58 protein-coding genes and 1 pseudogene (2 of these 59 running past the window's edge) are annotated in these 57,471 nt (G+C 44.1%); 29 read left to right on the top strand and 30 right to left on the bottom strand.

Annotated elements, in window-relative coordinates; all coding sequences use genetic code 11:
* Positions 1–350 carry the beginning of an ABC transporter ATP-binding protein gene (locus NSQ12_RS05330; protein ID WP_003233262.1) on the bottom strand. The gene continues 547 nt to the left of window position 1, outside the view, so only the first 350 of its 897 coding nucleotides appear in the window; its start codon is at positions 348–350; the stop codon falls past the left edge of the window.
* A 126-nt stretch (positions 351–476) separates the two neighbouring features.
* Between NSQ12_RS05330 and NSQ12_RS05325 the strand changes: the two genes are divergently transcribed.
* The gene (locus NSQ12_RS05325; protein ID WP_015715596.1) at positions 477–662 is read left to right on the top strand and encodes a YhzD family protein; all 186 of its coding nucleotides are present in this window, start codon (positions 477–479) and stop codon (positions 660–662) included.
* Between the two features lie 20 nt (positions 663–682).
* Here the strand turns inward: NSQ12_RS05325 and NSQ12_RS05320 are convergent, their stop codons facing one another.
* Positions 683–1,450: an enoyl-CoA hydratase gene (locus tag NSQ12_RS05320; protein WP_029726320.1), complete on the bottom strand. Its 768-nt coding sequence runs from the start codon at positions 1,448–1,450 to the stop codon at positions 683–685.
* 164 nt (positions 1,451–1,614) lie between these two features.
* On the opposite strand from NSQ12_RS05320, the gene khtS reads away from it, so the two are divergent.
* The 3 genes from khtS (at position 1,615) to khtU (ending at position 3,738) form a co-directional block, all read left to right on the top strand.
* Entirely contained in the window at positions 1,615–1,953 is a 339-nt protein-coding gene (khtS, locus tag NSQ12_RS05315; protein WP_080475155.1) for a K(+)/H(+) antiporter modulator KhtS, read from the top strand.
* Positions 1,954–2,016: 63 nt separating this feature from the next.
* On the top strand, positions 2,017–2,514 hold the full coding sequence (khtT, locus tag NSQ12_RS05310; RefSeq protein WP_003233269.1) for a K(+)/H(+) antiporter subunit KhtT: 498 nt from the start codon (positions 2,017–2,019) through the stop codon (positions 2,512–2,514).
* Positions 2,515–2,520: 6 nt separating this feature from the next.
* Entirely contained in the window at positions 2,521–3,738 is a 1,218-nt protein-coding gene (khtU, locus tag NSQ12_RS05305; RefSeq protein ID WP_003233272.1) for a K(+)/H(+) antiporter subunit KhtU, read from the top strand.
* Between the two features lie 17 nt (positions 3,739–3,755).
* Here the strand turns inward: khtU and NSQ12_RS05300 are convergent, their stop codons facing one another.
* Complete coding sequence (locus NSQ12_RS05300) at positions 3,756–5,261, bottom strand: coproporphyrinogen III oxidase (RefSeq protein ID WP_029726321.1); 1,506 nt, start codon at positions 5,259–5,261, stop codon at positions 3,756–3,758.
* A gap of 111 nt (positions 5,262–5,372) precedes the next feature.
* Positions 5,373–6,239, bottom strand: coding sequence for a Cof-type HAD-IIB family hydrolase (locus NSQ12_RS05295; protein ID WP_003233277.1), 867 nt, complete (start codon positions 6,237–6,239; stop codon positions 5,373–5,375).
* Between the two features lie 485 nt (positions 6,240–6,724).
* On the opposite strand from NSQ12_RS05295, the gene NSQ12_RS05290 reads away from it, so the two are divergent.
* Entirely contained in the window at positions 6,725–7,798 is a 1,074-nt protein-coding gene (locus tag NSQ12_RS05290; RefSeq protein ID WP_063334970.1) for a DNA alkylation repair protein, read from the top strand.
* Between the two features lie 43 nt (positions 7,799–7,841).
* Here NSQ12_RS05290 and NSQ12_RS05285 read toward each other — a convergent pair whose 3' ends face one another.
* Both NSQ12_RS05285 and NSQ12_RS05280 read right to left on the bottom strand, forming a co-directional pair.
* Positions 7,842–8,195 (bottom strand): YlbF family regulator, encoded by a 354-nt coding sequence (locus NSQ12_RS05285; protein ID WP_003224239.1) that lies wholly within the window; start codon positions 8,193–8,195, stop codon positions 7,842–7,844.
* A gap of 92 nt (positions 8,196–8,287) precedes the next feature.
* Positions 8,288–9,421: a DUF445 domain-containing protein gene (locus NSQ12_RS05280; protein ID WP_339176103.1), complete on the bottom strand. Its 1,134-nt coding sequence runs from the start codon at positions 9,419–9,421 to the stop codon at positions 8,288–8,290.
* Positions 9,422–9,687: 266 nt separating this feature from the next.
* Between NSQ12_RS05280 and spaC the strand changes: the two genes are divergently transcribed.
* The 6 genes from spaC (at position 9,688) to NSQ12_RS05250 (ending at position 13,799) form a co-directional block, all read left to right on the top strand.
* Positions 9,688–10,779: a spore coat associated protein SpaC gene (spaC, locus tag NSQ12_RS05275; protein ID WP_003233283.1), complete on the top strand. Its 1,092-nt coding sequence runs from the start codon at positions 9,688–9,690 to the stop codon at positions 10,777–10,779.
* Positions 10,769–12,130 (top strand): spore coat associated protein YheD, encoded by a 1,362-nt coding sequence (gene yheD, locus NSQ12_RS05270; RefSeq protein ID WP_003233284.1) that lies wholly within the window; start codon positions 10,769–10,771, stop codon positions 12,128–12,130. Before spaC ends, yheD begins: the two co-directional genes overlap by 11 nt.
* Before the next feature lie 149 nt (positions 12,131–12,279).
* Positions 12,280–12,498 (top strand): YheE family protein, encoded by a 219-nt coding sequence (locus tag NSQ12_RS05265; RefSeq protein ID WP_010886462.1) that lies wholly within the window; start codon positions 12,280–12,282, stop codon positions 12,496–12,498.
* 208 nt (positions 12,499–12,706) lie between these two features.
* Positions 12,707–12,910: a beta type acid-soluble spore protein SspB gene (sspB, locus tag NSQ12_RS05260; RefSeq protein ID WP_003233287.1), complete on the top strand. Its 204-nt coding sequence runs from the start codon at positions 12,707–12,709 to the stop codon at positions 12,908–12,910.
* 104 nt (positions 12,911–13,014) lie between these two features.
* The gene (locus NSQ12_RS05255) at positions 13,015–13,140 is read left to right on the top strand and encodes a hypothetical protein (protein ID WP_003245136.1); all 126 of its coding nucleotides are present in this window, start codon (positions 13,015–13,017) and stop codon (positions 13,138–13,140) included.
* A gap of 38 nt (positions 13,141–13,178) precedes the next feature.
* Positions 13,179–13,799 (top strand): SDR family oxidoreductase, encoded by a 621-nt coding sequence (locus NSQ12_RS05250; RefSeq protein WP_032721250.1) that lies wholly within the window; start codon positions 13,179–13,181, stop codon positions 13,797–13,799.
* 49 nt (positions 13,800–13,848) lie between these two features.
* Here NSQ12_RS05250 and bmrD read toward each other — a convergent pair whose 3' ends face one another.
* The 3 genes from bmrD to NSQ12_RS05235 form a co-directional block, all read right to left on the bottom strand.
* A complete protein-coding gene (gene bmrD / locus NSQ12_RS05245; RefSeq protein WP_029726326.1) occupies positions 13,849–15,870 on the bottom strand; it encodes a multidrug resistance ABC transporter ATP-binding protein/permease BmrD in 2,022 nt (673 codons plus the stop codon).
* Positions 15,867–17,624, bottom strand: a complete 1,758-nt coding sequence (gene bmrC, locus NSQ12_RS05240; RefSeq protein WP_110109606.1) for a multidrug ABC transporter ATP-binding protein BmrC — start codon at positions 17,622–17,624, stop codon at positions 15,867–15,869. Before bmrC ends, bmrD begins: the two co-directional genes overlap by 4 nt.
* A 119-nt stretch (positions 17,625–17,743) precedes the next feature.
* Positions 17,744–17,905 carry a hypothetical protein gene (locus NSQ12_RS05235; RefSeq protein WP_010886461.1) on the bottom strand — a complete coding sequence of 54 codons (162 nt, stop codon included), beginning with the start codon at positions 17,903–17,905 and terminating at the stop codon, positions 17,744–17,746.
* A gap of 163 nt (positions 17,906–18,068) precedes the next feature.
* Between NSQ12_RS05235 and NSQ12_RS05230 the strand changes: the two genes are divergently transcribed.
* Positions 18,069–18,569: a universal stress protein gene (locus tag NSQ12_RS05230; protein ID WP_033883044.1), complete on the top strand. Its 501-nt coding sequence runs from the start codon at positions 18,069–18,071 to the stop codon at positions 18,567–18,569.
* 126 nt (positions 18,570–18,695) lie between these two features.
* Positions 18,696–20,057, top strand: coding sequence for a Na+/H+ antiporter NhaC (gene nhaC / locus NSQ12_RS05225; protein ID WP_339176097.1), 1,362 nt, complete (start codon positions 18,696–18,698; stop codon positions 20,055–20,057).
* A gap of 38 nt (positions 20,058–20,095) precedes the next feature.
* Here nhaC and dat read toward each other — a convergent pair whose 3' ends face one another.
* Positions 20,096–20,947 carry a D-amino-acid transaminase gene (gene dat / locus NSQ12_RS05220; protein ID WP_110109605.1) on the bottom strand — a complete coding sequence of 284 codons (852 nt, stop codon included), beginning with the start codon at positions 20,945–20,947 and terminating at the stop codon, positions 20,096–20,098.
* Positions 20,948–21,231: 284 nt separating this feature from the next.
* Between dat and NSQ12_RS05215 the strand changes: the two genes are divergently transcribed.
* Complete coding sequence (locus NSQ12_RS05215) at positions 21,232–22,080, top strand: polysaccharide deacetylase family protein (RefSeq protein ID WP_003245705.1); 849 nt, start codon at positions 21,232–21,234, stop codon at positions 22,078–22,080.
* Between the two features lie 23 nt (positions 22,081–22,103).
* Here NSQ12_RS05215 and srtN read toward each other — a convergent pair whose 3' ends face one another.
* The 3 genes from srtN to NSQ12_RS05200 all read right to left on the bottom strand — a co-directional run bounded on the left by srtN (position 22,104) and on the right by NSQ12_RS05200 (position 24,288).
* Positions 22,104–22,847 (bottom strand): sirtuin NAD-dependent deacetylase, encoded by a 744-nt coding sequence (gene srtN, locus NSQ12_RS05210; protein ID WP_003233309.1) that lies wholly within the window; start codon positions 22,845–22,847, stop codon positions 22,104–22,106.
* Between the two features lie 69 nt (positions 22,848–22,916).
* Complete coding sequence (gene mscY, locus NSQ12_RS05205) at positions 22,917–24,032, bottom strand: small-conductance mechanosensitive channel protein MscY (RefSeq protein ID WP_069322485.1); 1,116 nt, start codon at positions 24,030–24,032, stop codon at positions 22,917–22,919.
* Positions 24,033–24,180: 148 nt separating this feature from the next.
* Positions 24,181–24,288, bottom strand: coding sequence for a YhdX family protein (locus NSQ12_RS05200; RefSeq protein ID WP_009966908.1), 108 nt, complete (start codon positions 24,286–24,288; stop codon positions 24,181–24,183).
* A 233-nt stretch (positions 24,289–24,521) separates the two neighbouring features.
* Between NSQ12_RS05200 and NSQ12_RS05195 the strand changes: the two genes are divergently transcribed.
* From NSQ12_RS05195 to crcB, 3 genes are read left to right on the top strand one after another with little or no spacing between them, the layout of a single operon-like run.
* The gene (locus NSQ12_RS05195) at positions 24,522–25,253 is read left to right on the top strand and encodes a glycerophosphodiester phosphodiesterase family protein (protein WP_339176094.1); all 732 of its coding nucleotides are present in this window, start codon (positions 24,522–24,524) and stop codon (positions 25,251–25,253) included.
* The gene (locus NSQ12_RS05190) at positions 25,240–25,635 is read left to right on the top strand and encodes a CrcB family protein (RefSeq protein ID WP_033883038.1); all 396 of its coding nucleotides are present in this window, start codon (positions 25,240–25,242) and stop codon (positions 25,633–25,635) included. The genes NSQ12_RS05195 and NSQ12_RS05190 overlap by 14 nt, the downstream gene beginning before the upstream one ends.
* Entirely contained in the window at positions 25,632–25,988 is a 357-nt protein-coding gene (gene crcB / locus NSQ12_RS05185) for a fluoride efflux transporter CrcB (protein WP_015252464.1), read from the top strand. The genes NSQ12_RS05190 and crcB overlap by 4 nt, the downstream gene beginning before the upstream one ends.
* A gap of 13 nt (positions 25,989–26,001) precedes the next feature.
* On the opposite strand, the gene NSQ12_RS05180 is transcribed toward crcB, so the two are convergent.
* Positions 26,002–27,387 carry a hemolysin family protein gene (locus NSQ12_RS05180; RefSeq protein WP_033883036.1) on the bottom strand — a complete coding sequence of 462 codons (1,386 nt, stop codon included), beginning with the start codon at positions 27,385–27,387 and terminating at the stop codon, positions 26,002–26,004.
* Positions 27,388–27,718: 331 nt separating this feature from the next.
* Positions 27,719–28,900 carry a pyridoxal phosphate-dependent aminotransferase gene (locus NSQ12_RS05175; RefSeq protein ID WP_033883034.1) on the bottom strand — a complete coding sequence of 394 codons (1,182 nt, stop codon included), beginning with the start codon at positions 28,898–28,900 and terminating at the stop codon, positions 27,719–27,721.
* A 157-nt stretch (positions 28,901–29,057) separates the two neighbouring features.
* On the opposite strand from NSQ12_RS05175, the gene cueR reads away from it, so the two are divergent.
* Together cueR and NSQ12_RS05165 are read left to right on the top strand one after the other, a co-directional pair.
* Positions 29,058–29,489, top strand: coding sequence for a Cu(I)-responsive transcriptional regulator (gene cueR / locus NSQ12_RS05170; RefSeq protein WP_010886460.1), 432 nt, complete (start codon positions 29,058–29,060; stop codon positions 29,487–29,489).
* Between the two features lie 60 nt (positions 29,490–29,549).
* Positions 29,550–30,884: a hemolysin family protein gene (locus tag NSQ12_RS05165; protein ID WP_009966903.1), complete on the top strand. Its 1,335-nt coding sequence runs from the start codon at positions 29,550–29,552 to the stop codon at positions 30,882–30,884.
* A 67-nt stretch (positions 30,885–30,951) separates the two neighbouring features.
* On the opposite strand, the gene NSQ12_RS05160 is transcribed toward NSQ12_RS05165, so the two are convergent.
* The gene (locus tag NSQ12_RS05160; protein WP_003233335.1) at positions 30,952–31,551 is read right to left on the bottom strand and encodes a 1-acylglycerol-3-phosphate O-acyltransferase; all 600 of its coding nucleotides are present in this window, start codon (positions 31,549–31,551) and stop codon (positions 30,952–30,954) included.
* A 134-nt stretch (positions 31,552–31,685) separates the two neighbouring features.
* A complete protein-coding gene (gene akrN / locus NSQ12_RS05155) occupies positions 31,686–32,681 on the bottom strand; it encodes an aldo/keto reductase AkrN (protein ID WP_003233337.1) in 996 nt (331 codons plus the stop codon).
* 196 nt (positions 32,682–32,877) lie between these two features.
* Between akrN and sigM the strand changes: the two genes are divergently transcribed.
* From sigM to NSQ12_RS05140, 3 genes are read left to right on the top strand one after another with little or no spacing between them, the layout of a single operon-like run.
* Positions 32,878–33,369: an RNA polymerase sigma factor SigM gene (gene sigM / locus NSQ12_RS05150; RefSeq protein ID WP_003224177.1), complete on the top strand. Its 492-nt coding sequence runs from the start codon at positions 32,878–32,880 to the stop codon at positions 33,367–33,369.
* Positions 33,359–34,435 (top strand): anti-sigma factor, encoded by a 1,077-nt coding sequence (locus NSQ12_RS05145; RefSeq protein ID WP_010886459.1) that lies wholly within the window; start codon positions 33,359–33,361, stop codon positions 34,433–34,435. Before sigM ends, NSQ12_RS05145 begins: the two co-directional genes overlap by 11 nt.
* Positions 34,423–34,713: an anti-sigma-M factor gene (locus NSQ12_RS05140; RefSeq protein WP_003233341.1), complete on the top strand. Its 291-nt coding sequence runs from the start codon at positions 34,423–34,425 to the stop codon at positions 34,711–34,713. The genes NSQ12_RS05145 and NSQ12_RS05140 overlap by 13 nt, the downstream gene beginning before the upstream one ends.
* A gap of 31 nt (positions 34,714–34,744) precedes the next feature.
* Here the strand turns inward: NSQ12_RS05140 and NSQ12_RS05135 are convergent, their stop codons facing one another.
* Positions 34,745–35,173 (bottom strand): GNAT family N-acetyltransferase, encoded by a 429-nt coding sequence (locus NSQ12_RS05135; RefSeq protein ID WP_015252470.1) that lies wholly within the window; start codon positions 35,171–35,173, stop codon positions 34,745–34,747.
* A gap of 109 nt (positions 35,174–35,282) precedes the next feature.
* Here NSQ12_RS05135 and NSQ12_RS05130 point away from each other — a divergent pair, with 109 nt between their 5' ends.
* Entirely contained in the window at positions 35,283–36,692 is a 1,410-nt protein-coding gene (locus NSQ12_RS05130) for a PLP-dependent aminotransferase family protein (protein WP_080529112.1), read from the top strand.
* A 33-nt stretch (positions 36,693–36,725) separates the two neighbouring features.
* On the opposite strand, the gene NSQ12_RS05125 is transcribed toward NSQ12_RS05130, so the two are convergent.
* From NSQ12_RS05125 to citA, 4 genes are all read right to left on the bottom strand, one after another.
* On the bottom strand, positions 36,726–38,081 hold the full coding sequence (locus NSQ12_RS05125) for a sodium-dependent transporter (RefSeq protein ID WP_003233348.1): 1,356 nt from the start codon (positions 38,079–38,081) through the stop codon (positions 36,726–36,728).
* Positions 38,082–38,198: 117 nt separating this feature from the next.
* Positions 38,199–39,596, bottom strand: coding sequence for a branched-chain amino acid transporter BcaP (bcaP, locus tag NSQ12_RS05120; protein WP_003245791.1), 1,398 nt, complete (start codon positions 39,594–39,596; stop codon positions 38,199–38,201).
* A gap of 252 nt (positions 39,597–39,848) precedes the next feature.
* Positions 39,849–40,718, bottom strand: coding sequence for an SDR family oxidoreductase (locus NSQ12_RS05115; protein WP_003244867.1), 870 nt, complete (start codon positions 40,716–40,718; stop codon positions 39,849–39,851).
* 73 nt (positions 40,719–40,791) lie between these two features.
* A complete protein-coding gene (gene citA / locus NSQ12_RS05110) occupies positions 40,792–41,892 on the bottom strand; it encodes a citrate synthase CitA (protein WP_015715577.1) in 1,101 nt (366 codons plus the stop codon).
* Positions 41,893–42,000: 108 nt separating this feature from the next.
* Between citA and citR the strand changes: the two genes are divergently transcribed.
* Entirely contained in the window at positions 42,001–42,876 is an 876-nt protein-coding gene (gene citR, locus NSQ12_RS05105; RefSeq protein ID WP_003233357.1) for a transcriptional regulator CitR, read from the top strand.
* A 70-nt stretch (positions 42,877–42,946) separates the two neighbouring features.
* On the opposite strand, the gene lytE is transcribed toward citR, so the two are convergent.
* Positions 42,947–43,951, bottom strand: a complete 1,005-nt coding sequence (gene lytE / locus NSQ12_RS05100) for a peptidoglycan endopeptidase LytE (RefSeq protein ID WP_003244816.1) — start codon at positions 43,949–43,951, stop codon at positions 42,947–42,949.
* A 528-nt stretch (positions 43,952–44,479) separates the two neighbouring features.
* Between lytE and phoA the strand changes: the two genes are divergently transcribed.
* Positions 44,480–45,865 (top strand): alkaline phosphatase PhoA, encoded by a 1,386-nt coding sequence (gene phoA, locus NSQ12_RS05095; RefSeq protein ID WP_339176086.1) that lies wholly within the window; start codon positions 44,480–44,482, stop codon positions 45,863–45,865.
* A gap of 29 nt (positions 45,866–45,894) precedes the next feature.
* On the opposite strand, the gene spoVR is transcribed toward phoA, so the two are convergent.
* Entirely contained in the window at positions 45,895–47,301 is a 1,407-nt protein-coding gene (gene spoVR / locus NSQ12_RS05090) for a stage V sporulation protein SpoVR (protein WP_014479295.1), read from the bottom strand.
* A gap of 30 nt (positions 47,302–47,331) precedes the next feature.
* Between spoVR and NSQ12_RS05085 the strand changes: the two are divergent.
* The 3 genes and pseudogenes from NSQ12_RS05085 (at position 47,332) to lytF (ending at position 51,157) form a co-directional block, all read left to right on the top strand.
* Positions 47,332–48,991 (top strand): annotated as a pseudogene (locus NSQ12_RS05085) (mechanosensitive ion channel).
* A gap of 107 nt (positions 48,992–49,098) precedes the next feature.
* Entirely contained in the window at positions 49,099–49,539 is a 441-nt protein-coding gene (nsrR, locus tag NSQ12_RS05080; RefSeq protein ID WP_014479293.1) for a nitric oxide-sensing transcriptional repressor NsrR, read from the top strand.
* A 151-nt stretch (positions 49,540–49,690) separates the two neighbouring features.
* Entirely contained in the window at positions 49,691–51,157 is a 1,467-nt protein-coding gene (gene lytF / locus NSQ12_RS05075) for a peptidoglycan endopeptidase LytF (RefSeq protein WP_088325494.1), read from the top strand.
* A 41-nt stretch (positions 51,158–51,198) separates the two neighbouring features.
* Here the strand turns inward: lytF and NSQ12_RS05070 are convergent, their stop codons facing one another.
* The gene (locus tag NSQ12_RS05070) at positions 51,199–51,522 is read right to left on the bottom strand and encodes a YqzG/YhdC family protein (RefSeq protein ID WP_014476269.1); all 324 of its coding nucleotides are present in this window, start codon (positions 51,520–51,522) and stop codon (positions 51,199–51,201) included.
* Between the two features lie 200 nt (positions 51,523–51,722).
* Between NSQ12_RS05070 and NSQ12_RS05065 the strand changes: the two genes are divergently transcribed.
* Positions 51,723–51,965, top strand: a complete 243-nt coding sequence (locus NSQ12_RS05065; protein ID WP_003233373.1) for a YhdB family protein — start codon at positions 51,723–51,725, stop codon at positions 51,963–51,965.
* A 14-nt stretch (positions 51,966–51,979) separates the two neighbouring features.
* On the opposite strand, the gene yhdA is transcribed toward NSQ12_RS05065, so the two are convergent.
* The 5 genes from yhdA to glpD all read right to left on the bottom strand — a co-directional run.
* Positions 51,980–52,504, bottom strand: a complete 525-nt coding sequence (gene yhdA, locus NSQ12_RS05060) for an FMN-dependent NADPH-azoreductase (RefSeq protein ID WP_015715573.1) — start codon at positions 52,502–52,504, stop codon at positions 51,980–51,982.
* The gene (yhcZ, locus tag NSQ12_RS05055; RefSeq protein WP_015252479.1) at positions 52,501–53,148 is read right to left on the bottom strand and encodes a two-component system response regulator YhcZ; all 648 of its coding nucleotides are present in this window, start codon (positions 53,146–53,148) and stop codon (positions 52,501–52,503) included. The genes yhdA and yhcZ overlap by 4 nt, the downstream gene beginning before the upstream one ends.
* Positions 53,145–54,284, bottom strand: a complete 1,140-nt coding sequence (gene yhcY / locus NSQ12_RS05050) for a two-component system sensor histidine kinase YhcY (RefSeq protein WP_003245750.1) — start codon at positions 54,282–54,284, stop codon at positions 53,145–53,147. The genes yhcZ and yhcY overlap by 4 nt, the downstream gene beginning before the upstream one ends.
* Before the next feature lie 147 nt (positions 54,285–54,431).
* A complete protein-coding gene (pgcA, locus tag NSQ12_RS05045) occupies positions 54,432–56,177 on the bottom strand; it encodes a phosphoglucomutase (protein ID WP_088325493.1) in 1,746 nt (581 codons plus the stop codon).
* Between the two features lie 129 nt (positions 56,178–56,306).
* Positions 56,307–57,471, bottom strand: partial view of a glycerol-3-phosphate dehydrogenase gene (gene glpD / locus NSQ12_RS05040; RefSeq protein ID WP_015715569.1) — the 3' portion only. 503 nt of this gene lie beyond the right edge of the window; only the last 1,165 of its 1,668 coding nucleotides appear in the window; its start codon lies off the right edge, out of view; it ends in the stop codon at positions 56,307–56,309.

Raw genomic sequence — 57,471 nt, 5'->3', positions numbered from 1 at the left:
AAGCGTTCAAGCCATGTCCCGAGCTCTTTTACAGCCTCTCGCTTCTCCATCCCTTTTAATCTGGCAAGATAGACGAGCTGATCCCTTACCTTCATTTTCGGATAAAGGCCCCGCTCTTCCGGCAAATAACCGATTTTGTTGCTGATATGATAATTCACAGGACGGCCCTTCCAGCTGATTGAGCCCTCCGTAATGCTTAATAATCCTAGGATCATGCGAAACGTTGTTGTTTTTCCCGCTCCGTTTGCGCCTAATAGACCGAACATTTGCTGTTCCGGAATATCTAAGTCCAATCCGTCAACGGCTTTATAATCTCCAAATGTCTTCGTTACGTGATCAATTGTAAGCACTGAATCTCCTCCTTCCCTGACCCATTATATACTAATTTTGGATAAAGCATAATAAAGGATTTTGATTTCCTTTTTAGAATATAAATGAAGAAAGACTGATAAACCTTAAAATGGAGGAGAAACCTGATGGCTGATTATTTCCTTACCGTATTTGATCCTTCGGGGAACACGCTGGTAAACGAGCGATTCGAGGCAGAACATGAAGAAGCGGCAAAAACGCATGGTGAAGCCCTCTTAAAAGAAAAAGAGCTTCATAGTCATACTCATCGTTTAGTCAATGCAGCCGGAAAGCTGATTTTGTTTCACAGATGATCAGCTTTCCGGCTGATCTGTTACGCTTGAAACTTCGGCTCCCGTTTTTCTAAAAAGGCACGGATTCCTTCTTGGTGATCCTTGGTCCTTCTCATTCTCTCTTGGGCGCTGCGCTCAAGGGATAGCACTTTTTTCAGTTCTTCAATTTGGAGGCTTTGAAAAATAGCTTTCGTTTCGATCATCGCCAAAAGAGGGGAGGCCAACAGGGTTTCGATAATGGGTCTTGCGCCTTCGGCAGGGTCTCCGGCAAATGTCCCATCAAGAAGCCCCATATCGGCAGCTTCTGAGGCAGATAGTTTTTTTCCGCTCCAAATCAGTTTTTTCGCTTTTGCTTCACCGATTCTTTTCTTCAGCAAATAATGTCCTCCGCCGTCCGGAACAAGCCCAATGCCGATAAAATTCATCGCGAGGACGGCGTTTTTTTCAGCGAGCACAATATCCGCACAAAGCGCCAAACTCAGGCCCAGTCCCGCAGCAGCGCCATGAATGGCTGCAATTGTCACTTTCTTCATCTGATATAAATTCAGGGTGACAGCCTCAATCGTATCCATCAGCCGTTTAAATTGATCAGGGTCATGCTCTGATGTCATCATCCTGATATCACCGCCGGCCGAAAAGCCTTTTCCGCTTCCTCTCAGGAGAACGATGAGCGCCTCGCTTGCAGCCGCCATTTCGACTGCCTCCTTCAATTCAGACAGCATCTGTTCATTCAGGGCGTGATGGGCATCAGGCCGATTCAGGATAATCTCTGCAACGGCCCCATTACATGCATATTGAACAAACTCCATTAAAAGCACCTCCATGTATGCGCTTACTTTTTTCTTTCTCCTATACATTCCCCGCCATCCCCAAATAAACCTTTTTATTTTTCAAGGTCAATAGATACTGAAAAATGCATATTGTTTGAATGGAAACATAAAGTTTTATATAGTGAAAAAGAAGGGATATCTTGATGAGAAGGGAGGAAAGGAACATGGATAAATTGCTGATCAGTTTTCTGTTAAGTTTATTTATGGTGTACTTTCCCCCTTCGGACGTGGTTCTGCCTTCCCAGTTTGAAGCAAGCACTGACAGCTATGTGCCTATGTCTTCATACCCGCAGGAAACACAATCGGCAAAAACGCCGTCGCCGGGCAGCATTCACCCGGCTGAGCTGATCAAAGAGTACAGCCCGCTGGCACAGTCTGTCAGGCATCTCTCTGTCAAACCACTTGACGAACCGCTGATAAACAGGCTGGAAAAGGCTTGTGCCGTCCCTGTCAAATACCAGTCTAATTACCTCCGAATATAATTTGCTCAAGTTTTATTTGTAACTCACCCCATACTGCCAACACTACATTCGGAGGGATTTTCATTGAATATTAAAGAAAACGATCTGCCGGGCATCGGCAAAAAGTTTGAAATCGAAACAAGAAGCCACGAAAAAATGACGATTATCATTCATGATGACGGAAGAAGGGAAATTTACCGGTTTAATGATCGGGACCCGGATGAGCTTCTTTCAAATATTTCATTGGATGATTCTGAAGCAAGGCAAATTGCAGCTATTCTCGGAGGCATGGTCTATAAACCGCAAGCTCTGGAGTCCATCGAAATGGCCTTCAGCGATCTTATTATTGAATGGTTTAAGGTCGAAAAAGGCGCCAAATCGATCGGGCGCACACTCGGAGAGCTTGATGTCCGTCAGAATTACGATGTCACTGTTATTGCGATTATCAAACACAACCAGGAAAAGCTCCTAAATCCCGGAGCCGATTCGATTATTGAAGAAAATGACACCCTTGTCCTCTCAGGTGAGAGAAAGCATCTGAAGAAACTGATTCACGATTTTCTTTCTGGAGAGGGCGTGTGAGCCCCGATGGACCATCTTGTATTTGAAGTCGGAACTGCACTTGTGCTTGTGGCAATCGCCAGTGTGATCGCCAATAAAATTAAATTTTCGATTATTCCGTTTCTGATTGTGCTGGGAATGCTTGTTGGACCGCACGCGCCGAAAATGGGGATTATTGATCTAACATTTATTCAAAGCAGTGAAATCATCGAGTTTTTCGGGCGAATGGGCGTACTGTTCCTCCTCTTCTATCTCGGACTCGAATTCTCTGTCGGGAAGTTAATCAAATCAGGAAAATCAATCGCGGTCGGCGGGACGATTTATATTTTGATTAACTTCAGCCTCGGACTGCTTTACGGGTTTATCACCGGATTTTCCTTTCTGGAAGTCCTCATCCTCGCAGGCGTCATCACAATCTCGTCAAGTGCGATTGTCGCAAAAGTGCTCGTTGATTTAAAAAGAACCGCCAATCCGGAAACCGAATTGATTCTCGGCATCATCATGTTTGAAGATATTTTCCTTGCCGTATATCTGTCCGTTGTTTCCGGCCTTATACTAGGTGATGCGACATCCGTAGGGAGTGCACTCTTGTCCATTTTGATTGCCTTCGGTTATATGCTGCTGTTTTTTATCGCAGCAAGAAAACTCCCGCCGCTGTTGAACAAACTGTTGGACATTCGCTCAAACGAAGTGTTTATTATCGTCATTTTCGCAGCGCTCTTTTTTATCGCCGGGTTTTCCGAGACGATTCATGTAGCAGAAGCAATCGGCGCGCTGCTGCTCGGTTTGGTCTTTTCAGAAACAGAGCATTCCGATAGGATTGAACACCTCGTTGTTCCGTTTCGCGACTTCTTCGGTGCGATGTTCTTTTTCAGCTTCGGCCTCAGTATCGATCCGTTTTCGCTAGGTGAAGCGGTTTGGCTTGCGTTGGGTGCAGTGATTTTGACCATTCTGGGAAATTTTATCGCCGGAATGGTGGCAGGACGACGCGCAGGGCTTTCTCATAAGGCTTCATCGAATATCGGGCTGACGATCGTATCGCGGGGAGAATTTTCGATTATCGTTGCGAATCTCGGAATAGCCGGCGGACTGTCAGCCACATTAAAGCCGTTTGCCGCATTATATGTCCTCATTCTGGCGATTTTGGGACCGCTTGTCACAAAGGAATCAAAACGAATTTACCGCTTGCTTAACAAGGTATTTAAATGGAAGCCTGAGGTTCAGCCCGCAAAAAAACAGGGATAAAAAAAGCAGCACTGTGATCAGTGCTGCTTTGTCGTTTTTTCAAAAATCTGCTCTAAATATTTGATTTTTTCGTCCGTGTAGTGCTCGAAGCGGTCATTGTACGATTTCGGATCTTTCGGATTCGCAAAATGCGTAATTTTCCCTGTATCTCGATCAATAAATTTACTAGCAGCGCCGCAGCCGATGCCAATAATCGTCTGCACCTCTTCCATAATCATAATGTTGTAGATGCTTTCTTGTCCCGGCAAAGAGTATCCGACGTTTTCAAGGTTTCCAAGAATGTTTTTCTGGCGGTATAAATAATAAGGCACGTACCCATGCTCTTTCGTCCAGGCTACCGCGTCTTCCATCATTTGAGAAACCTCTTCCCTGCCGGCAACTTTGTACTTATGCTTGTTTCTCGTCATTTCTGACGCCCGTTTAAATGAAAGAGTATGAACGGTAAGGGATTCCGGCATCAGTTTTTCTGTTTCTGAAAGACTGTGCCTGAACTCCTTCACGCCTTCCCCAGGCAAACCAATAATCAAGTCCATGTTGATATTATTCATGCCATGCTGGCGTGACAGATGATATTTCTCAATGGTCTCTTCAACCGTATGGTGCCGCCCGATCGCCTTTAGCGTTTCGTTTTCATAGGATTGCGGATTGATGCTGATCCGATCAATGTCATATTTGTTTAAAACGGCGAGTTTTTCTTCTGTAATCGTGTCAGGACGACCGGCCTCCACCGTAATCTCACGAATGTTTTTCACATCCGGGAAGGAGCGGACCATTTCTTCATACAGCAGATCCATCTCTTCCGCTGTAATGCTTGTCGGCGTCCCGCCGCCAAAGTAAATGGTTGTAACCTTAACATCATGCTCCTTCAGCCATTCACCGATTTTCTGCATTTCGTAATGCAGTCCCCATAGGAATGAGCCGACTCTGCCTGCCTGTCCCTGGATGGCATACGCAGGGAATGTGCAATACGCGCATTTTGTCGGGCAGAACGGAATGCCGATATAAATGCTGACTTCATCCTTTACTCGGTACAAATCCGGAACTGCCGCCAGCTGACGGTCAACAATTTCCTGCATTAGCATGATTTTTTCATCATGAATTAAATAGTCTTTTTTCAACTCAGCATGTGCTTGCTCCTTGGACATTCCGCTTTGCAGTTTTTTATGAAGCAGCTTTGTGGGCCGGATTCCTGTGAGGATTCCCCACTTCTGCGTAATGCCCGTATGCGCCTGAAGAAGATTGAGATACACATAAGAAATTGTGTTTTTCACTTGCTTAAAAGCTTCTTTTTCAGTCATGCCGGGAGAAAAGAATTTTGTATGCTGTTCCTTTATGCCAGTTCCCTTCACTTCTCCCGAAACCGTCACATGCTCATCCGTTTGTGACAACGCTAAAGAAATGACAAAATCTGCGGGCTCCTCTCCGCCATACGCAAGCTCGCACTCTTCATAAAACAAATTTGCAATATTTTGCAGAGGCCGATGCAGGCGGTCATCATGTATGCCTTCTATTTTAATTTGCAACTTCATCACCTAATTTATCAGATTCAAAACTTTCTTTAGTGTACAGAAATAAACTGCTAAAATCAATCCGGCAAAAAAGCCGCCGCACCTGTCAGGGTGCGAGCGGCTTTTTTACACACGTTTCATGTGGAACTTATCAAGAAATCCTTTTCGCTGCTGCATTCGGAAATATTCCTTCATCATATAAGCGACACCTTGCTCGTCATTGGACCTTGTAACCCAATCTGCCTTTCTCTTAATTTCCGGAACGGCATTCCCCATCGCTACCCCAAGACCGGCAAGTTCGATCATCGGCAGATCGTCATACTGATGCCCAATGGCCACGACATCATCCATACTCAGGCCCAGCTCTGAAGCGACGAGGGCCAAACCCGCTTCCTTCGAGACACCTTTCGGGACGATATTCAGCTTCTCATCGTTTACGCGAATCACATCCACTGCAGGGAAGGCTTTTGTAATCGTTTCTGTAATGTCATGCTGAATGTCGTGCTCCGTGTACACCTCGATGACGGGTGCACTCACCGGCTCATCCATGAGGAGATCGCTTAATGATTCAACGAACTGGACTGGATAAAAGATCGGGTCAGACGGATGAATGAGTGCTTTCCCCAATAAATTCGAATTCACCTTTTTCTTGTTTCCGATGGAATACTTTTCGTGAAGAAGCCGAATATTACATTGATAGCTCTCCAGCACTTGAACAATGTTAAAGGTATGATCATCAGAAATTCTTTTTTCAAAAAACGGGGCGTCAATTTTCTCAGCGATATATGCCCCGCTATGGGTGATCAGCTTGGCATCAAGCTTTAGCGATTTCGCTATTTTCTGTGCTGAGCGAAAATGACGGTTGGTCACAAGTGTGACGTAAATCCCTTTTTTCTTTACATATTCAATCGCGTCTTTCGTTGCCTGATGAATCTTCCCGTTCGACCGAAGCAGCGCTCCATCTATATTTAAGGCAAGCAATTGTTTTGACACAGAGATGTCCCCCTCCTTGATGACTGTACTTGTGTATAGGATATGACCCTGTCTCTGTGTTTAGAACAACCTTTTCTTAAAGCAAAAAAAGCCTGGCTCAGCAGACTTTATGTATGGCTTGTTGATAGGATACGATCGAAGCAGCCATTCTCCCTAATATCGTTATTTCGATTTACGAAAAATCATGTATCAGGAACCCCTTGTTTGACCAATGATGCGCTCCGAACACTTACTCTCTGTTGCTTATCCCCTCTATATAACGGCATGATATGCGACCGTATCCATTTGAAATAGGTAAGTGTAGGCGCTTTCAATGTTATTATCTCAGTTTTCTTTTCCGATGACAAGGGTTTTTTTAACTAAAAAAAGTAACCAACTTTTGTATATCCGTGGTAGGATCAGTTGTTAATTTTTAGGACTATACACTTGATCCAGAACGTACATTCCCATACAATATAAATAATAAACGAAAAAGCGGTGTTTATATGGCTGATTTAAAAGAAATATATAATGAAGAACTGATATCTCAGTTGATCCATCATGTAAGGTCATCCTATCCTGATTTTAACAAAAACAGATTCTTGGATACATTACGGCTGGAGGACTGGCCTGAACTCACTTTAAAAGAGCGGATGCGCCGCATGACAGTTTCTTTATACGAAACTTTGCCAAAGCAATACGTTGAAGCGCTCGCAATTTTACGGGATACAGCCCCTCATTTTAAAGGACTCAGCGGAATTTTATTTCCAGATTATGTGGAACAGTACGGGTTAGCGCATTGGGAAGAATCAATAAAGGCATTGGAATACTTTACGCAATATTCGACCTCAGAATTTGCTGTAAGGCCTTTTTTGCTGTTAGATCAAGAAAAGATGATTGCACAATTGCTTGCATGGTCTGAGCATAAAAATGAACACGTGAGAAGACTTGCGAGCGAAGGCAGCAGGCCCCGCCTGCCATGGGGAAAATCGATACCGGCTTTGAAATCGGACCCTTCCCCCGTATTGCCGATCCTTGAGAAGCTGATGCAGGACGAGTCCTTATATGTAAGAAAAAGCGTGGCCAACAACCTTAATGATATATCAAAAACGCATCCTCATTTACTGAGAAAAGTCGCAGATCAATGGTACGGAACACATCCCCATACAGACTGGATTATCAAACACGCCTATCGGACCTTATTAAAAAAGGGTGATAAACAGGCCTTAGCGCTTTTTGGTTATGAAAATGCTGATTCGATACAACTACATGATTTAACATGCCAGCCCAAACGTATAGTTATTGGCGAAAGCCTTGAATTTTCTTTCTATATTCATTCAGACAGGGATCAAAAAGTAAGAATTGAGTACGCAATTGATTTTGTAAAAGCAAGAGGCCAGCGTCATCAGAAAGTATTTAAAATAACAGAAACAAATATACGAAAAAACGAAACGAAGTCATACACAAGAATCCAATCCTTTAAGGATTTAACCACCAGAAAGCATTACAAAGGAATTCATACATTATCAGTCATCATCAATGGAGAGGTAAAAGATTCATTGGATTTCCAAGTTTGCTGAGTGAATAAAAAATCCCTTCTTATCCAAGAAGGGATTTTGCTTATTAGCCTTCAACACTGCCGTAAAGCTCTTCTAAAGGCTTCATAATGATTTTGTTCAATTCACCAATCAGCATGCTCATGCGCTGCTCCGCTTCCATCAGCTGAGAAATTTTTTCGTGCTGCTGTACAAGCGCAACTGTTTTTTGAGCCTGCGTCACTTCTTCTTGTGTAATCTCTTCTCCTGCCATTTGTTTTTGCTGGAGTCTAAGCTGTACATCACGGAAGTTTTCGAACATGCGCTTCGCTGATTCATCTGCGTTAACTTCGTCGTAAAGGTTTTTTAAACGGGTGAACTCTTCGCTCCCGCGTAATGCATTTTCCAGATCATACGCTACATCATAAAAATTAACAGCCATTGTAAATAGCTCCTTTCATCATTGCCGTTTGACATACCACTCCACTATAACAGACTATGGAGCTCCTTTCATTAATCAAAACCCATTTCTTCTTAAAAAAGGATGACAAACAATGCTTGAATCGCGCCTATAATTCCGCCGAGAAGGCCCCCCAAATAGGTAATCATTTTAAATTCTTTTTTTGAAATGGACAGCACCATTTCTTCAAGACGCTCCACCGGGAACTGATCCACCTGCTCCTTGACGATCTCCTCAAGACGCAACCGTTTTAAGACACTTTCAAGGTTGGACGAAATCCCTTCAAGCAATTTGTCTAACAGTGCCGGCAGCATTTGCTGGGTCAGCTCAGATTCATAGCGGACGGTAAGCGTGCCAATCGTATTGTCGAAGAAAGGGGCAGTCGAAAATGCTTGCAGCACTCTTCGTTTCAAACTGAAAATGAGCGCCTTTGCATTCCATTTTTCATCTGCTTCATTAAACGTATACTCCCTCAGCTTGCCCCATTCGTTTCTTAAGAGATCAGAAAGCAATTTATTTGTTTCCTCATTGCGCAAGAATTTCAGCAGCTCCGGCAGCACGCGATCCGCAAGGCTTGAATTGCCAAGAAACATTTGCACCATGCTTCCAAGCATGCCGCGCTCTTTTAAAAAGTCATCAATCATATTGCCAAGACGGATTTTTCCTTCATCACTTTCAAAATAACGGACACTCCGTGACAATATATATCCTGAAATCATCGGAATTTTATCCTCAAGCTTTTCCTGCACCTCTATAGGCACCAGCTCTTTTAACGATTGGTCCCCGTATTGGCGGAAAAGCTCATTCAGCTTATCATCGGTCCAGCTGCTGATCCATGCATCAGCAGCTTTTTCGGGGCGCTTTATCCCGGCTTTTTCAAGCGCTTCTTTTACTGTCACTTCAGAAAGTGACAGCCTTTGAATCAGCTGTTCCCCCACTCGAAGAGCCTGCGTTTTGGCTGCATCAGAGACGAGCCGCTTTTTAATGCCTTCAGGGGTTAAGAGATGATTGACTACCATCAGTCCCATTTGTTTTGCAAGTTCATCTCGCCGTCTTGGAATCAGCCCGGGCGTAAAAGGAACTCGTTTCCCAAACAAATAGTACGCTTTATACGGCCTAAACAGCATTTGAATTGCTAAATGATTGGTCACCGCTCCAATGGCAGCGCCGATCACGATCATAAAAATAAAGGTTCCTGCAATACCCATTCCTATTCATCTTCCTCCATCTGTGCTTCAGCTTTTTTCATATAGATTATGTACCTATACGTATTATAGAGGCTCATGCAATCACTTAGCAAACGAGGAGACAAATTCCTGTTCTTAGAAAATCAGCTTGTTCTTTTGGAATAGGGCAAGGTGGAGAATCGTATTCTGTAAAGTAGAATACCGTCAGCTGCGTTCGTCTTACATGTATTTAGTGTAAAGCTGCGGACACCCGCCGGCAGCTTTTGAATAAAAGGGGGAGTCTCACCATGATAACACTCGGTTTTATGTCCTTATCCCGCCAGCATGAAGCGGATTATTCCGCAGAACTGGCCAAAAGAGCACCCGAATTCGGCATACGTTTCATCCGGTTTACACCATTTGATATTTCACCTGACACTTTGCGTGTCAAAGCATCGGTCTATCATTCGGCCAGCAGCACATGGAACGAAACTGAAATGGCGATTCCAGATTATATTTATGATCGCTGTTTTTACGGCAAGGATTCACATTCCCAAAAAGCAAAACCAATCGTTGAGTGGCTCAAAAAATATCCGAAAACGGAATTTATCGGGCGGGGTCTTCCCGATAAGTGGACCGTCCTTCACGATTTGCAGCAGCACTCTGTAATCAATCCCTATATTCCCGAAACGATAAAGGTGAACCGCTACGAACAAATTCACTCCTTTTTATCCAAAGAAAAAGCCTGCATCCTTAAACCGGCATTCGGCGCGGGAGGCAGAGGCGTGATTCTTTTGAAGCTGGGCAAGAAAAACATCACTGCTACTTATCACATCGGAAAGGATAAGCAGACAAAAACGTTTTCCAACCAGACTTCTTTTAAGACATGGTGCAAAAAAGTGCTTCAGCATCAATATTTGCTTCAGCCTTACTTAAACATTCAAGATAAGGAACAATACCCTTGTGATATTCGCCTGTTTATGGAAAAAAACGAAGCAGGTGAATGGAATACAGTCGGAAAGGCAGTAAGACGCGGATACAAACACGGGCTGCTCGCCAATTTGTCAGGCGGATCTGATGCGCTGACATTTGACTCCTGGTTTGAAGATATACCGAAAAAACAGCAAGTGGTTTTACTAGATGATGTGTTTTCGATTACCCAATCAGTTCCGTATTATCTTGACGAGCGCTACGGGCCGTTGTTTGAACTCGGTCTTGATATATGTCTTGCTAAGGACGGGAGAATTTGGATTTTAGATATCAATTCTAAACCAGGCAGAAAGTCAATCCTGCGTGTCTCTCCCGAGCAAAAAGAACAGCTGTACACTTGTCCCCTAAAGCGCTGCCAATATCTGTTTTCTGAGCAAAGCCAGAAAGGAGTTCTTCCGCGTGAATCCTAAACGGTTTTTGATCGGCATAGACAAAACCAGTGAAAACACCCTGTTTCTGCCCTCTTCGCTGAAGCAAGACGGACTTTTGCATGCGGCATTCGGAACGAAGGTTGTCAGATGCCACGTTGCTTACAGACGGCATCTGGAACAAACCGTGCTTCTCTCTGAAAATCTGTTTCATGAGCTTTTGCTTCCCCACCGAAGCAGGGCAGATATACTGATTCATGATCATACAGTGCATATCGGGCCGTTAGTCGGCATCTTTACGGCAGGGTTTACTGTATCTCTTGAACGCCCATTTAAGGATCGTTCCCTCTTTTTTTCTAAGCTTGTCACGTTACACGAGCAAGCCGGAGGCTACTGCTTCGTTTTTGGCGCGCACCAAATCAATTGGGAGGAAGGCACGATTGAAGGCCTCCTTTACAGGGAAAACGGCTGGGAGAAAAAAATCGTTCCATTGCCGAACGTCGTTTATGACCGTTTGCCGAACCGAAAAATTGAAGATTCACTTCTCTTGCAACATACAAAAAAGAGGCTGATCGATGAATATCAGATCCCATGGTTTAATAAAACGTTTTTCAATAAATGGAACGTTCATCAATTGCTCGAAAAAGATCCGAGAACGGCACCCTTTTTGCCTAGATCCGAGCTGACACCGTCTGTGGAGCTGATTGATGAGCTCTGTGGCGCATACAAAAAAGTCTATATCAAACCGGCAAATGGAGCACTCGGCACCGGCATTTATCAGCTGACAAGAACAGATGACGGCCTGACGGTAAAGCATACGAATGACGCCAAAACTTTTACTTCGATTGATTATTCCGATGCCGCCTCATTCCTTGCAGAATTTCAAAAACATCACAACCCGTCCGACTTTCTCATTCAGCAAGGTGTTGATCTCATCGAATTTCAAGGCAAACCAGCGGATTTCCGTGTCCATACCAATAAAAACAGAAAAGGAAAATGGACAGTGACAGCAATCGCCGTAAAAATTTCCGGAAAGAACAGCATTACAACACATCTTTCTAACGGCGGCACTGTAAAGACACTTGCGGAAGTATACGATGATCCCGCTGAAAGAGTTGAGGTCATTAAAAAGCTTTCTGCAGCGGCACTGACTGCAAGCCATGTCCTTCATGATCATATCGAGGGGTTTATCGGGGAGATTGGTTTCGATTTTGGCATTGATCAGAACGGTAAAGTATGGATGTTTGAAGCGAATTCGCGCCCGGGCCGAAGCATTTTTTCTCATCCAAATTTGCATCATGTTGATTCTCTTACAAAACGAAGAAGTTTTGAATACGCGTCATATTTATCTGAGAAGGCAATCACATCTCCTGAAGCATTGTGGCCTTCGTAACCTGTCCGCTTTTTTAATAAAGTGGGCTTATCTTTATCCAAAGCTGGGACAAACTGCATATTTAGGCCTCTTCAATGATGTTCTGAAACAATGATACAATGAACATAAGCCGTTTTTATTTAGGTCAATTGATACCAAATGTAAGGAGCGTGGCCGTAATGATTTCTCATTTCAGCTGGAAACCTTTGTTCCCAAAAGAAAAGCTGCCCGGATGGAAAATTTCATTTTATTATAAAGGGACCCATTATGAAGGCATCTATCATAAGAGCGGTGAAATTGAATGGGGAGACTTGTTTCCCGCCCGCGCTGACGAGCCTGCTCTTACAAACGAGATACATGAACTGATGCTTTTTCATATTTATGACTAGCTTAGCCTAAACGGCTAAGCTTTTTTTCTTTCTCAAGATTTACCACACAATTCTCCGCATGAGTTTCCGGCAATTTTAACATAATACGTAGTAACAAGCCGGCAAAGCATTGGGTTACGCCGAGGCGGCAGTGACACCCGAGAAGGGTTCACAGATTGGTGCAACTCCAGTTAACCCAACCATACTAAATAAAAAGGAGATTTTACACATGGCTAACCAAAACTCATCAAATGACTTACTAGTTCCTGGCGCAGCTCAGGCTATCGATCAAATGAAACTTGAAATCGCTTCTGAATTCGGCGTTAACCTTGGAGCGGACACAACTTCTCGCGCTAACGGTTCTGTCGGAGGAGAAATCACAAAACGTTTAGTATCTTTCGCTCAGCAGCAAATGGGCGGCAGAGTTCAATAACAATTCAATATATGGCTATAGAGGGCGCGGTTTCCGCGCTCTCTTTATTTTGTCACCCTTTTTTCCTGCTCCACATATCCTAGAAAAAAAGGGAGGGAATCGGGGTGTCATTCATCACCATTGTGAATTGGGAGCTGGTTCAGTTCGTAAGTGTATCCATGATTCATGAATATGTTTCCCATCGTTCTGTTTATTTGTACAGGTATTCTTTCCCGCGCTGTTCAAACTGAGAACATCCTTTTATAATGAAAGGCGAGGAGGTTTTTTGATGAAAATCGCTTTATTAGGAGCCAGCGGCCGCGTCGGACAAGCCTTTTTAACACAAGCCTCAGCAGATGAAAGATTTGATATTTTCGCTCTGATCAGATCTCAACATGCTGATCTTCCCCTTTCAAAAGACAGAACCGTCATGGGGAACGCCCGCCGCTTAGAAGATGTGAAAAAAATAATGGAGAATGCTGAAATCGTGATCAGCTGTCTAGGCACAGATGGTGATGATACCTTGTCAACTGCTATGGCACACATTCTCTCCGCTATGGAGGAACAGCATATCAAACGGCTTATTACGATCGGCACCGCAGGGATCCTAGATTCTCGACATGAACCGGGAAAATACCGGTTTGAAACAAATGAATCGAAACGAAAGCAGACCCGCGCAGCCAAGGAGCATGCAAAAGTATACGAAATGCTTAAACAATCATCATTAGACTGGACAATCATCTGCCCCACTTACCTCCCGGACGGAACAGCAACCGGCGTTTATCGTACGGAGCGTAACGTTTTGCCTGAGGGCGGCACAAGCATTTCGGTCGGCGATACTGCGGACTTTTTATATCGTGAGCTTGTTACAGGTAAGTATGTCGGATACCGTGTCGGACTGGCTTATTGACTACATAAACCAAAAACCCAAAACACGATTGTTTTGGGTTTTTTGAGCATTATGCAATGGAATGTTTCTGTCCCTTTTGCAGTTCATACATTTGATAATATTGGCCTTCTAATGCCATCAATTCCTCGTGGTTCCCTCTCTCAACAATTTCTCCTTTATCAAGAACCAAAATCTGATCAGCATTTCTGATTGTTGAAAGCCGGTGAGCGATGACGAAGGTGGTGCGTCCTTGTTTGACGACATCAAGCGCCTTCTGGATTACGGCCTCTGTCTCTGTATCAATATGCGCCGTTGCCTCATCTAAAATCAAGATCGCGGGATCAAACGCCAAAGCTCTAGCGAAAGAAATTAACTGCCGCTCTCCAGAGGATAGCGTGCTGCCTTTTTCAATCACGGGCTCATTAATGCCCTTCGGAAGCTTCTTAAGAAGAGGCTCAGCACCGACTTGCCGCAGTGCATTTTTTATTTCTTCTTCAGTCATTCTTTCGTCATCCAGACTTACGTTAGATCCGATTGTGCCCGAGAATAAGTACGGGTCCTGAAGCACAATACCCATATGGGATCTGAGTTCCTGTCTTGACATGTTGTAAATGCTTTTTCCATCAATTAAGACATCACCTTTTTGCGCATCATAAAAACGAAACAGAAGATTCAAAATCGAGCTTTTTCCTGATCCGGTATGGCCGACGAGCGCTACGGTTTCGCCTTTTTGCGCAGTAAAGGAAATATGCTTTAATACCTCTTCACCTTCTTGATACGCAAATGACACATCACGAAATTCAACCCGTCCCAGCGCGCGCTCCTTCGCCGGTTCACCCGCTTCTTCCGTATTCTTTTCTTCAAGCAGTTCAAAAACACGCCCGGCGGAGACCCTTGCAAGCTCCAGCTTTGAAAACTGATTGACGATGCCTGTGATCGGCTGAAATAACCGGTTCAAATAATCGACAAACGCGTACAGTACACCGATAGAAACAATCCCGGCCGCATTCAGGCTCGCACCGCCAAAATGCCAGATCAGACAGACGAACGCAAGATTGCGGATGACATTGACCAAATTATGGGACATTAAGGAGTTTAAATTCAGCATCCTGTTTTGGAAATAAAAATGTGATTCATTTAATTCCTCAAATTCTCTCATTGTTTCCTTTTGATGGCGGAAAGCCTGAATAATGGTCATGCCTTGAATTGACTCATTCATTTTTGCGTTAATGTCACTGTTGATCGAGCGGATTTTTTGGTTGTAATATGACGCATATCTCCGGTATATGACTGACCACAGCCAGATAATCGGCACAATTGCCAGACATACAAACGCAAGCTTCACATCAAGCAGAAACAAAGCCGTGAATATCCCGAACATATAGATTCCGCTTGTCACAAATGTGGAAAGCACTGTGACATATAAATCCCTGATAGCCTCCGTATCATTGGTAATCCGCGCAACGACTTTTCCGGCCGGAAGGTTGTCAAAATAGCGAATCGGCATTCTCTGTATGTGCGAAAACACGTCCTGCCTCATCTTTTGAATAATCCGATTGGCGCTCATCTGCAGCAGATAATGCTGTCCGTATTGAAAGAATACTGAAAACACAAGCAAGCCCCCATACAGGCAGATCAGTAACACCATTCCCTTTATTTCCGGCTGATAGAACTGGAAAAGTTCCTGCTTAGTCAGCTTTTCGGCAGCATATGTCCGGCTCTTGTCTCCGTTTGTGATCGTCAGCTTCCCGTCAGAAACTGTTCTATTCCCGTCGAAGCTGACAGCCTGATCAACAAAATAGAACGCCATTCCCACTTGATAAATATGTGCTTCTTTTGCTTTTGAAACAGGCTCCTGCAATCGGTCCTCTCTGACATATGAGACGCCGTGAAACTGAACGGCATTTTTATCTTTTTCCGCAGCTTCATACCATGTTTTCTCAATGCCGAGGATATGGTCGTCTATCATTTTCTTGCCGATAAACGGCCCGGTCAGTTCTGCACCGACGGCGACAGCTAGCAATAGGACGGCCGTGATCAGCAATTTTCGATAAAGGAGTGCGTATCTCCATAACGTTTTTCCTATTTTCATGCCCCTGCTCCCCCTTCTTCGGCCGTGAACAGCTGCTGTCTTTCATATTGTTCCCGGTACCACCCATTATTGGCCAGCAGTTCTTGATGCGTGCCTCTCTCAACAATGACGCCGCCGTCCATCACAAGGATCAGGTCAGCGTGCTCAACCGCGGATAATCGGTGCGTCAAAATAAATGTCGTTTTTCCTTTGCGGTTTTCTCTGATGTTCTTGATAATTGCAGCCTCTGTTTTGGCATCTACAGCGGAAAGTGAATCATCCAGAATCAAGATTTCCGGATTCGCCATGAGTGCTCTCGCAATCGAAATTCTTTGTTTCTGCCCGCCTGACAGTGCCACGCCTTTTTCACCGACCATTGTCTCCAGACCGGACGGAAGCATGTGCAAATCTTTTTCAAAATGTGCTTCGGCAATGGCTTGCTGAACCTCTTTATCAGTTGCATCCTGTTTTCCGTATAAAATATTTTCTTTTACAGTCCGTGAAAACAGTAAATGATCCTGCGGCACATATCCGATCCATCCGCGGAGCTGGTCAAGAGGGATTTGCTGAATCGGTACGCCTGAAAATGTAATGCTCCCTTCACCTGGAGGGTACTGGCGCAAAAGCTGCTTAATAATTGTCGTTTTTCCGCTCCCGGTTTTACCGGCAATCCCGACAGTCTGCCCTTTTCGCACCGTAAATGAAATATCCTGAAGATTGTCACTTGTTGAGCTTGGATATGTAAAGCTGACATGACTGAAAACGATATCTCCAGGCTCTTTAAGATCAGCGGGCTGTTTTGGATCTGTCACATCCGTTTCATAAGAAAGAGTTTCATTTACCCGATCTAATGACGCATTGCCGCGCTGCATCACGTTAATGAGTTCACCGATTGCAAACATCGGCCAAATCATCATGCCGAGATAAACGTTAAAGGACACTAACTCTCCAAGCGTCAGCTCGTTCCGGAATACAAGAAACGCTCCGTAGCCGAGCCCAATCAGATAGCTTGCGCCGACAAGCAGTTTCACCGTCGGCTCAAACAGTGAATCAATAAAAGCCACTTTCATATTTTTCTGATAAACATCAGCGGTCATTTCATTAAACCGCCGAACATCGTTTGTTTCCTGAACATACGCGCGAATCACCCGCACGCCTGAAACAGATTCCAGCACTCTGTCATTCAGCGCCCCGAACGCGTTTTGGGCCCCAGTAAACCGCTCATGAATTTTACTTCCATATAGACTGATTGCAATCGCCATGACTGGAAGCGGGATAATGGCGGCAAAGGTCAGCTTCCAGCTGATCAAAAACCCCATTGTCAAAAAGATCGTCATCATAAACATCGTAGAATCAACTAACGTCAAGATGCCAAACCCTGTGGTTAAACTGACGGCCTGAAGATCATTTGTCCCTCGTGCCATTAAATCGCCTGTCCGGTTTTTTTCATAAAACGGCGGCGACATAGTCAGCAAATGCCCCATCAGCTTCGTACGAAGAATTTTCTCCATCAGATTCGCTCCGCCAAACAGCTGATGCATCCAAAAATAAGACATGATATACACGGCCGCCGTCAGCACAAAAAAGATACCGATATAAAACAGCAGCCCTTCCGCAGTAAATGCCCCTGCTTTCATATCATCTATGGCGTTCCCCAAGAGCTTAGGCGGAAACATTTCAATGACATTGACTGCTAATAAAAGGACAATCGCAATCGTATAGCGCAGCCAGTACGCCTTAAAAAACCAGCCAAGCTTTTTCAAAACTGAAAACATCTATCCCCATCTCCTCATCAGCCGCCTTCTATTTTTTCCTTGCAGCTTTTTTCATCCAATTTGGCACGAACAGCCCTCGCCTCTGTATTGGTCTTCACATCCCATACACCTGTCTTTCCTTAGATTTTGTATATAAAAAAGGCATGAAGCGTCAGCTCCATGCCTTTTTTAACCGATATGTTACGCACAGCGCTTTTCAGCGCGCGGTCCGACCTAAAAAACCGTTCACGAAAACAGAACAAAAGGTTTGCCGCGCCAATATGAAACTGTTTGATAAACACGCAAATTCCTTGGCATAGCAAACCCTCCTTCCATTTTGATTTCATCTTCTTATCATCATATAAACAAAACCTTTTATTGTCAATCATTACTTGAATAGGAAAAGGTTAATTGTGCTCAAATTCGGGTAGTAGTGTTGTAAGACGCTTTGAAAGGGTGAGAAGGATGTTCCATGCTGACCGTATCATTGTTGCGTTTGACGGAAGTGAAAATAGTAAGAAAGCGCTTCTGACAGCCATTGATCTTGCTAAAACCGTAAATGCCGCTATTACCGTCGCCCATTCACATGATATGAAAGACAATCAGACCGTCATCGACCCGCCCAGACCCGCAGCTGAGGCAAGCTATATCAGCGGAGGCATGACAAGTGTTCCTGATCCGCTGATATCAGATGTAACATCACCTGAGCCAATGATCTATGAAGACCGTACAGAAGAAGTCATCGCCGAAGCCAGAATGATGCTGAATGAACAGCAGGCAGATGGAGATATCGATATATTAGAAGGCGATCCGGCTGAATCAATTATCGAGCATGCAAACCGCATTTCTGCCGATCTGATCGTAACCGGAAGCAGAGACCAAAACAGGCTGAAAAAGCTAATATTCGGAAGTGTAAGTGAAAAGCTTTCAGCGAAATCGGATATACCCGTCCTGATTGTAAAGTGAGCACGCCCTGTGCTCACTTCTTTTATATTCATAATTGTGAAAAAACATAGATTTTCGTTTTTTTCTGTTATAATGCTTTCGTGCCCAAAAGCACAAAAGCATTAAAGATAAATATGGGGTGTTATTTTGGATTCTCAAAAAAAGCTGACGTTTCCGTTAGCCGTCGGTTTATTTATATTCATGTTATGCATTATTATTTCTTGCTTATTCTTGCTTCATGTAGAACCTCATATCCCGCTGTTTTTAAGTGTTGTCATGCTTTCAGCAGCAGCTTTATGGTTTGGATTTCCCTGGAAGAGCATTGAAAAAGGGATTGTAGACGGGATCAAAAACGGCGTACAGCCGATTATCGTTCTAGCGCTGATCGGCATCTTAATCGGCGCCTGGATGTACAGTGGCGCCATACCGACTGTGACAGTTTATGCCCTATCCTTTATTGAACCAAGCCATCTTCTGTTGACTGCTTTGTTTTCATGTATGATCATCAGCACACTTGTTGGCTCAAGCCTGACAACTGTAAGCACAATCGGGGTAGCGCTGATCGGTGTATCGAGCGCCGCTGGCGTTCCGCTTGAATGGACAGCAGGCGCAGTCATATGCGGCGCTTGTTTTGGGGATAAAATGTCGCCGATGTCGGACACAACCAACTTTGCAGCCGGAATAGGCGAAATACCAATCTTTGAACACATTCGCCATATGATGGGCACAACCATTCCAGCTTTGCTCATCACTGTCGTTCTGTTTTACTTTCTCGGTTCATCAGTGTCAGCGGACGCTGCTTCAACCGATAATATTCAGCAGGTCATAACCGGAATAAAAGATGCTGCAAACGTGACACCGTGGGCCCTTCTTTCTCCGCTCTTAGTCGTTTTGCTGGCAATGAAACGGGTATCAGTAATCCCCGTTCTGACTGCCGGAATTATTTCCTCGGGAATTTTGACTGCTATTTTTGTACCCGACAGCAGCCTGCAGGCGTTTATGACAGCTTTGCAAAATGGCACAACTTTCGAAACTGACAATGAGGCAGCCGCTAAAATTATCAACAGAGGCGGATTGCAATCCATGATGGGCTCTGTCTCTCTCATTATGATTGCTTTTGCACTTGGCGGATTGATGGAGAAAATCGGATTGATTTCTGCACTATTGGAAGGCATCATGAAAGGCATCCGCTCAAAAGGCCGTCTAGTTGCAGCAACTGTCTGCTCAAGCATCGGCGTCAACTTGGCAACCGGTGAACAGTATTTATCGATATTAATACCGGGACAATCATTTAAATCCTTATATGACAAACAAAACATCCAGCGAAAATTTCTGACAAGGTCATTAGAGGACGGCGGAACATTAATTAACCCATTGATTCCTTGGGGCGTCAGCGGCGCATTTATGGCGAGCGCACTTGGTGTTCCAGTCATAGACTACATCCCGTTTACGTTCTTCCTCTATATATCGCCGATGATCTCCATTTTGATTGGATTTGTTAAAAAATAAAAAGAGCTCCGCTGTAAAAAGCGGGCTCTTTTCTTCGTTCATTTATGAATGCTAGCAGCCTGTTGAATGCTTTCTTGAAAAGCAGCCTGAAGCTGTTTGGTCACCGGTCCGGGTTTCCCGCTTCCGACCGATTGTCCATCGAGCGTCACAACCGGAATAATTTCTGCCGTCGTTGACGAAATAAAGATCTCTTCCGCCTGTTTCAACTCTTCTTCACTGACAGGAGTCTCATCCAGTTTGATCCCATTCTTCTCAATCAGTCCTAAAATATTCATCCGTGTAATTCCATTGAGAATGAGCCGGTTAGCCGGATGTGTTCGCACCGTGCCGTTGATAACCGCATAAACGTTAGAGGATGTACCCTCCGTAACAACGCCGTCCCTAAGTAAAATGGCTTCAAATGCTCCCGCTTCATAGGCCCTTTGCTTCGTCATGACATTATACAGTAAATTCAGACTTTTGATATCACATCTTAACCAGCGAAGATCCTCATCTGTAATGGCTGCCACTCCGTATGCCTGCTCTTGATCCGGTTTTTTCACCGTAAACGTATAAGCAGTAGTCTGCGGCTCGAGGCCGGCTTCATACTGGTGTTTTCGCGGGGCCACACCTCTTGTTGTCTGAATGTATACCGCTCCCTCACTGACCGCATTTTCCTGTACAAGCTTTTGCAGGTCCCACTCGAGATCTTCTATACTGAATGGCAGTGAAATTCCGATTTCAGCAGCACTTCTGAAAAAACGCTCTGCATGCTCACGTAAGCCGAACAATACTCCTTTGTACACCCTGATCACTTCATAGATGCCGTCACCAAACTGATAACCGCGATCTTCCAAATCGATTGATGCTTCACTGCGCCCAATCAGCCGGCCATTGACTAAAACCTTCATAAAAGCCCTCCCTTTTCGAGATGTCCCTGATGTCATTCAAGCTGTCATTGTCACTAATTCTACCATATTGGACAAGCTGAAAAACAGAAAGATCAAGAGATCTATAGCGGAAAGGAGTTTATTTTTTCCTTAAAATCTGACATTTCGACAAATTTTCTATGTGCTTTCCAGTTTTATTCCTGTATACTTGACTGGTAATACATAGGTTGTAAACATAAGGCATCTTCATAAGCTGCCTGCTGTACAGCATTATGTAGAGATTTTATGCCAATGGAGAGATTGTTATGCGACAAACGAGAGGAGAGGCTTCTCCTTCTGCAGTTTCGCTTGCTTTTAAATTTGCAAGTTTAGCAGTTTTATGTGTGCTGCTTTTGCTTATGGTGATTTTGGGTTATTCCAACAGTTCAACGAAAGCAAAGGAAGTCACTGTCACAACAAACGGCCAGCTTCGAGATGAGAAGGAAAGCCTTAAGCTGAAAAACGACTCCCCCGATCTCCTGATAAAACATCTGCAGACAAAGCAGAACATGGGAGATAAAACGGTTTACTTAACCTTCGACGACGGCCCTTCAGCCGTTACAACCCGCTTGCTCGACGTACTGAAAAGCGCTGATGTAAAAGCGACGTTTTTTATGCTGTCACCGCGGATGAACGAATTCAAGCAGGCTGTGAAAAGAGCAGAAAAGGAAGGCCACGCACTCGGTTTACATGGCGTTACCCACAATAACAGATTGTTCTATCAAACACCGACATCTCCGCTAAAAGAAATGCAGGAGGCGCGTGACACGCTGCAGGACATTACAGGATATAAAACCGATCTTGTCAGAACGCCATACGGAAGCAAGCCGTCACTAACCGCCTCACAAATTCGCAATCTGGAGAAAGATGGGTTTGTGTACTGGGATTGGACGATCGACAGCATGGACTGGAAATACCGGAATTCACAGTATGTGACCGCCGTATTACAGCAGCTTGAGAATATGGAACACAGCTCTTCAAGCCGCCCAAATGTAATTCTCATGCATGATCTTCCTGCTACTGTAAATGCGCTGCCGGTACTAATCAATAAATTAAAAGAAAAAGGCTATTCCTTCGGAGTGTTAGAGGACACAATGGTTCCTGTTCATGAATAAAAAAGTGAGGCGCATAAAGCGGCTCACTTTTTCATGCCCAAACTTCGGGCAAACTCGCCGATTTTTTGATGGATGACCATGTCAAACAAGCTGTCGCAATACGTTGGTTCAAGGTTTATGATGACTTTCTTCATGCCGGGAATCAGGCTTGCATCCTCAGGCACAAATCTAGCCGGAGCCACTTCGAGAGACGTGCCGATAACCAATAAAAGATCTGCTTGATCCAGCTTTTCATAAAGGGTGTCAAAGTGCATGACGGCATCGCCAAAGAGAACAACATCGGTTTTTAATACCGTTCCGCAAATGTCCCCATTGTTTCCGGCCGCCGTGCACTCCGGCACCTCCCGCTCCAGCAAATGGGGAAGATCATATCGGGCGCCGCATGCCGGACAAGCTGCTGTCTGGATAGAACCATGCAGTTCGTACACATGCCTGCTCCCCGCTTTTTTATGAAGACCGTCAATGTTTTGCGTGAAAATATCGACCTGCTTCCCTTGCTTCTCCAGCTCAGCTAAAAGCAAATGGCCTTCATTCGGTTCAAAGCTGCCGCTCATTTTCATCTGGAACAATTCTTTGAATTTGGGCCAAAACAGACGCGGATAACTTAAAAAATAATCAAGGCTCATCGCTTCCATTCTTGAGGCATCCTCCGTCCAAATGCCCCCTGCTGAACGAAAGTCGGGGATCCCTGATTCTGTGCTCATTCCCGCTCCGGTCAGCACAACAATTCTCTGTGCTTCATGTAGAATACTTTTGAATGTTTCCAACTCAACACCGCCTTTTTCTCTTATTTTACCATGAAAAAGACTCCGCCTCTGTCAGACGAAGTCTCTCTTTTAAGCCCGTTCCTTTTCCTCTTTATTTAGATTCACCTGGAATGGGTCGCTTTCGTGCTTTTGCTTGACAACAACCATTTGGCCGGGATATGCAAACTGAACGCCTTCTGCACCTAAAATCTCAATAATTTTATAGTTGATATCCTCTCTAATATTAAGGTTTTCAGCCCAAACCGTCGTTTTTGTATAGAAGTTAAAAAATAAATTGTAGTAGCTGTCGGCAAACGTATCAAAGTTGACCATGATTATTTCATTATCAACGCCCTCATGCTCTAAGAGCATTGTTCTGAGAGAATGAATGGAGCGTTCAAGGTTCTCAATCGGCGTAGCGTAGGACACATGGATGGAAAACGTAATCTGGCGTTTGGTCATTCTTGTCCAGTTCGTGATCGCTTCCATCGACAGCGTAGAGTTCGGCACCGTTACAAGCGCCCCCTGTGCTGTTCTGAATCTCGTGCTCCTAAAGGTAATATCCTCGACTGATCCTGTTACTGTCGACGTCTCCACCCAGTCACCAATTGTAAACGGCTTTTCAGTAATAATGATAATACCGCCGAAGAAGTTGCTGATGGTATCCTTCGCGGCAAGCGCAAAAGCCAGTCCGCCAAGACCAAGGCCCGCTACAAATCCGTTTACATCATAATTGAATTCCTGAGCGATCACACTGACACTGAGCGCAATGATCACAAAACGGAGCAATTTGGATAAAAACGGGGCCAGAATGTCATCCATGTCAAGCTCGAAGCGCTGGTTCACCTTATGGAAGATAAACGACGATGTTGCGGTCAAATTACAAAGACCCCAACACAAGAGCGCCACAATCAGTGAGCGGTATATTTTGCTGATGACCGGCATTTGCTCATCTAAAAACGGTGAATACCGGATCGCTAAAAACAGCCCAAGGGCAACAAAAAACCATCTGGCCGGCTTATCAAACGCCAGAACCACCTGTTTAAAAATTTCTGTTTTCGGCCGGTTTGTCAAATTAAAAAGCAGGTTAAAAAAATATCTTGTGAATAATTTTCTAAGTATAAGAAACACCAGCAAAATCGCCAAGCTGATGCCGATTTGTATGATGTTATCAAGCGTAAAATACTGCTGCAGATAATCCGGCATGACTGTCTCCCCTCTATCCCAATCAATTGTTTATTATACTAAAATATTCGTAAGGATGTTCATTTAAATGTCTTTTGCAGCACAAAACCCCGGCGAAACGCCGGGGTCATTTCTCAATTCATCTATCAGCCAGATTCAATAGGGACAGTCACTTACCTTTTTTCGTTTGTGTCTGATCAAGGAGAGTTGCTTTTTGCATTTCAGCATCCGTTTCGGCTTTAATTCTTTCCTCCACTCTGATTCTCCCTTTTCCCATGATCTCGCCTCCTTTTTTGCTATTATAAAGGATCATATTTTGTTGTGAACATGTCGAAAGACCTAATTTTCTGACGAAATGTGTTCTGATACGCTGAGTGTCTTTTTTTAGTTATACGCATTCCTCAGCCCGGACCATTCCGATATGGCAGAAAAAATTCACCAGTTTGTATCGCGGTGCATATATGGATTTGATACAATAACAGAAATGCCCATACGAGGAGCTGACTTAGCTTGTACATCATTGCCCATCGCGGAGCATCCGGCTACGCTCCGGAAAATACGATTGCCGCATTTGACCTTGCGGTGAAAATGAATGCAGATATGATCGAACTGGATGTCCAGCTTACAAAAGACAGGCAGATTGTTGTGATACACGATGACAGGGTTGACCGAACAACAAACGGATCGGGCTTTGTTAAGGATTTTACCTTGGAGGAATTGCAAAAACTCGATGCAGGAAGCTGGTACGGTCCCGCTTTTCAAGGAGAGCGTATTCCGACCCTGGAAGCGGTGCTCAAGCGCTACCACAAAAAAATCGGCCTTTTAATTGAACTAAAAGGCCATCCGTCTCAAGTCGGAATTGAAGAAGAGGTGGGACAGCTATTAGGACAATTTTCTTTTTCTATCAATAATATTGTTCAATCCTTTCAGTTCCGCTCCGTCCAAAGGTTCCGCGAGCTTTATCCTTCGATTCCGACAGCGGTCATTACAAGGCCCAACTTTGGCATGCTGTCCAGAAATCAGATGAAGGCCTTCCGCTCTTTTGCAAACTATGTCAATATAAAACACACACGGCTCAACCGTCTGATGATCAGCTCCGTCCATAAAAATGGCTTAAACATATTTGCATGGACTGTCAACAATCAAAAGACAGCGGCAAAATTACAAGCCATGGGCGTGGACGGCATCGTTACAGATTACCCGGATTTCATCATAAAGGATGGCAAACATGAAAATATATAGCACGGTTTTTATCGGAGGCGCGCTTGGCGCCTGCCTCCGATACGGATTAAACTTATGGATACACACCGGTCAGTTCCCGGCGGCAACCTGGCTGGAAAATGCGGCAGGCAGCCTTCTATTAGGCATTTTGACCGGATTTTTTATGATCGGGGCAAAACGGCCTCTGCTGTCGGCTTTTTTAGGCACCGGCTTTTGCGGAGGCTTCACAACAATGTCCACATTTTCTAAGGAAACAGTGATGCTTTTGCAAGGACAACCCTCATTGGCTCTTTTATATATGGCAGCCTCATTGATATCAGGGATCATATTTGCACTGATTGGTGTTTTTGCGGGACGGCGCATAGCAGGCATTCAGCAAAGAAAGGGGCTGCAGGAAAGATGACACTAGCGGGTATTTTCATAGGGGGCGGACTTGGCGCAATGCTTCGCTTCTGGCTTGGCAATGTCATAACCGCCAAAACCAAAGGTCTCAGCCTGCCCATTGGCATACTGACAGTCAATATTCTCGGAGCTCTCGGGCTCGGAATATTTACAGGACTTCACGTTGCAAATGCTTCGGTCTCGCTTATCATCGGCACGGGGTTTTTTGGCGCCTTTACGACCTTTTCCACCTTCAGCGTTGAAACTATTCAACTCCTTATGGCCAAACGTGTAATAGAAAGCATCTTGTACATCGCCCTGACACTTTGCGGATCGCTTTTGGCATTTTGGTGCGGCTGGACAATCACAATGTAAAAAAACCTTGAGCTTATTTCTCGCTCAAGGTTGCACTGTTCAGCATCACAGGATCGGGCAGCGGCAGCTTGTGGTGCGCCGTAATCCCGGTTGTGTTGCCGGCTTCTTCTTTTATATCGATTTGCTTGATTAATCGGCCGTCCATCTTCAGCACCTTTATCGTATATGAACCGATGCGAATGGATTCACCAGCCTCAATATCGATGTTTTCTTTTAATATCAGCCCGCCGATCGTATCGACGTCTTCTTGAATCGATGCGCCAAGAAGGCTGTTCACCTGATCGATCCGAACCTTTCCATCCATCACATAATGGCCGTCGCCAAGCTTTTGGATCAGCGGCTGTTCATCTTCATCAAATTCATCTCTGATCTCTCCGACAATTTCCTCAAGAATATCCTCTGTCGTCACAAGTCCCGAGGTTCCTCCGTATTCATCCGACAATATTGCCATATGAATGCGCTCGCGCTGCATTTTAATCAGCAAGTCATGAACCGGGATCGTTTCAATCACTTCGATGACCGGCCTCACATACGGATGGATCGTCATCTTCATTCGTTCTTCTTCTGTCATAAACAGCAAATCAGAAAACAAATGCTTCGTATTGACCAAACCGATCACACTGTCTTTGTCTCCATCTGTGACTGGCCAGCGCGTGTATTTTTCCTTCAGCATGACTTCAAGCATCTCGGCCATCGTCATCTCAGTTGACACAGCAGCCATTTCCTTCCGCGGTATCATAATTTCTTTGGCGATCCGATTATCAAATTCAAAAATCTTATTCACATATTTATATTCAGACGGATTAATCTCTCCGTTTTTTAAACTCTCAGATAACAGCATCCTGAGTTCTTCCTCAGAATGGGAACCATCATGTTCTGACGCAGGCTTCAAACCGAACATCCCGCATAAAAACCGCGCCGATCCATTGAGGATCCAAATAAACGGAAACAGGAGCAAATAGAATAAACGCAAAGGGCCCGCTATCAGTAAAGTCAGCTGTTCTGCCTTTTGAATCGCGACCGTTTTCGGGGCCAGTTCACCTACAACAACGTGCAGGAACGTGATCAAGCCGTACGCGACTGCAAAAGAGGCTGCATGTGAAACCGAGTCTGGCAAGCCGAGCGGTTCAAACAGTGGATGCAGCAGCCGTTCAAAGGCCGGCTCACCCAGTACGCCAAGCCCGATTGATGTCAATGTAATGCCTAGCTGGGATGCGGATAAATATTCATCCAAATCTGTAATGACACGCCTTGCGAGTATCGCCCGTTTGTTTCCTTCTGTGATAAGCTGATCTATTCTGGATCTCCTTACTCTAACAATCGCAAACTCGCTTGCAACGAAAAACGCGGTTAAAGCAATGAGCACACCAATTAAAATCAGACTGTCAATATCGTCCATTTAACCCTATCCTCTCAACAAAGGATAAGGAGTCACCTCCTGATATAATCATTTTTCCTTAACATTGAGGTACGCGGTGTATTGTTGCCTAAGCAGCGGGCCCCATCATACCACCTCCAAAAGTCAAAGTTTGATTATAAATTGTATATTTTATTGTAACACAACTCATTCCAAAAATGATTTTTAATTTTTAGACTTTTATCATGAAGAAAGACTTAACTGCATGCCTGCTTGTCAATTCTGCGCCTGTCTGGATTGGAAGAGGAAGGATTTTGCGGATATAAAAAGAAAACAGCCTTGAAAACTGTTTTCTTTTCTTTTCTTTGCCTTCTTAAGCAAAATCTTTATATAAAGAAATGAAAATGTCCCGTGAGTTTTTAATCTGCTCGATCGGCACACTGAAGGATAATCGGAAATGCCCGCTCATTCCAAAACCGCTGCTCGGCACAATTAATAATTTGTATTTTTGGGCGGCATGCACACAAAATGCAACTTCATCTTCAATCGGCGATTTCGGAAAAACAAAGAAACCTCCCTTTGGCATTTCAAACTCAAAACCGGCTTCTTTTAAAATGTCTACCATTAAATCCCGGCGCTCTTTATAAGCGCTCGCGTCTACTCTTAAATCATCCATTCGTGCCACAGCCCGCTGCATCATGACAGGGGCATTCACAAATCCAAGCGTTCGATTACAATACACAAAAGCGTTGATCAAAAGGTCCGCATCCTGCATTCGGCTGTCCAATCCGATATACCCGAGCCGCTCCCCGGCTATGCCGAGATCTTTACTGAATGAGCTGGCCAATATCACACGATGGTACGATTGAAACGGATTTGCCAGCTCTTCATCATAGATTAATTGACTGTACGGTTCATCAAACAGCACATAAATCCTCTGGCCGCTCTTCTCTTCTATTTCTTTTAATAAAGCGCCTAAATCGTCTATATTTTTCTGGCTGAGAACCGTGCCTGTGGGGTTATGCGGTGTATTGAGGATCAGCCCTTTCGTCTGTGGAGTGATCGATTGCCTTACCGCATCAATGTCGATCTCAAACCGGCCTGTCAACGGGCAGCTGACGGCCTTTCCCCCGTAGTTCTCAATATACAACTTATATTCAGCAAAATAAGGTGCGAGAATAATGACCTCTTCCCCAGGGTTTACGATGCTTTTTAACGCAACATTCAAAGCGCCTCCCGCGCCCACCGTCATGACGATACGCTCCGCTGAGAAATCAGCTTCAAAACGCGACCCCAGAAATTGCGCGACTTTTTCTCTCGCTGCAGGAAGCCCTTGGTTTTGTATGTATCCGTGGCTGCCTTTTTCAGCTTCCTCTATTAACGCTCTCTTAAAAGCTTCAGGCGGTTCAACAATCGGGTTGCCGAGTGAAAAATCAAATACCTGGTCTTCCCCGAACTCCTTCTTCAGCCTTGCACCTTCATCAAACAGCTTGCGAATCCATGATCCTTTATTTAAGTTTTCTTCAACTTCCCGGGATAACCCAGCCAATTTCATCTGTCCCTTCCGCATATAAAAAATTTGAAAATTCTATCTTCCTATGTTACTTCAATCAGATGATGAATTCCACAACTTCCAATTCCGGTCTGAAAAAAACAATAAACTTGTGCAAGACACCGTTCATATATTAAACTATTCTCATAACTATAACGTGATGGTTGGGAGGGATATAGATGGGGCTGAGACTTATCGCATCAGTGAACTAGCGGCACTCGCCGGAGTAACGAAACGGACAGTTGATTATTATACGAATCTCGGTCTGCTTACGCCGGCCAGATCCTGTTCAAATTACCGTTACTACGACGAAAATGCACTCAAACGACTTATATTTATTGTAGATTGCAAGAAGCAGCGATTGGCCCTGTCCGATATTAAAGATCGACTGGAGAACCAGTTTCCCTCTTCAGCTAAACTTGATGATGAAATTGGAAATCTGGCATTAGAAATTGATCATATGAATCAAAACATCTCCGGAATCTTGCATCGGTTTGAACGGCTGAAGCCCGAGGATCGTGACAAGCTGAAAAGCAAACTCCCGCCTGAAAAGCTCGCCGTGTTCCAATCATTTATGCTGCTGTTAAGTTAAAACCATTTTATCTAACAGGAGGTGTTACCTTCATTCTCATTGCTAGAGTGAAGGTTCTAATTGGACATAGTGAATTTGATTTTAGTTGCTGTTTTAATCGCCCTGACGGCATTTTTCGTGGCATCTGAGTTTGCCATTATCAGAATCAGAGGCTCACGGATCGATCAGCTGATCGCGGAAGGAAATAAAGCAGCAATAGCCGTAAAAAAAGTGACCACGCATCTTGATGAATATTTATCTGCGTGTCAGCTCGGAATTACATTGACTTCCATCGGATTAGGGGTTTTAGGTGAATCAACGATTGAAAGGCTGCTTCACCCGCTTTTCGTCCAAATGAACGTTCCAGGTTCCCTTTCACATGTCATATCGTTTATTTTTGCGTATGCCATTATCACGTTCTTACACGTTGTTGTCGGAGAACTTGCACCTAAAACAGTCGCTATCCAAAAGGCGGAAGCAGTGTCTATGCTGTTTGCGAAACCGCTGATTTGGTTTTACCGCATCGCGTTCCCATTCATTTGGCTTTTGAACAATTCCGCACGGTTATTGACCAAAGCATTTGGCCTGGAGACCGTTTCAGAAAACGAACTGGCTCACTCAGAAGAAGAACTGCGAATCATTTTGTCTGAAAGCTATAAAAGCGGTGAAATCAACCAATCAGAGTTTAAATATGTGAATAAAATCTTTGAATTTGACGACAGGCTCGCGAAAGAAATTATGATTCCGCGGACCGAAATTGTCAGCCTTCCGCATGATATCAAGATTTCTGAAATGATGGACATCATTCAGATTGAAAAATATACCCGCTACCCTGTGGAAGAGGGCGATAAAGATAACATTATCGGGGTTATTAACATTAAAGAAGTGCTGACAGCCTGCATAAGCGGTGAGGTATCTGTTGATTCCACCATTTCTCAATTCGTCAACCCGATCATTCATGTCATTGAATCTGCGCCAATCCAAGACCTGCTTGTCAAAATGCAAAAAGAGAGGGTCCACATGGCCATTTTGTCTGATGAATACGGCGGTACTGCCGGGCTTGTGACGGTTGAGGACATCATTGAGGAAATTGTCGGTGAAATCCGCGACGAATTTGATATTGATGAAATTAGCGAAATCCGCAAAATCGGCGAAGGCCATTATATTCTTGACGGAAAAGTGTTAATTGACCAAGTAAACGACCTGCTAGGCATTCATTTAGAGAACGAAGAAGTCGACACAATCGGCGGCTGGTTCCTTACTCAAAAATACGATGTTGAAAAAGATGATTCCATCATCGAAGAGGGCTGCGAATTCATCATTAATGAAATTGACGGCCACCACGTGGCATATATTGAAGTGAAAAAGCTTCAAGAAGAAGAACTTCTGGAGACAGCTAACCAGCAGGAAGCATAATAAGAAAAGCACCTTGTATAAGGTGCTTTTCTTATTTTCACAGTTCAGGGCAATCTCTCAGAACGCCTTATAGCTGATCAAGTTTATTCTCTAGTTCTTTAATCCGCTGATTCAAAGCCTCTGTCATTGCTGCAAGTCTTTCCTTTGAAGGCAGGTGGGCAAAATCAGCCTGGTGAAGAGGCTCACCGATAATCAGCTTCATTTTTCCTTTTTTGAATAACTCTTTTCCGCTTGAAGGGCCCTGATATGCAGCGGGGACAAGCGGCGCTTTCCCCATTTGCGCAATCGTCACCGCACCTCTTTTCAAAGGCACATCCTCAGAGGTTCTTGTTCCGCTTGGGAAGATACCGACGATCTCTCCTTCTTTCAGCAGCTTAATCGGCGTTTTAATACTGCTTGGCCCGGGATTTTCCCGATCTACCGGAAAGGCATGAATTTTCTTCAGAAACGAACCGATCCATTTATTTTGAAAAAGCTCTTTTTTCGCCATGTAGTGTATTTGATAAGGAAGAATCCCGACTCCGAGTGTAATCACATCAACCCAGCCGGAATGTGTACACGCGATGACAAAACCTGAATCGGCCGGAAGGTTTTCTTTGTTATACACCTTCACTCCTCCGCGAAGAGAAAGAATAACTTTTAAAGCATTTGCACAAAACTTATACATATCGCACTTCCTTTGTCGTAATCAATGATTCTTTCTGTCATCTATTATAACAACATTTTTTATTACCTGGTACTAATTTTTAAGATTTCTCCCGTTAAAACGCCAAAAAGCTGAGGATTCGCCCTCAGCTTTTGTTATATTTCCTCTCTGGTCGGCGGGGCCATAAACTCCGGTCCGACAGGGTCTGATATCGTATTTTCCAATATAGTATTGATATCTTTCTGATCTTCACTGTTCAGCGTCCAGCCTGTAATCTCAGATAGGGCCTCAAGCTGCCCAGGCTTTCTTGCCCCCCAAAGAGCGATATCCGCTCCCGGCTGATCTAAGATCCATCTGACAGCCAAGTGAATCACTGATTTTCCATAACGTGTCTTCGCCAGCTTATCCAATTGATTGACAGCAGAAAGATACTCTTTAAAGCGGGGCTTCTGGAATTTTGGATCGTGATTACGCAGATCATCGCCCTCAAATGTATACTCTTCGGTCATTTTGCCTGTTAACAGCCCTCTGCATAAACTGCCGTATAATAATGTTGTTATCTTGTTATCTTTCGCATAAGGAAGGACACTCTCTTCCATCTCTCTTTCAAACAGATTATATGGAGGCTGAATCGTATGGAGAGGTGCGACGGCGCGAAATGTATCCATTTGCTCAATTGAAAAATTGCTGACGCCAATCGCCCGGATTTTTCCCGCATCATATAATTCCTTCATGACTTCAGCCGTTTCTTCAATTGGCACAAGCGGATCGGGCCAATGCACCTGATAAAGATCAATATAGTCTGTTTGAAGCCGCTTCAAAGAATTCTCAACTTCCTCTACAATTCTCGCTCTGTTCGCATGGCGGAACAGCTGGTTGTTCTTCCAGTCCAGAGCCGTTTTCGTTGCGAGAATCACCTGGTCTCTTTTGCCGTACTCTTTGATTGCCTTTCCGACGATTTCCTCGGACTGCCCGAAGCCGTAAGCCGGCGCGGTGTCAATCATTGTAATCCCCTGATCAAGAGCGGCTCGGATTGTTTCAATCGATGTTTTTTCATCAGTGCCTCCCCACATCGTTCCGCCAATGGCCCATGTGCCGAGGCCGATTCTGGAGGCTTCTATTCCTGTATCTGCTATACTGGTATATTCCATTGTGCCACTCCTTCACTTTTTCACTATCTTTTCCCCTCTGGAAAAAATGTTAAACATTTCTCCGCACTATCTTTTGCGGGCATTTTTGGGTACTATATAGTAATGGTGTTTGATTAGGTATAAAAAAGCCGTTTGCATGTAATGTGCAACTTTAAACCTTTCTTATGCGTGTATAACATAGAGGGGAGAAAAGGCAGTGACGATCGATGAAATTTACCAAATGTACATGAATGATGTTTACAGGTTCCTGCTCTCCATGACAAAAGACAAGCATCTTGCTGAAGACTTACTGCAGGAAACCTTTATGCGGGCATACATACACATTCACTCCTATGATCACAGCAAAGTAAAGCCCTGGCTTTTTCAAGTGGCGCGAAACGCCTTCATTGATTACGTCAGAAAGCATAAGAAAGAAGTAACCATTTCTGATGACTTAATCGGAAGCCTCTTTCAAAATGCTGTTCAAAGTCCTGCCCATCAGGTAGAGATAAAGGAAGTGCTGACTGGTTATATGTCCGAGCTCCCCGATAATTATCGGGAGGCCTTAACGCTATATTATTTAAAAGAGTTAAACTACAAAGAAGCATCCCATATTATGAATATTTCAGAGGCGAATTTTAAAAGTGTTTTATTTCGTGCCAGACAGCGGCTGAAAGCACTTTATAATAGAGGTGTTAATGATGAATGAAGAATTTAAAAAGCGTTTTGATCAATATAAAAATGGGGAAATGAGCGACCAGGAAATGACTGCATTTGAGGAAGAACTTGAGAAGCTTGAAGTATATCAGGAACTGATTGACAGCGAACTAGAGGACGATAACGATTGGGATCTCAGCATCAGTCCTGAAAAACAAAAAGCGATTTTAGCCTACGGCAAACGCAAGTCTTATTTGCGAATTTCTGTGCTTGCCGTCATTTCGACATTGATGATTTTGCCGCTTTGTACGCTGGGAAGCTACCTCTATTACGGAATGGGTGGAAAACACAGCACCGGCAATGAGTTTATGGAAACTGCCGCAGTCACTGTAGCCCTGACCATGCCGAATGTTCTTGTTGATACTTCCGGACTGAAAAGCCAAGTGAAGCTATTTGGAATGAATACGGAATTCCCGCTGCAAAAGCAGATTGGCACGAAGACGGCTGCCGTAGGGAATGAACGGGTTGAAATGTTTTATAACAAAGTAAAAGCGCCGGCAGTAAACTACTATGACTTAGAAGTGAATAAAACCGGCCATTACTTTACACATCCTTCAAACAAGTCTGAACAAACGACCGCAAAAGCAGAAAAAACGTTAAGCACATTGCCTGAAGGAACGGTATCAGAGGTCTACCTTTCATATGACCGTGCATATCCGACAAAAGACGTGTATAACAAATTCAAAGGCTATGATGTGAGCTTTTTGTGGAACGCAATCGAAACAGAGAAAAACACAAATAAGACAGCTTCCACAGAACCTCTTGGCTATCCTGGAAAGGATTCAAAGTTCCTGGCCGCCCTTAATACAAAAGGCAAGTCGAATGGCGATCAGTTTATCAACGCCCTGAAATTCATGTCCAAACACGAAAAATGGGCTCAGGTCATTTCAAAACGGAAAGACCTGAATGTAGATAACCGATTAGATTATGTAGAGAAAAACGGTGTCAATGTATACGGTTCGGTCGTTACAGGGCCAACCAAGGAAATCCAGCGAATGCTGAAAAATAAATCTGTAAAATCAGCGAATGTCGGCGAGGTGGAATTATGGAACTGGTAAGAATTTTTAAAGAACACAATGTATTCGGCTGGATCTCTGTCGGGACAGCGGTTCTGTCCCTGCTGTTGCTGAATTTGGCCATTATCAGCAACGTCACGTTTTATTCCTATCAAATGCTTCCGTTCGCCATGGCTGCCGTTCCGTTCGGCGTTGTTGAACTCTTCATCAAGAGAGGGCGCACAGGTCCAGGCCTGCTCGGCGTCATCCTTAATCTCTTTGTAATTATTTGTGTGTATACCATTGTATCTGTAGATACGAATTTACAGTTTGGCTTTTAAAAAAGACGCCTTTTCAGGCGTCTTTTTTTCATTACACCGGTTTTTGGAACAAATAACTTTCTATAGTAAAACCCATTTTATCTGTATAAAATCGATGTGCGTCTTTACGCTGAAGGCCAGATGAAAGACTGACAAAACCAAGTCCGGCTTTTCTCGCCCAGTCTGAGGCATAATCCAAAAGCATTTTGCCGTATCCCTTTGATCGGCAAGGTGCCGTTGTAACAAGATCCGCAATCCACAAGTGCTCTCCTTTATGAATGGAAACTCTCGGCAGAGCCCCGCACAGCGCTCTGATTGCTGTATCTTCATATAAGGCAAACAGCATATACGATTCTTTCTGCACACAGGCTTCAAGCCTTTGTAAATACGTCTCTATATCCAGTTCTGTTCTCAATTCACTCATAATCGGATACGACTCAGCCCATTCTTCTTTCGAGGTTAATTGTTTCATATGGATCATCTTCTCAATCCCCTTTCCTTTCGTTACAATGATCATAGCTAATAAATGGCATTTGCCAAATAGCCAATATAAGAAAAAATAACCATGCCAGATAAAAAGGAGACACGAGATGGATATCACGCCGTTTCTTGATAAAAAGAGCAAAACACCGCTGTATGAACAGCTTTATACCTTTTTTAAACAAGAAATTTCACATGCGCGAATCACAAAGGGAACAAGACTTCCGTCAAAACGCAGGCTCTCCAGCTTGCTCGATGTCAGCACGGCAACTATAGAACGAGCTTACGAGCAATTAACTGCTGAGGGCTATGTCAAAAGCAAGCCAAAAATCGGCTGGTTCGCGGCGGAAGTAGAACCAGGCTTCCCGACAGCTCCTGACCATTTTCAGCAGTCTGTACAGCCGGGATTACATGAAAAGAACGCACCTGCTATTGACTTCCATCAAGGCAACGTTGATCCGACCCTCTTTCCCTTTAACGCATGGAGAAAAAGCATAGTAAAAAGTCTTGATCGCTATTCCGGATCGTTTCACACCTCTGGCGACCCTCAAGGAGAATACGAACTCAGGCACATGATTGCCCGATTCGTCAGGCTGTCTCGGGGAGTAAATTGCGAGCCCGGCCAGATTATCATCGGCGCAGGAACCACCGTGCTTCTGCAAATTCTTTGCCTTTCGCTAAAGCCAGGTACAAAAATCGGCTTTGAAGAACCGGGCTTTCACCGTTCAAGAAGGATGTTTGAAGCAAATCACATGGATGTCACTCCGATTTGTTCTGATGCAGAAGGCGTCCTGCCGGATGAGCTCTACCGTCAGAATCCTTATCTCATGTATACGACTCCTTCGCATCAGTTTCCGATTGGGACCATTATGACGATTACCCGCAGACAGGAGCTGCTGGCATGGGCGGCAGAAACAAATTCATTCATTATAGAAGATGATTACGATGGAGAATTTCGCTACAGCGGCCATCCAATTCCGTCTTTACAGGGTCTTGATCCGAATGGCAGAGTCATATATCTTGGCACTTTTTCAAAGTCACTTCTGCCTTCCTTGCGGCTCAGCTTCATGATTGTGCCCCCTGAACTCATGGAACCGATCAAAAACAGTGCTCAGTTAATGAAGCAGACCGTCTCTGTCCACTCGCAATTGACACTGGCAGACTTCATCGAAACCGGAGAGTGGCAAAAACACATAAATAGAATGAGAAGCTTATACCGAAAAAAACACGCTATCCTGTTAGAAGCCATCCGCTCTGAACTAGGAAACACCGTTGAGATTCTCGGTAAAAACTCGGGGCTTCACATTCTGCTGCGACTATTGTTTCCAGCAAGTGAGGAAGAAGCAATAAAAGCAGCCGCAAACAACGGTGTAACCATCTATCCCGTCTCCCCTTCATATAAAGAACGAACGCCTTTTGTTTCTGTCTTAATCGGTTATGGAGGTTTGTCAGAAGAGGACATCAGGCTTGGCATCCAAAAACTGAAAACGGCATGGGCACCGTTGATATCAACTTATTGAATAAAAACAGGCCCCGGAAACGGAGCCTGTTTTTTAAAATGATAAAATTCCGATTAAATTTAAGAACACGATAATAATGGCAAGCGGCACGATAAAACGAAGCAAATAAAACCATGTGTAAAAGAATGCTTTACCTGCATTTGATCCATTTCGCATTTCAGCCAAGAGTTCGCTTTTCGAAATTTTCAGCGGGATAAATAGAGAAATTAACAGAGCGCCTGAAGGCATCAAAACATTGCTGACGGTAAAATCGGCAATATCAAAAAACGTTTTGCCAAATAGGTGCACATCACTCAAAACGCCATAAGACAAGCAGCATGGGATTCCGACCAAAAAGATCAAAAGCCCGCTCGTCCATGACAGTTTTTTTCTCTTCTTTTCGTCCCCTTTTCCGATTGTGGCAACGATAATTTCAACCATAGAAAATGCTGAGGTTAAGGCTGCAAATAAAAATGCAACGAGAAAACCGATAAAAAACAACGTGCCGAACGGAAGCTGTTCAAAAACGGCCGGAAGCACTGTAAACAGCAGTGTCGGTCCTTCATTTGGCTGAAAACCGAATGAGAAAACCGCCGGAAAAATAGCCAAACCTGCCAAGAGTGTCACAATGATATTCATCAAGACAATGGAGGCTGCCGAACGAGGGATATTTTGTGTTTTCGGCAAATAGGAGCTGTAGGTCACCATCACCGAAACCCCCAGTGTTAACGTAAAGAAGGCCTGTCCCAGCGCGAATAATATGGATTCCGGAGTCAGATCGCCGAAATGAGGCACAAGCAGAAACTTTACGCCTTCCATTGCACCATTAAGCGTAAGAGACCGAAGAACGAGCAGAATAAACAATAAAAACAAAATCGGCATCATCACCGCGCTTACCCGTTCAATCCCTTTTTGAACCCCTCTTGCGACAACGATGACAGTAAGTACCATAAAGACAAGCTGAGCCGCGAGCGTCTGCACCGGATTTTGGATAATAGAAGCAAAAAGAGCGCCATACTGTGCTTGAGAAAGCCCGGACAGTGAGCCTGACGCCGTTTTTACGATATACAGCAAAATCCATCCCCCAATTACACTGTAAAACGACAGCACTAAGAAACACGCAGCTACGCCGATCCACCCTGTAAGAAACCAAGCTGATCGCGGCGCTTCTTTTTTATATGCATCAATGGCATTCGTCTGGTTCCGTCTTCCAAAAATAAATTCCCCCACCAAAAGCGGATAGCCTAAGAGGATGGTAAATAACACGAAGATAAGAAAAAAGGCTCCTCCCCCATTGGTCCCCGCTACGTAAGGGAATTTCCAAATCGCGCCCAAGCCGATAGCCGAGCCGGCCGCTGCCATGACGAAACCAATTTTCGAAGCCCATTGGACTGGTTTTTGCTCAGACAATAAACGTCACTTCCTTTCCAGCCTATATTATCTCTTATTTTTGTCTTCATTTCTATAGATTCATTTGCCAAGAACAGAAAAGAGGCGGCCTGTATGGCCGCTCTCTTTATCAAAAGGTTATTGATTTAATTTTGAATGCTTTCTTGAATACAGGAAATAGATTACTAAGCCGATTAACAGCCACACTAGGAAGCGGACAATCGTCACCCATCCCAGATTTAAAATCAAGAACAGGCAGAACAGAATCGCCAGGCCTGGGATCACGGGAACTCCCGGGCATTTAAAAGCTCTCGGAAGATCAGGCTGTTTCTTTCTCAAAACGATAACTGCCACAGAAATCAGGACAAATGCCGACAACGTCCCGATGTTCACCAGCTTTGCAAGTTCATCCAGCGGAACAAGTGAGCCGAGAAGCGCCGACATCGTTCCGAAAAACCAAGTGGCTACATAAGGTGTTTTGTGCTTTGGATGCACTTTAGAAAGTGAACCCGGCACAAGTCCGTCACGCGACATGGCAAACATGACGCGGGTCTGCCCGTAAAGCATCACGAGCATAACTGTTGTCATTCCCAGCACGGCGCCAATATCAATGATGCCTGCCACCCAATTTTGCCCTGCGCTTTGAAGAACAAGAGAAACCGGATGATCCACACCCGCAAATTGAGCAAACGGGATAACCCCAGTCATGATGGCTGATACGGTGACATATAAAATCGTGCAGACCAGTAAAGAGAAAATAATGCCTTTAGGCAGATCTTTCGCGGGATTTTTCGTCTCTTCCGCAGCAGAGGATACAGCGTCAAATCCGATAAAAGCAAAGAATACGAGCGCCGCTGCACTGAATACGCCGCCAAAGCCCATTGGCATAAACGGCTGCCAGTTGTGCGGCTTCACGTAAACGGCTGCCACCGCGATAAACAGCAGAACAACCAGTATCTTCAAGATAACCATGATATTGTTGACTCTTTTTGATTCTTTGATGCCTAAATAAAGCAAATATGTGATCGCCATTACAATGACGAATGCAGGAAGATTAAACAGGGTAAAGGTGCCTTTCACTGCGCCCGGTGCCGCTGTTAAAGCAACCGGAAGATGAATGCCAAGCCCTGATAAAAACGATTGGAAATAACCAGACCAGCCGACCGACACTGCACTTACCGCCAGCATGTATTCTAAAATTAAATCCCACCCGATAATAAAGGCCATAAGCTCTCCCAATGTCGCATAAGTGAATGTATACACCGAACCTGAAACAGGCACACTTGACGCAAATTCCGCGTAAGACAGGGCGGCGAATAAACAAGCCAACGCCGCCACAACAAATGAAATCGTCAGCCCGGGACCGGCCGTGACTGCGCCTGTTCCCGTCAGAACAAAAATCCCTGTGCCAATAATGGCGCCGATTCCAAGCAACGTTAAATCAAATGCCCCTAATTCTCTTTTTAAAGACTTTTCCCCGCTCGTCGCAGCGATTAAATCCTGAATGCTTTTCTTCCTAAAAACGCTCCCTTTCATTCCCCTTCAACTCCCGATCATCTATTTTTATATATATATTTTATTTGAATTTTCTGAATTCATGAGCAACAATGGTCATTTTTCTTTTTTTCTACTATATTTGTACTGGTCGCGAATCATTCCTTTCTCCTACTCAATATTATATATAAAATTGCAAAAATGAAAACAAAATTGTTAGAAAAATCGACAAATTTTTTATTTTGAAATTTTTCACCACACAAAAAACCAGCTCTTGAGCTGGTTTTTCGTTGATTACGTTGAAATAAAACGGCCGCCATTCACATGAATGGTCTGCCCTGTCATATAGGAAGATTCGTCAGACGCCAGCAGAACATAGGCGCCTGCATGCTCAACCGGCTGTCCCGGTCTTCCCATTGGGGTATCCAAGCCGTGCTGTTTCACTTTTTCCTCAGGGAATGTCGCCGGAATAAGCGGTGTCCAAATCGGACCGGGCGCCACCGCATTCACTCTGATGCCTTTATCTGCAAGCGACTTCGCCATGGAACGCGTAAAGGAAACAATCGCACCCTTTGTGCTGGAATAATCAATTAACGCCGTATCCCCTTCATAAGCGGTAATCGATGTCGTATTAATAATGGCACACCCCTCTTGCAGGTGAGGCAAAGCTTTCTTCGTCATATGAAACATGGAAAAAATATTTGTGCGAAAGGTTTTTTCCAGCTGTTCTGTTGAAATATTGAGAATGCTGTCCTGGGGATGCTGTTCAGCGGCGTTGTTCACTAAGATATCGAGTTTACCAAAATGGTCCACTGTTTGCTGCACAGCTTGTTCACAATGGTTCTCGTCCCCGACATCTCCCGGGATAAGCAGGCAGCGGACATTCTCCTTTTCGATCCGTTTGCGTGTTTCCTCTGCGTCCGAATGCTCGTCTAAGTATAGAATGGAGATATCAGCCCCCTCTTTAGCAAAGGCAATAGCTGCTGCTCTACCTATTCCGCTGTCGCCTCCAGTAATGATCGCGACTTTTCCTTTCAGTTTTCCGCTTCCTCGATAATCCTCGTCCTCTGACAGCGGCAGCGGATTCATTTTTGACTCAATGCCCGGCTGTCTGTCCTGATGCTGCGGTTCTTGTCCTTCTGTTTGTCTGTCCATTGGGTTCACATTCATCACTCCTAGACATGTGGTTGATACTGAACGTTACCACATGAAAGAAATGAATAAACGCCAAAATATGTTATGAAAGAACTTCCTCGGGAATGGCACCGGTATATTTCGCTGACGGGCGGAAAATCATGTTGTTTTCTGCCTGTTCCAGCACATGGGCGCACCACCCTACCATTCGGCTTGCTGAAAAGGTCGGAGTAAACAATTCATCGTCAAAATCGATGGCCTTCATCACTGCAGCCGCGTAAAATTCAACATTTGTGTATAGCTTTCGTCCCGGTTTGTAGATTTCAAGCAAACGAATCGCTTCTGCTTCTACATGCAGCGCAAGATCAAGATCACGGTCATTGCCGGCCACCTCTTCTGCTTTCTGTCTCAAAGCTTCTGCCCGCGGGTCTTTTGTTTTGTACACCCTGTGGCCGAATCCCATCAAGCGCTCTCCTTTTTCGAGCTTTTCTTTCAGATATGCTTCAGCATGTTCCTTTTCTCCAATGTCTTCAAGCATTTTTGTCACCGCAGAAGGAGCGCCTCCGTGCAGCGGACCTTTCATCGTGCCGAGAGCAGCCGTGACGGCTGACACTAAATCACTCTCTGTTGATAACGTGACTCGTGCCGAAAAAGTGGATGCGTTCATGCCGTGCTCCATGGCCAGAATCATATAGGTTTCAAGCGCTTTCTTTTTTGCCTCTGAAGGCTGTTCGCCTGTGAGCATATAATAGTAGTTTTCGACATGTCCGTACTGGGAAGAAGGTGCAATTGCTTGTTCACCGCGCGTCCATCTTTTTCTGTATGCAATGATAGAAGGCGTGATTGCAATCAGCCGGATTGCTTCCTCTGTTTTCGGATGGAATGTGTACGTATTTTCCCCCAATGCTGAAACAACCGTTCTCAGCACCGACATATCGTCCATGTTGTTTGGCAGTGATTGAATCAAGCGCTCAATATGTTCCGGAAGATTCCGTTCCGCAGCCAGCTTATCTTTAAATACCTGCAATTCTTCAGTTGAAGGCAGTTTTCCAAATAAAATCAAATAAGCCGCTTCTTCAAAGCTGTGATTCAGTGCGATGTCTTTTGCATGATGTCCTCTGTAAATCAGACGCCCTTTTTCACCATCAATATGGCTGATGGATGTTTCCACACATGTAATTCCCTTTAATCCGTAATGTACCATTTGTATTCCCCCTATCCTTTTCTGTTATTATAGTAAATATAATATTTAAAAAATAATGAATATTTTAAAGGGAATTAATTAAAAATATTAATCAGAGGGAGAACAGAAATGGATTTCAAATGGCTTCACACCTTTGTGACCGCTGCAAAATATGAAAACTTCCGAAAAACGGCGGAAACGCTTTTCTTATCTCAGCCCACTGTGACCGTACATATCAAGCAATTAGAAAAAGAAATCAGCTGCAAGCTGTTCGAGCGTAAAGGCAGGCAAATCCAGCTGACTGATGAAGGCAGGGCGTATTTGCCGTATGCGCTCAGGCTTCTTGATGATTATGAAAACAGCATGGCAGAGCTTCACAGAGTGAGACAAGGCTACTCTCAAACCTTACAGCTCGCGGTTTCTCCGCTTATTGCAGATACTGTGCTTCCTTCTGTCATGAAACGGTACACAGCAATGAATACGGAAACAGAAATGGCGGTTACGATTTTCGAATCAGCGGAAATCGCGTCACTGATTAAAGCCGGGGAAGCAGATATCGGACTAAGCTGTTTAAAGGTACAGTCTTCTTCTTTAAGCTGCCACTGCTTATACAAAGACCCTGTCGTCCTTGTTGCCCCGCCCGATAAGCGTTTCATAGAAGACAACGAAATTGATGCCAAAGAGGTGCTCGAACAATACCTGCTTTTGACCCACAATCATCCTGATTACTGGGACGACTTGCTCCGTCAAGTCAGAATGACATTTCCATTTGTGAGAACAATGAAGGTCACTCAAACACATATAACGAAACGGTTTATCAAGGAAGGACTCGGAGTTTCATTTCTGCCTTTATCTACAGTAAAGCGTGAGTTAGCAGAGAAACAGATGATCAGAATTCCTTATCAGTCTGTACAGCTGCCCTATGCCGGCGCTTACGCGATTGCCCTTTATGAAAATAAGAAAGAAAAAAAATTCTTGGATTTTTTATCACATTTTCATTTTTAGGAGCAACCAAAACGCCTGTGCTCCGTCTAATGAAAAAAACCCGTTCCAATGAACGGGTTTTCTCTAAAAATTAGAATCTTTTCGCACCGAGGTAACGAGGCTTCCAGTAGCTGTTGTTCAGGCTGCTGATTTGTACGCCGTCAGATCCTGCATGAATGAAACTATTGTTTCCAATGTAAATCCCCATGTGAGAAGGGCCGGATTTATATGTTGTGAAGAAGACGAAATCACCAACAGACGGGCTGGCAATGCTCTTCATAGAACTCCAGTATCCTGCAGTGCTTGTTCTGCCCACACTTGTTTGTTTATTCAGTACGTACCAAATGAATCCGCTGCAGTCAAAGCCGGAAGTTGTCGTTCCGCCCCATTTATATGGCGTTCCGACTAACGCTTTTGCATCAGAAACCAGCTTGCTCACATTAAGTGATGTAGATGACGTTTTGCTGCTTGAAGATGATGAAGATGAAGCAGGTTTTGAGCTGCTTGTGCTTGTCCCTTTCACCTTCAATACTTGGTTGACATAGATTACATCTGATTTTAAGCCGTTTAAGCTTTTTAATTTGCTAACCGTAGTGCCGTATTTGCTCGCAATTTTAGAAAGGCTGTCTCCGCTCTTCACTTTATAAGTAGAAGTTGAAGACGATGACACTTTTGATGAGCTGGAGCTGCTTGAACTAGTTGAACCTTTCAGTTTCAGGACTTGTCCAACACGAAGCAAATCTGATTTTAAGCCATTCAGCTTCTTCAGTTCATTGATTGTCATGCCGTATTTTTTTGAAATTTTCCAAAGGCTGTCCCCGCTCTTTACTTTGTATGTAGAAGAAGAGGAAGAAGAACTGCTGCTTTTTGAACTTGTAGATTTGCCGTTAATCGATAAAGTTTGTCCCACATAAATAATGTCTGAACGAAGGTGGTTCTCTGATTTAATTTTACTGATCGTTGTGTCGTATTTTCTTGAAAGATCCCATAACGTGTCGCCTTTTTTCACCTTAATGCTTTGTGCAGATGCCGCTCCTGCAAATAACGTCGATCCTAAAACAACTGCTGTCGTAGCTGTAATGATTTGCTTTTTCATATTTTCCTCCCCAAATGTTAACTCTCTATATATGTATCTCTTTTTTTAATTAATCTTATTGATTTCTATTATAAGGATAGATTCCCATCAGAAATAGTCTTGACTTCATGTGACAAATTTCTTAATTATTCGTTCTAAAAAAAAGTTTTTAAGGGTATTAAATATTTCATTTTCGTTGCAAAGGTGACAAAAAACGAGTGCTTTTGTCATGTTTTATGGGATGTTTTTCAACATAAAGGAAATAAATGAAAAACTTTCGGGGTCGGCTCACATATCTGAAAAATGAGTGATAAAGAATATTCGAGGAGAGCTGCGGTTATCCGCAGTTTTTTTATTTAAACAAACATATCATGCAAAGACAGAGAGGTAAAGATTTTTCTGAAAAATGAATGCTTCACATCAAATAAGGCAAGATAACGAAAAGCGTTTTTTTATTTCCTTACAAGGCTTTACTTATTGTTTACATGATCAACAGCCGCATTTAACAAAATTTCCCTAACATGATAAACGGAATACATTAAAGGAGGCATGAAAAAAATGAGTTTGTTTCAAAATATGAAATCAAAACTTCTGCCAATCGCCGCTGTTTCTGTCCTTACAGCTGGAGTCTTTGCCGGAGCTGAGCTGCAGCAAACAGAAAAGGCCAGCGCCAAAAAACAAGACAAAGCTGAGATCAGAAATGTCATTGTGATGATAGGCGACGGCATGGGGACGCCTTACATAAGAGCCTACCGTTCCATGAAAAATAACGGTGACACACCGAATAACCCGAAGTTAACAGAATTTGACCGGAACCTGACAGGCATGATGATGACGCATCCGGATGACCCTGACTATAATATTACAGATTCAGCAGCAGCCGGAACAGCATTAGCAACAGGCGTTAAGACATATAACAATGCAATTGGCGTCGATAAAAACGGGAAAAAAGTGAAATCAGTACTTGAAGAGGCCAAACAGCAAGGCAAGTCAACAGGGCTTGTCGCCACGTCTGAAATTAACCACGCCACTCCAGCAGCATATGGCGCCCACAATGAATCACGGAAAAACATGGACCAAATCGCCAACAGCTATATGGATGACAAAATAAAAGGCAAACATAAAATAGACGTGCTGCTCGGCGGCGGAAAATCTTATTTTAACCGCAAGGACAGAAACTTGACAAAGGAATTCAAACAAGCCGGCTACAGCTATGTGACAACTAAACAAGCATTGAAGAAAAGTAAAGATCAGCAGGTGCTCGGGCTTTTCGCAGAGGGAGGGCTTGCTAAGGCGCTCGACCGTGACAGCAAAACACCGTCTCTCAAAGACATGACGGTTTCAGCAATTGATCGCCTGAACCAAAATAAAAAAGGATTTTTCTTGATGGTCGAAGGGAGCCAGATTGACTGGGCGGCCCATGACAATGATACAGTAGGAGCCATGAGCGAGGTTAAAGATTTTGAACAGGCCTATAAAGCCGCGATTGAATTTGCGAAAAAAGACAAACATACACTTGTGATTGCAACTGCTGACCATACAACCGGCGGCTTTACCATTGGCGCAAACGGGGAAAAAAATTGGCACGCAGAACCGATTCTCTCCGCTAAGAAAACACCTGAATTCATGGCCAAAAAAATCAGTGAAGGCAAGCCGGTTAAAGATGTGCTCGCCCGCTATGGCAATCTGAAAGTCACATCTGAAGAAATCAAAAGCGTTGAAGCAGCTGCACAGGCTGACAAAAGCAAAGGGGCCTACAAAGCCATCATCAAGATTTTTAATACTCGCTCCAACAGCGGATGGACGAGTACCGATCATACCGGCGAAGAAGTACCGGTATACGCGTACGGCCCCGGAAAAGAAAAATTCCGCAGATTGATTAACAATACGGACCAGGCAAACATCATATTTAAGATTTTAAAAACTGGAAAATAAAAAGGATGCAGAACGCTGCATCCTCTTTTTTATAAATATCTGCGGTGAACACCTTTTCCGTCGTAGGAAAACATGACTTCCTTATCCTCAAGCACAGACTCAATGTGCACGCTTCTTCCCCAAAGCTGGAATAAATAAGGGAGCACTTTCTCCAAATATTTCAAATCTAACTCTATTCCTTCATACCAATGCTTAATATAGAGCTCGTTATTTTTCATATAATCGCCGTCGTTTACTGTCAAATATGGAAAACCGCCATTTACCCGCATGCTTACGAGCTGGTCGCGCACCGACTTCCACTGTTTATCGATGATTTTATAATCTCGGCCCTGTTTTTGAAACAAATAAAGATCCTCGCGCATGACTAATTCTTTGGTTAAATAATTGCGGATGAAAGAGATATCGGATTCAATCTCCCTGACCTCAAACATTTTCTCCCGGCCGGAGTCAGGCTGCACGCCCATTTTCTTCATTTCCTCCGTCGGGTTGTTGTACCTCTCCTCAATGTCTTCAAATATTTTTAGCCCTAAATAATAAGGATTAATGCCTGTTTTGGACGGCTGAACGACACCTGCATTCAGCTTGGCGAACTCGATCGCTTCATCAGAGGTTAAATCAAGCTCACGTATAATTCGCTGGTGCCAATAGGAAGCCCAGCCCTCATTCATAATCTTGGTTTCCAGCTGAGGCCAGAAATAAAGCATTTCCTCTCTCATCATCGTTAATATATCACGCTGCCATGGCTCCAGCTCCCGGGAATGCTCCTCGATAAAAAGCAGGATATCTTTTTCAGGCCGCGGCGGGAACGGTTTTTTCGATTTTTTCACTTGTTTTTTCGGTTTCTTTTCATCCAATGACCATAGATCATCGTAAGGCGTGGCTGCCTCTTCAATCTCCTCTTCCTCATCATCCACACTCCATTGGAGCTTTGGTCGGACCAACGACGGATCGATATGCTCCTGAATCGAAAGGATTGCATCTAAAAAAGATTCGACTTCTTTTATCCCGTGAACCTGTTCATAGTGTTTTATCCGTTCAGCTGTTGCCGCCATGCTTTCCACCATATCGCGCTTCGTGTTTTGGAAACGGCAGTTGTTTTTGAAGAAATCGCAATGAGCAAGAACGTGTGCGACAATCAATTTATTTTGGATCAGTGAGTTGCTGTCCAGCAAAAAAGCGTAGCATGGATCTGAGTTAATGACCAGCTCATAGATCTTACTTAACCCTAGATCATAGTGCAGCTTCATCTTGTGAAACTGCTTGCCGAAGCTCCAGTGGCTGAATCTTGTCGGCATCCCGTACGCGCCAAATGTATAAATAATTTCAGCCGGGCAGATTTCATATCTCATCGGGTAGAAATCAAGGCCGAATCCTTTTGCAATTTCGGTAATTTCCTCAATTGCCCGCTGTAATCCCTTCTTCTCCTCCGCGTTCAACCGAATCCCCCCTACTTGGACTTATCTATAATGTATGAGCCCGCCAGACAAAAGATGATAGTCTCACTCGGGCAAGAAAAAATTCCCCCCGGCACATTCATCTGTTTGCTTATTGGATAAGTGGGTAAACACACACCATACTACGAAAAAGGAGCGATACCAATTGAATGTAGCAGACGTGTTTTCTTCTTATCTCAGTAAGCTGCCAAACGTAATCATTGCTTTACTCGTCTTATTAATCGGCTGGGCTATTGCTAAAATCATTGAAAAAGCGGTATACAAAGGACTCAGCAAAACAAAAATCGACGACAAGCTCTTTGCTGGGAAAAAGCCTTCACGCTATTCCTCGGAAAAAGTCATAAGCAAGGTCGTTTATTTTATCGCACTGATCATCGTCTTTATTTTATTCTTTAACATTTTGCACCTGACAACAGTGGCATCGCCGTTTGTCAGTATGCTTTCGGCGATTGCAGCCGCGATCCCAAGCGTGCTGAAAGCTGGACTCATTCTGCTGTTAGGATGGGCTGCAGCCTCTGTTTTAAGCTTCCTTGTCAAAAAAATCGGGATGAAGCTGAACACGAGTGACAAACTGCGCAAGTGGAATTTGGTGTCTGAAGGAAAAGATATTCACCAGGCTGTCAATACCGCTTCACAAATTGTCTTTTATCTCGTGCTGCTTGTTTTTCTGCCAGGGGTCTTATCTTCTTTGAAAATCAGCGGCATTTCAGGTCCTTTTACAAATATGATGGAAAGCGTGCTCGCTTTTCTGCCGAAATTATTTGCAGCGGCGCTTATCGTATTAATCGGCTGGCTTGTTGCCCGCCTTGTCCGTGATATCATTACGAATTTCCTTGCAAGCATCGGCACGGAAAGATTCGCGGCACGTATGGGTTTATCAATTTACTTAAAAGACACAAGCCTTTCAGCAGTCATTGGAACAATCGCTTATGTGCTGATTATGATTCCGGTTGTCATTTCAGCGCTTGATCAGCTGGATGTCGCCGGCATTTCAAAACCGGCTGTCTCTATGCTGAATACGATTTTAAACATGCTTCCGAACATCATGATTGCCATCGTGCTTGTTTTAGCGGGTATCTGGACAGGAAAATGGGTGAAATCCATGGTGTCCGGACTGCTCCATCGCGCAGGCTTTGATTCTGTCTTAAGGAAAATGGGCATGGAAGCCGGAACGCCTGCAAAGCTGTCCTTGTCTCAAGTTGTCGGTATGATTGCGCAAATCATTGTCATTCTGCTCTTTACAGCTGAGGCGCTTCAAATTGTTCGGCTGCACTTCCTCGTAGAAATTGCCACTGGCATCATCGCGTATCTGCCGAATGTCCTTGTCGCAGTATTCATTCTCGGACTCGGCCTTTACGCAGGAGAATTGGTGAGAAAAGTGCTCTCAAGCATGATAAAAGGCCAGGAATTCAAGTCTTTAGCGCCTATTGCTAAATATACGATTATCGCACTTGCTTTCTTTATGGCCCTGGATCAGCTTGGTGTCGCTGCGACAATCGTCAATTCCGCGTTTATCATCGTTCTTAGCGGCTTCGCACTCGCTTTCGGTTTATCCTTCGGCCTTGGCGGTAAGGATTTTGCATCACGTTATCTGTCTACATTTGAACGCAAAATGCAAAACACAGAAATCGAAAAAAACCGTAAAAACCAAAATCCGCCGAATGACATGTAAGCAAAAAACATGCACCCAGCTGGGTGCATGTTTTTTTAATTCCTTTTTTTTCATTTTTCAATCGATTATGATAAGATATAGAAAATGTCTTATTCTGAGGTCTTATTATGAAGTTAACCAATTATACAGATTATTCATTAAGAGTGTTGATTTTTCTGGCTGCAGAGCGTCCCGGAGAACTTTCAAATATAAAACAGATTGCCGAAACGTATTCTATTTCAAAAAATCATCTCATGAAAGTCATATACAGGCTCGGCCAGCTCGGCTACGTAGAAACGATACGCGGACGGGGCGGCGGCATACGATTAGGCATGGAACCTGAAGACATCAACATCGGTGAGGTTGTCAGAAAAACGGAAGACGATTTTAATATTGTTGAATGTTTTGATGCGAACAAGAATCTCTGTGTTATTTCCCCGGTTTGTGGCTTAAAACATGTGCTGAATGAAGCGCTTTTAGCCTACCTCGCAGTTTTAGACAAATATACACTGCGCGACCTCGTCAAAAACAAGGAAGATATCATGAAGCTTTTAAAAATGAAGGAATGAATCAAGATTCCTTCTTTTTTATGCCCTTTTTCCCCCTTATTGTTAAGATAATTTTGCTATTTTTATAAAAAGGCAAAACGATGAGACAAATGTGCCGATATAAAAAAGAAACAGCAAATGCAAAATCATTGGGGGAAAAAGGAGAGCTAAGATGAAAAAGAAATTAGCAGCAGGGCTGACAGCATCTGCGATTGTCGGCACAACTTTAGCAGTGACACCAGCTGAAGCAGCAACGATTAAGGTCAAAAGCGGAGATTCTTTATGGAAACTGGCCCAAACCTATAACACAAGTGTGGCGGCCCTCACATCCGCCAATCATCTTTCGACTACTGTTCTGTCGATCGGCCAGACGCTTACTATTCCAGGCAGCAAATCCAGCACTTCTTCATCTACTTCAAGCTCAACAACCAAGAAGAGCGGAAGTTCTGTTTACACAGTGAAAAGCGGAGATTCACTTTGGCTGATCGCAAATGAGTTTAAAATGACGGTGCAGGAACTGAAAAAATTAAACGGACTAAGCAGCGATTTAATTCGTGCTGGGCAGAAATTAAAGGTGTCCGGTACTGTTTCTTCAAGCTCTAGTTCCAGTAAAAAAAGCAACTCTAATAAGAGTTCAAGCTCCAGTTCAAAAAACAGTTCTAATAAGAGTTCAAGTTCCTCATCTTCTACGGGAACATATAAGGTGCAGCTTGGAGATTCACTTTGGAAAATTGCAAACAAAGTCAATATGTCCATCGCTGAATTGAAGGTCTTGAACAACTTAAAATCAGACACCATTTACGTGAATCAGGTGTTGAAAACAAAATCAAGCGGCTCTGATACGTCTTCTAAGGACACTTCATCCAAATCGAACCAAACTTCAGCAACAACTAAATATACCGTTAAAAGCGGTGATTCCCTTTGGAAAATCGCAAACAACTATAACCTGACTGTACAGCAAATCCGAAATATCAACAATCTGAAATCAGATGTGCTGTACGTTGGACAAGTATTGAAGCTGACAGGTAAAGCATCTTCAGGCTCTTCATCATCGTCGTCTTCTTCGTCAAATGCAAGCTCCGGCACGACGACTACATACACGGTGAAAAGCGGTGATTCCTTATGGGTGATTGCTCAAAAATTTAATGTAACAGCTCAGCAGATTCGTGAGAAAAACAATTTAAAAACGGATGTCTTGCAGGTTGGCCAAAAGCTGGTCATTTCCGGAAAAGCTTCATCATCGTCTTCATCCGGTTCTTCAAACACCACCAGCTCAACGAGTGCGAAGATTAACACAATGATTTCGGCCGCTAAAGCGCAGCTTGGGGTTCCATATCGCTGGGGAGGCACGACACCGTCCGGGTTTGACTGCAGCGGATTCATTTACTATGTACTGAACAAAGTCACATCCGTATCTAGATTAACGGCAGCGGGATATTGGAACACAATGAAATCAGTTAGCCAGCCTGCTGTCGGAGATTTTGTTTTCTTTACAACATATAAAGCCGGCCCTTCCCACGTCGGAATTTACCTAGGCAACGGGGAATTCATAAATGCCAACGATTCCGGAGTTGTCATTTCCAATATGAACAACTCTTACTGGAAACAGCGCTATCTCGGTGCAAAACGATATTTCTAAAAACAGAAACTGTGCGGCCTTAACGGCTGTACAGTTTTTTATTAGAGCCTAAAGACGTTGATGCTGATCATATGATTTGTCACCGGATGAAAATAGACTTCGGCCCGAACAGAAAAAGTGTCATCTTTTTGTCTGACTGTCACCCGAAAGACATCTTTCGTCTGCTGATCATTCACCTCTGTACGCCCCATATAAGCATAATCAGAAAATGAAGCGCCCTTATATTCATCCTGAATTTTGCTCCAGGCAAGCTGTTCCCACTTTTGAACTGACTCGTTTGTGTCCGTTGAATGACCTTTTGCAGCCATTGACACGATAATCAATCCGCAAAAAAGAAGCGCAATGGTATACGGCAGAGATTTCATTTTTTCAGTCTCCTGTACCCAGAATATGTTCCCTCATAGGTTTACCAAAAGCGATATCTTCATTCAGGCATTTTGATTTTATGTCTCCCTCATATTGCTACCACTTTACTGACGCAGACGGCAAGTTTTGCCCCGTCAATAACAGAGGATGCGGCATAAACTAATCATGAACTTCTCACCCAAGAAAGGAGAAGCGATTCATGGATTATGCCGATTACGATAAAGCGCTTTATTACACCCATCGTTCTCAATGGGATAATTTATTAATTTTAATGGTGCGTACAGAGGACGATTTGTTATCAAAACGAATTGAGCATTTTCTGCATGCGTATCATTTTGAACAGGATTACGCCGTTTTAGAAAAGATGCTGTATTCCCTTCTCCGATATATTGATCATGCCACAGAGCTGACTTATGAAGATCAAATAGCCCTTCTCACATAAACAAATCCCGGCGTTTAGACGCCGGGATTTCCTGCTTTTGCGAACATGCTGAGTTCTTCGACAAGCTCTTTTATGCTTTCCTTAATGTTTTCAGCCACTGTAGCATTTTCAACATCAATATGCACCGGATCAAGCACCAGCTGCTTCGGAATGACATTGGCGTAGACACCCCGCATCACAGTTCTCATATTGTTCAGCGCATTGATGCCGCCTTTTCCGCCTCCCGCTACTGCCAATAATGCAACGGGCTTATATTTGAATTGTTCGCTGCTTAGAAAATCCAAGGCATTTTTTAAAGCGCCGCTCATGCCGCTGTGATATTCAGGCGATAATAATACAATCGCATCCGCTTTCGTAACGCGTTGCTTAAGCTCCTGTACTTTCAACAGTTCAGATTGTTCCGCTTCACCGTTAAAAACGGGCAATACAAACTCGCTTAGATCAATCAAATCCGTGTGATACAGAGCTGAAATATAGGATGCTGCAATTCTTGTTCTGCCATGTTTTCTAGGCGTGCCATTTATGACTAACATGTTCATTTCGAGATCTCTCCATTCAGATTATATTTCACTGCGAAAAGCGCTGCTTGCGTGCGGTCGGCCACTTCAAGTTTTGCTAAAAGATTCGATACATGGGTTTTTACTGTTTTTTCTGAAATAAACAAGGCTGCTGCGATTTCTTTATTGCTTTTCCCGTTTGCTATTTCAGTCAGAACGTCTTTTTCCCTTCTTGTTAATTGATAGTATTTTTCTTTTTCCGGGTCGTGCTGATTTTTCATATGTGTCAGCACATGGGGCATAATAGCTGTAGAAAGCTTGTATTCGCCAGCATGCACTTGTCTTAGTGTTTTCACCAATTCCTCGGGCTCCGTATCCTTTAATTGATACGCCTTCGCGCCTGCCTGAAGCGCGGGGATGACGTGCTCCTGATCAGAGTAGCTCGTCAGCACAATGATATTCGTATCCGGAAATTGCTGTATTGCTTTTTTAATGGCTTGAATGCCGTCCATCTCGGGCATAGACAGATCCATTAGCACAAGATCCGGCTTTGTCTCTTCGATGACACGGAGAGCTTCTAATCCAGTTGCAGCTTCTCCGACGACTTCAATATCATCCTGGGTGGCAAAGAAAAAACGCAGACCCTTTCTGACAACATGATGATCATCAGCAATGACAATTTTCATACCGCCCCTCCTTTTCGGCTTTTTAGCGGAAGCCTGATGGACAGCTTTGTTCCAGTTCCAAGCGCTGACTCAATCCAAAACTTAGCTCCGGCTTTTTCCGCTCGCTCTTTCATACCTTTTATGCCAAGTGAAGGCAGACCGGCATGCGCTTCATAGCGAAATCCTGCCCCATGATCGATGATATCCAGCTCCGCATGGCACAAAGAAGCAGTCAGACTAACATACGCCGTATCCGTTCCGGCATGCTTTTTGCAGTTATTTAAAGCTTCCTGTACGACACGCCATAGCATATGCTCCTGCTCATCAGTCAGAACAGGACAGCCTTTTTGTGTAAAAATGATCTTCAATCCAATGAGCGCACCATAGCTTTTAATGGCTTCAGCCAGCCCTTTTTCCAATCCTCCGGGGCGAAGCTGCCAAATTAACGCTTTCATTTCTGCGAGCGCGTCCTGTGATAGGTTTTGGATGAAATCAATCATCTGCTGTAAATTTTCATCTTTTGTTAGTGTCTTCGCAGCTTTGGCAGTTAAACTGACGGAAAACAGCATTTGATTGACTGAATCGTGAAGCTCCTGAGCGAGGCGGTTACGCTCCATTAAAAGAGCATTTTTTTGTTGATATTCAGAAAGCCTCATACGCTGGATTGCCGTTCCGATCTGAAAGGCGACAGACTCGAGTAAATGCAGCTCTTCCTCATCAAACATGGTTTTTCCGGCCGCCGCTACATTTAACAATCCGAATCTTCTGTCCCCGTCTTCTAAAGGCACAGTTGCATGATGCGTAATCCCTTCTGTGTCAAAACAATGCAGGTTTTCTGCTGATTCGATGCGTTTGCAGTTCATGATATTTGCAGCTTTTCTAAGCCCTCCGTTATTGAATTTCGTCAGGCAGTAACACTCCCCTTCGCACATCAGCACTTTTTCCTTGCGGCTTAAAGCCGGGGGCAGATAAGCGTCGGCCGCTAACGTATAAGACCCATCTTCTTCGATCAGAAAAATCCATCCGGATTGAAGGTTTGTCAGACTCAGCAACTCTTTTAAAACCTCATCCAGTGTTGCTTTGATATCGTGCCCTTGATTTAAGGTTTCCGCAATCGTTTTCAGCGTTTTTAATTTTTCCATCCTCGTTTTGCTCACGTTTCTCACTCCGGCATTGATCTTGTATTTAAGATTATACCAGTTTTTTGTATTTCATTACTTCACTTGTAGGATGATTTTCTTTCAGACTTTTGGATGAGAAAAGAAAAAGCCGGATCATTTACAATGACCCAGCTCATACTTGAATTATTTTGCTGTCGACTCAACAATTTCATCCACCGTCTTCATTACATCTTCAGAAAGGGCGGCAAGACGCTGTTCACTGTCTTCCAAAGATGACCCTTTTACGGCGAAATAAAATTTCACCTTCGGCTCAGTTCCTGAAGGACGAAGACAGAACCAAGACCCGTCTTCCAGGAAGTATTTCAATACATTTGATTTTGGCAAGTCGATGGCTTCTTCTTTATTTTCAGTCAGAAGCGTCCGTTTGCTTACAGCGTAATCTTCTGCTGTGACAACCTGTTTGCCCGCCATTTTCTGCGGCGGATTTTGTCTGAAGGAAGCAAGAATCGCTTCAATTTGCTCTGCTCCTTGTTTGCCTTTCAGCGTCAGGGATTTCAGCCCTTCACGATAAAAACCATACTCGTTAAAGAGATTGATGAGCGCCTCATACAATGACATTCCCTGTTTTTTATAGAACGCGCAAACTTCAACTGCCAAAAGCGCAGCCTGAATGGCGTCCTTATCGCGGGCAAAATCCCCGATTAAATAACCGTAGCTCTCTTCATAACCAAATTGGAAGGTATACTGGCCTGATGCTTCGTATTCCTTAATCTTTTCACCGATAAACTTAAAGCCTGTCAGCGTATCAATCGTATCAAGGCCGAATGAAGAAGCTACAGCACGGCCGATTTCGCTTGTGACGATCGTTTTGAGAACAACACCGTTATCAGGCAGGATGCCTTGTTTTTTCTTTTCAGAAAGCAGGTAATGAAGCAGCAGCGCTCCGGTTTGGTTTCCTGTCAGCACTGTATATTTGCCTTGATCGTTTTTCACCGCGATGCCGAGGCGGTCAGCATCAGGATCTGTCGCGATGAGAATATCTGCATTCTGCTCCTCCCCAAGCTTAATGGCATATTCGAATGCCGCATGCTCTTCCGGGTTCGGCGATGTAACAGTGGAGAAGTTTGAATCCGGCAGTTCCTGTTCTTTGACAACCGTTACATTTTTGTAGCCGAGTGCTTCAAGACCGCGTCTGACCGGTTTATTTGCAGTTCCATGCAGCGGTGTGAAAACAACCTTTACATCTACTTCTTCCGATAATTCAGGATGTACAGAAATGGACGTCAGTTTTTCTGTATAAACTTTATCAATATCTTCACCGATGATTTTGATTAAGCCTTTTTCTTTTAACTTATTTTCTTCGTCCACTGTGATCGTCAGCTCATTTTCAATCGCGTTTACCTGCTCAATGACGGTGTCCGCTTCCTTTGGAGGCAGCTGGCCGCCATCATCCCCGTATACTTTGTAGCCGTTATATTCAGGCGGGTTATGGCTTGCCGTTACCACAATTCCACCATAAGCGTTCAGCTGTCTGACAGCGAATGACAGCTCTGGCGTCGGGCGAAGCTCATCAAACACGTATGTTTGGATGCCTTGTGTCGCAAGTGTTTTTGCCGCTTCCATCGCGAACTCCGGAGATTTATGGCGGGAATCATAAGCAATGACAACGCCCCGTTTTTTCGCTTCCTCACCTTGCTTCGAGATGTATGCCGCAAACCCGGCCGATGCTTTGCGCACAGTGTAAATATTCATCCGATTTGTCCCGGCGCCGATTTCTCCGCGCATTCCGCCGGTACCGAATTCAAGGTCTTTATAGAAACAGTCCTCAAGGGCCTGTTCATCTCCCTCTAATTCAATAAGGCGCTCTTTTAATTCCGGATCTAAATGTTCTGTCTGTTTCCAGCGTTCATAGCTCTTTCTCCAAGTCATATTCGTCCTCCTATGTATCAGCTTATGCCATTATTTTATATGAAGCGGGTGCCTCTGTCACTTGATAACCTGAGATCTGGCCCTTTCCACGTAAAAAGAAATAACGGGCTGCAGACAGCCCGTTATGATTTATTGCTCAAGCGGTACGACCGCATCGTGTAAAAGCTTGTTGAGGTTTTCTGTATGTTTGTTTTTCGCCTGCTCATCCCATTGGAATCGCTCGCTCATAAAATCAATAACGGCATCTTTATATGTTCTTACCCAATTGATATCAAAAAATAAACGTCCCGTTCTGCGGACAAAGAAGTCAGCAGGGGTTGCAGTCATCTCTTCTTCTATACTGTATTCTGCCTCAGCAAGAATATGAACCGGAATGTTGCGTTTCGCGGCCTCATCTTTCAGCGCTTCTACCCGGTCAAAGACGCGATCTACGTTAGAGCCGTATCTGATCGCAAGCTGTTTTGCGTCTTTTTCTGATAAACCGGCTGCAATTCCTTCTTTTGTTTTCGCGGTAACGAAGGACATAAGATTTTTCGAACCGCCGACGTGCCCGCCAGAGATTGGCATGTTTTTCGTTTTACATGGTCCAAAATCCTTTTCGCCTTCTTCTTTTAAGCGATCACGGACAAGATCAACGATGTGCTCCGCCATTTTTCTGTATCCAGTCAGTTTTCCGCCGGCAATGGTGATCAGGCCTGAGTCAGATGTCCAAATCTCGTCTTTCCGTGAAATTTCAGAAGGATCTTTGCCTTCTTCATGAATCAGCGGACGCAGCCCCGCCCAGCTGGATTCGATGTCATTCGCAGTGATATTCAGTTCCGGGAACATGTAATTGATTGAATTGATGACATAATCACGATCCTCCGTTGTCATCCGCGGATGCTCCAGCGCCTCTTTGTAAACAGTGTCTGTTGTTCCCACGTATGTTTTGCCTTCACGAGGAATCGCAAATACCATCCGTCCATCAGGTGTATCGAAATATACAGCCTGTTTCAGCGGAAAGACAGACTGGTCAAATACAAGGTGAATGCCTTTTGTATGCTGCAAATGCTTTCCGTTTTTCGAATGGTCTTTTTCTCTGAGCTGATCGACCCAAGGGCCTGTAGCATTGACAATTTTTTTCGCATACACTTTATATTCTTTCTTTGTCAGCACATCTTCAATTAATACGCCGACGGCTTTGCCTTTTTCGTAAAGAAGCTCCTTCACTTTGGAGTAATTCACAGGCTCTGCCCCGAATTTCACCGCTTCCTTCATGACTTCGATGGTCAGTCTCGCATCGTCAGTGCGGTAT

The sequence above is a fragment of the Bacillus sp. PS95 genome (assembly GCF_037963565.1).
Lineage (GTDB): Bacteria > Bacillota > Bacilli > Bacillales > Bacillaceae > Bacillus > Bacillus subtilis.
This window is presented reverse-complemented; position numbering and strand designations above follow the sequence as displayed.

Excerpts from the sequence above, each read along its gene's own strand:
- NSQ12_RS05325 (WP_015715596.1), top strand. The coding sequence starts at position 477 with ATGGCTGATTATTTCCTTACCGTATTTGATCCTTCGGGGAACACGCTG.
- NSQ12_RS05320 (WP_029726320.1), bottom strand. The coding sequence starts at position 1,450 with ATGGAGTTTGTTCAATATGCATGTAATGGGGCCGTTGCAGAGATTATC.
- khtS (WP_080475155.1), top strand. The coding sequence starts at position 1,615 with ATGAGAAGGGAGGAAAGGAACATGGATAAATTGCTGATCAGTTTTCTG.
- khtU (WP_003233272.1), top strand. The coding sequence starts at position 2,521 with ATGGACCATCTTGTATTTGAAGTCGGAACTGCACTTGTGCTTGTGGCA.
- NSQ12_RS05290 (WP_063334970.1), top strand. The coding sequence starts at position 6,725 with ATGGCTGATTTAAAAGAAATATATAATGAAGAACTGATATCTCAGTTG.
- NSQ12_RS05285 (WP_003224239.1), bottom strand. The coding sequence starts at position 8,195 with ATGGCTGTTAATTTTTATGATGTAGCGTATGATCTGGAAAATGCATTA.
- NSQ12_RS05280 (WP_339176103.1), bottom strand. The coding sequence starts at position 9,421 with ATGGGTATTGCAGGAACCTTTATTTTTATGATCGTGATCGGCGCTGCC.
- spaC (WP_003233283.1), top strand. The coding sequence starts at position 9,688 with ATGATAACACTCGGTTTTATGTCCTTATCCCGCCAGCATGAAGCGGAT.
- sspB (WP_003233287.1), top strand. The coding sequence starts at position 12,707 with ATGGCTAACCAAAACTCATCAAATGACTTACTAGTTCCTGGCGCAGCT.
- NSQ12_RS05250 (WP_032721250.1), top strand. The coding sequence starts at position 13,179 with ATGAAAATCGCTTTATTAGGAGCCAGCGGCCGCGTCGGACAAGCCTTT.
- bmrD (WP_029726326.1), bottom strand. The coding sequence starts at position 15,870 with ATGAAAATAGGAAAAACGTTATGGAGATACGCACTCCTTTATCGAAAA.
- bmrC (WP_110109606.1), bottom strand. The coding sequence starts at position 17,624 with ATGTTTTCAGTTTTGAAAAAGCTTGGCTGGTTTTTTAAGGCGTACTGG.
- NSQ12_RS05230 (WP_033883044.1), top strand. The coding sequence starts at position 18,069 with ATGTTCCATGCTGACCGTATCATTGTTGCGTTTGACGGAAGTGAAAAT.
- dat (WP_110109605.1), bottom strand. The coding sequence starts at position 20,947 with ATGAAGGTTTTAGTCAATGGCCGGCTGATTGGGCGCAGTGAAGCATCA.
- NSQ12_RS05215 (WP_003245705.1), top strand. The coding sequence starts at position 21,232 with ATGCGACAAACGAGAGGAGAGGCTTCTCCTTCTGCAGTTTCGCTTGCT.
- mscY (WP_069322485.1), bottom strand. The coding sequence starts at position 24,032 with ATGCCGGATTATCTGCAGCAGTATTTTACGCTTGATAACATCATACAA.
- NSQ12_RS05200 (WP_009966908.1), bottom strand. The coding sequence starts at position 24,288 with ATGGGAAAAGGGAGAATCAGAGTGGAGGAAAGAATTAAAGCCGAAACG.
- NSQ12_RS05190 (WP_033883038.1), top strand. The coding sequence starts at position 25,240 with ATGAAAATATATAGCACGGTTTTTATCGGAGGCGCGCTTGGCGCCTGC.
- crcB (WP_015252464.1), top strand. The coding sequence starts at position 25,632 with ATGACACTAGCGGGTATTTTCATAGGGGGCGGACTTGGCGCAATGCTT.
- NSQ12_RS05180 (WP_033883036.1), bottom strand. The coding sequence starts at position 27,387 with ATGGACGATATTGACAGTCTGATTTTAATTGGTGTGCTCATTGCTTTA.
- NSQ12_RS05175 (WP_033883034.1), bottom strand. The coding sequence starts at position 28,900 with ATGAAATTGGCTGGGTTATCCCGGGAAGTTGAAGAAAACTTAAATAAA.
- cueR (WP_010886460.1), top strand. The coding sequence starts at position 29,058 with ATGGTTGGGAGGGATATAGATGGGGCTGAGACTTATCGCATCAGTGAA.
- NSQ12_RS05160 (WP_003233335.1), bottom strand. The coding sequence starts at position 31,551 with ATGTATAAGTTTTGTGCAAATGCTTTAAAAGTTATTCTTTCTCTTCGC.
- akrN (WP_003233337.1), bottom strand. The coding sequence starts at position 32,681 with ATGGAATATACCAGTATAGCAGATACAGGAATAGAAGCCTCCAGAATC.
- NSQ12_RS05145 (WP_010886459.1), top strand. The coding sequence starts at position 33,359 with ATGATGAATGAAGAATTTAAAAAGCGTTTTGATCAATATAAAAATGGG.
- NSQ12_RS05140 (WP_003233341.1), top strand. The coding sequence starts at position 34,423 with ATGGAACTGGTAAGAATTTTTAAAGAACACAATGTATTCGGCTGGATC.
- NSQ12_RS05135 (WP_015252470.1), bottom strand. The coding sequence starts at position 35,173 with ATGATCCATATGAAACAATTAACCTCGAAAGAAGAATGGGCTGAGTCG.
- NSQ12_RS05130 (WP_080529112.1), top strand. The coding sequence starts at position 35,283 with ATGGATATCACGCCGTTTCTTGATAAAAAGAGCAAAACACCGCTGTAT.
- bcaP (WP_003245791.1), bottom strand. The coding sequence starts at position 39,596 with ATGAAAGGGAGCGTTTTTAGGAAGAAAAGCATTCAGGATTTAATCGCT.
- citA (WP_015715577.1), bottom strand. The coding sequence starts at position 41,892 with ATGGTACATTACGGATTAAAGGGAATTACATGTGTGGAAACATCCATC.
- citR (WP_003233357.1), top strand. The coding sequence starts at position 42,001 with ATGGATTTCAAATGGCTTCACACCTTTGTGACCGCTGCAAAATATGAA.
- lytE (WP_003244816.1), bottom strand. The coding sequence starts at position 43,951 with ATGAAAAAGCAAATCATTACAGCTACGACAGCAGTTGTTTTAGGATCG.
- phoA (WP_339176086.1), top strand. The coding sequence starts at position 44,480 with ATGAAAAAAATGAGTTTGTTTCAAAATATGAAATCAAAACTTCTGCCA.
- nsrR (WP_014479293.1), top strand. The coding sequence starts at position 49,099 with ATGAAGTTAACCAATTATACAGATTATTCATTAAGAGTGTTGATTTTT.
- lytF (WP_088325494.1), top strand. The coding sequence starts at position 49,691 with ATGAAAAAGAAATTAGCAGCAGGGCTGACAGCATCTGCGATTGTCGGC.
- NSQ12_RS05070 (WP_014476269.1), bottom strand. The coding sequence starts at position 51,522 with ATGAAATCTCTGCCGTATACCATTGCGCTTCTTTTTTGCGGATTGATT.
- NSQ12_RS05065 (WP_003233373.1), top strand. The coding sequence starts at position 51,723 with ATGGATTATGCCGATTACGATAAAGCGCTTTATTACACCCATCGTTCT.
- yhdA (WP_015715573.1), bottom strand. The coding sequence starts at position 52,504 with ATGAACATGTTAGTCATAAATGGCACGCCTAGAAAACATGGCAGAACA.
- yhcZ (WP_015252479.1), bottom strand. The coding sequence starts at position 53,148 with ATGAAAATTGTCATTGCTGATGATCATCATGTTGTCAGAAAGGGTCTG.
- pgcA (WP_088325493.1), bottom strand. The coding sequence starts at position 56,177 with ATGACTTGGAGAAAGAGCTATGAACGCTGGAAACAGACAGAACATTTA.